We start from the raw sequence: 51,126 nt of genomic DNA, 5'->3' as shown, positions 1-51,126 counted from the left end.
TGTTCACCTGTATTCGTCAACACTCATGCCTCCCGCTGGTTGCCGCTGGGCGCGGGGGAGGAGTGCTGACGTAATAGAGGTGGGGAAGGGGCCCAGGCCCGCTACTGGCGACGGCCTGGGTTTGTTGCGTCAGCGGTGTGGCCCGTTGCCCGCTGCTGATTGCAGGGCTGGCCGGTCGTCTTCGGTGTGGGCTTCGAGCTTCCTACTCACAGCGTCAAACAGCATCTGTTCGCCGTGGATCACAGGTCCTTACAACATGCACACTACAGCTCTGAATGCCCTGGCTGAGTGGGGCAGGGTGCATGAGGTCCGGCGTTCCCAGCCGAGGCTATCGGGATCGCTAATTCAAATCTTTTGGAGCTGGCCGTGACCCGCTACTGGCGTCGGTCATCGGCCTAAATCAAATGTTCTCCCAGCCGCGGGCCTTTCGGCTTGTTCTCCCGCTGGATAACTGTTCTTGGCGCTTTACGCTGCACGCCCGGGTCAGTTGCCAACCCTCTGAACCGTTTAGGCCGGTTCATCGCTGCCTTTGAATCTGGGCCGGTGGTGATCCGGCAAGGGGTATCGCTAAAGAGCGGTGCAACTTTCGCTGCTGGCCGGCGATGTTCGTTGCTGGCTTGAGTTGAAATATAAGGCAGCTTATTTTTCCAGTCAATAAGCAGGCTTATATATTTTCTTGCGAGCGATAAAAAGCCCGCTCACTGGCGGGCTCATTTAGGAATCGCAGTACTCGCGCCATCCGATCCTTACGGCGCCGTCATCCAAATGCTCGATCCTTATCCCGGCGGTGTCGCCGATGTCTTGAATAACCTGGTGCCAGGCTTCAGGGCTTTCGTCTTCGCGTCTGGATACTTCGACCAACTGAATCCGCTGTACTCGAGGAGAGGCGATCAAGCCCTGTAAGCGGCGGCCAACAAGCTCGTAGGAATTTCTCGGTTTTGGTGTGGGGTAGGGGGCCTGGATCATGCTTCGCTCCTTGCGTTTGCTGTATGTATACACAGTATTGGCGCTGACATATCTTGGCAAGAGGGCGACGGGAAGTTTCATGCATAAATGCATATTTTTAAGGAGGCATTTTTGACAGGCAAAAAAAGCCCGCTTATGGGCGGGCCTAAAGGGAATTCTTCAAAGGAGTAGGGGGAGTTTGGTCCCGGTGCTGTAAATGCCAGGTGAAAAGGATGTCGCAAAAGCAGAAAGCTCGCGATCGGCTGGCTTCTGCGATCGGTCCTTGTCGTTTGCAACAAAAAGCTTACCAAGTCGCTACACGGAAAATATGACGTAACCCATTCTCCAGCTGTCATAAATCACGCGAATCAACTGTTCCTGAATAGAGAGCGTAGTTATGACTTTAAATCGATTGGTCAAGGTTGCAGCAGTTGTTGCTCTGCTGTCTTCTCTGTCCGGATGCTGGATTTTCATGCCGCCAGGAGGTGGTGGCGATGGTGGTCACGGTGGTCACGGCCAAGGCGGTGGACCTGGTGGGGGCCCTGGCGGTGGTCCTGGTAGCGGACCGCGATAACGGACCAGGACTTGAAGGCGTCGCGTTGAGCAGAGGCGATCATCAAGATCGCCTCTCGCCAGATGGCGCGTGTTTGCTCCTCACAATCCTTCCCGACTTCACCTCATTTGCTGCCGTAGAAGTGGTTCAGCGCTATTAGCTCGAATACAGCCACGAAAACACAGAGTGCAACGAAGCCAGGGCTGAAGACCCGCTTGCGACCGTATGAGCCTCCGCCCAGTCCAGCGACGTCGGAATAGCCGGGGAGCATCATAAGGAAAGCCAGGCAAGCAATGACTCCAACCTTGCTCCAGAAACTCTGCTCTCGCCATGCAGTCATTGGCTCACGCTGGGCAGCAGCATCAGGAAAACCAGCCATACCCAGGGCACTTCATTGCTCTGAGGCGACGCAAAAGCGCTCGAGACTCTGTAAATTCATAATCCGAGGCGCCGAGCTTGGATCGCTGTGAGTACTGCAAAAGGTCCACAATATGCTGGTAATCCGCGCTTTGCTTGAAGTTACGACACTGCTCAACCCGTTCAGCTTCCGTTACAGGCATCGGTACTGCGTCGATCTGTTTTTCGTAATCAGTTTTTTCTTTTGGCGTGCTGTAGCAGCCGGAGATAAAAAGCGGGGCGACGATTAGAGTCGCGATCCGATAGGCGTTCATTACCACATTCCCTTGTGTATACGAGCGCTTCTCAGCTCGCAGTAATTCGACTTGGGTTGCCGCGTAAGACCACGCGCCTACTCGGGTTTGCTCCGGATTATTTGCCCAGCCTTCACCTCATCCGCATACCCCGACAGCCTGTCTGCTTCCTCATAGAGCGTGCCCACCAGTCCCATTAAGGCGATGGCGTCGGCATCGCTGAGCTTCTCTGCCAGCTTGCCCAGGTCAATACAGGACTCTTCAAGGTTTGAGGCGATCGCCTTCAGGTCGCGACGTAGTTGCTGGTTGGGTTTGGTGAGGGACATGGAGGTCTCCAAGGCTCAGGCTGAGGCCATCTATCTACAGGCTTCAGCGCCAACGTAATAGGCGATGGATCCAGGGACAATTGGAGCCATGCCCGGATCTGGTTTTGAAGCCTTCATCTGTTCCATTGTGTCGCCACTGCCCAAGTACTTAACAGTACTCTCTGAACAGTTGTAGAGGCGTTTCGAGTAACTGACTCCGCTTGACCCTTCGCGCTTGGTCGTGATTGTACGGTTGTTGCCCGATGCCCCCTTCTGGAGAACCGTGTACTTGGCCTTTGAGTCAGATGGCACGGATAGCGGCAGGTCGACGGCGAATGCCGGGGCACATGCAAGCGCAAAGAGGGCAAACATCCTGTACTTCATTTTCAGCTCCATTGTGGGTCTGGCATTAATTGCTCTGCTAAGGGCGATCACAAATCGCCGCCGCGGCAGATGACCTCGCCCGGGTTGCTATCCCTGCTTAGTAAAACTTTTGCAGCGCCTGCACAACCACGCCCACGATCCGGCAGTGCTCGTCGACGGCCTCGATAGGGTAGCTCGGGTTCAGCGGTTTCAGGAACAGCCGGCCACCGTCGCTGACCAGCTTTTTGAATGTCGCTTCATTGCTGTCCGGCAGCTTTGCCACGACAAGCTTACCTGGTGCAACTTCAGCCTCTGTGTCCACCAGGATCAGCGTGCCTTCGGTGATGCTCTGGCCGGCGGGCGCCGTCATCGAGTCACCTTTCACCTTCAGCCAGAACGCTGTGCCCTTGGAGTCGTACTCCGAGAACTCATAACTGTCCGAAAATCCGGCCGGGTAGGGCTCAACAGCCTCCGCCCAGGCGCCGGCGGCGACCCAGCTAATTACCGGGTAGCGGAATGATTTGGTGGGCTGGGCGGCGATAGAGATATTTGACTCGGCAGCGCTCACACCTGTCATTGGTCCGGTATTTTCGGAGAGCCAAATAGCGTTCACACCACACACATGGGCGATCTTCGGTAGATGTGCACTTTGAAGGTTCTTTCCGGTCTCCAACTGGGAGATTACCGGTTGCTCAACACCCACTTTTAAGGCGAGCGCCTTCTGCGTCAGCTTGGCGTGGTTGCGTGCGGTTTTGATTCGTTCGGCGAGTGTGCTCATCAGCTGAAATTTATAAGTTCCCTTATCGGCTTGCAAATAAGTGTCCTTCTAAATAGGATATAAGCAGGCTTATCAGGAGGGCGCTCTTATGACCCCTATCGAAAGGCTCGTCGACTTCTTCGGCGGGCAAACCAAAACCGCTTTAGCGCTCGACGTTTCTCAAGCCGCAGTTTCGTACTGGGTTGCCGGGATTCATCCGATGCGCGCCGAAAAGGCTTTCAAGGCAGAAGAGTTGACCGGTGGAAAAATCACAGCCCGCGAGCTATGCATGCGCCAGAAGGTGGCTCAATCCGCGGCGTGACATCCCTGTCTGTCGATCCAGGAACAAAGTTTCGCCTACCCACTGGCAGGGCGCCACGGAAACAAAGTTGAGGTTTTACGAATGGAAGATTTTCTGCGGGCCTGCCAGAGCGCTGTTCTGGACAACGAGGCAAAGGTACTGGCGGCAAAGATGGGTGTTGCGCATGTCGGCCTGCTTCAGCGCGCCAACCCTGACAACGAGGCTCATCACCTGACCGTGGAGCATCTGTTCGGGATCCTACTGCACACCGGCGACATGCGCCCGTTGATGGCCCTGGCCAATGAGTTCGGCTTTGACTTGGTATCGAAGTCGGCGCCGGAGCCGCAAGCGCTCACCAAGTCGCTGATCAACGTAGGTAAGGAAGTTGCCGACCTGACGATCGCGGTGCACGAAGCGCTGGACGACAACCACGTCAGCTCTTTCGAAAAGAGCCTGATCCGCCAAGAGATCAATCACGTTCGGCAGAGCCTGGACGTGATGGATGCGTCGGTGAAGGCAGCCTGAATTTCAGACACAAAAAAGCCGACGTACGAGGTCGGCTTCTTCAACAGCTTTATGCGAGAGAAATCATGCCAAACATTGTTGCGTTACACAACCCTCGGGGATTCACCCGTATGGACAATAGCCTTATGGAGGCATTGGCTACGGTTGACCTGCCAGCGCGTGAGCTGCGCGTGCTCATGGCCATTGCACGCCAGACCATCGGCTATCAACTGGAAACCAAACGCCTGACTGCCGACGATATCGGCAAACAGACCAACTTGCGCCGTGACGTCACGTCGAAGGCGATCAGCCACCTCCTTGAGCGCCGGATCATTTTTCGCGTTGGTGGGAGCCGTGGGGATATCGGCATCGCGCCTGTCCGCGAGTGGTCTTTCTTCGAAGAAAAACAACCGAGTCTCACTGAGACCAAAACGTCTCACTCAGACAATATCGTCTCACTGAGACCGCCTGCGAGTGAGACCAAAACTGCTCACTCCTTTCTTTATACAAAGAAAGAACCCCTATTAACTCTTTCTACGAAAGAGATTAATCCGCCCCAAGAGCCGGCCGAACCTCCGAAGCCTGATCGCAAGACTCCGTTCGGCATGGCGCAGTTGTTGGCCGACAACCCTCACAACGTCCCTGAGCAACTGCTGGCCGACTGGCTGACACAGCGCAAAGCCAAGCGCGCCGCAGTGACCGCCACCGTCTGGGCGACCGTGAACACCGAACTGGCCAAGTGCGCCGAGGCCGGGATCACCGCAGACGATGCAATCACCGAAGCGCTGAATTCCGGTTGGCAGGGTTTCAAGGCTTCCTGGGTGATCAAGCGTCTCGCTGAATCCGCACCGGTGCCGGCCCCTCAGTCTCGTCACACCGGTTTTGCTGACCGCAACTACACCGATGGCCTGATTCAGCGTGAGGACGGTTCCTATGCGATCTGAGCCCGTCCAGCAAAGCCCAGAACTCCCGCCGGGCACCCGCATCCAGCCCGCCGAATGCGAGACCCACGGGCACTACGACCAGAAGATTTTTCCGGTGCTGGGCAAGGAGCTGAAAAGCGGTTGCCCTGAGTGCGGTCGGATCATCCGCGAGAAGGCCGAAGCTGCAGAACTGGCCAACAGGGCGATGGAGCTCCGCATGGCCATGGAGCGCAAGCTCGGTGCCGCGCTGATTCCCAAGCGCTTCGCCAGCAAGACTCTGGATGGCTACGTCGCCACCACCACCGAGCAACGCAAGGCGCTGAACACCTGCCGCCGGTATGCCGCTGAGTTCGCGCAGATCGCCGAGACGGGCCGCTGCCTGTTGTTGCTGGGCAAGCCCGGTACCGGCAAGACGCACCTGTCCGTGGCTATCGCCAACGAGATCATGGCCAAGTCCAGCGCGACCGCGGTGTATCGCACCATCGGCGCCGTACTGCAGGCCATCCGCGCGACCTACGACCAATCCAGCGACCAAAGCGAAAGCCAGATCCTGTCGAGCCTGATCAGCCCCTCGCTGCTCATCTTGGATGAGATCGGCGTCAGCAAGGAGAAGCCAAGTGACTTCGAGCTGACCACGCTGTTCGCAATCATCAACGGCCGCTACGAGCAGATGCGCCCCACGGTGATCGTTTCCAACCTTGACGCAAAGACGTTGCCGGACGCACTAGGCGAGCGCTGCATTGATCGGTTGCGAGAGGGTGGGGTGATCGTCATTCCATTTGAGTGGGAATCGCAGCGCGGCAAGGAGGGTTTCTGATGTCCGACAAAATCTCAGTCAACTGCCAGGCCAAGCTCTCCGAAGTCATCACGAAAATCAGCGCCATGTACAAAGACAAAAAGTATGTCGTCGTGACCCTGCGTGAGGGCAAGGACCGAACGCTGGATCAAAACCGGTTGTGGTTCGGGATGTACAAGCGCATCGCCGAGATGACCCAGATCGGCGACGCGGCCGACGCTCGCCGTTACTGCAAGCTGCACTTCGGCGTACAGATCCTGCTAAACGAGGATGCCGGGTTCCAGGCAGAGTGGTATCGCGTCATGCGCCATCTGCCCTACGAAACAAAGCTGGCCATGATGGGCGAGTGCCATTTGTTCGGCCCTGACGGCTTCCCGGTGACCAGCCTGTTCAACCGTGCCCAGGGCATAAATTACACCGATCGCATTGCCGCCTATTTCACAGGCCAAGGTGTGGTTTTCACTGATCTACTCAGCAAGGAGGCTGCATGATCGCCAAGCAACCCAAACCGAAGAAGTGCAAGAACCCGGCATGCGGCATCAGCTTCCCGCCGCAGCGACTGGGGCAGGCCGTATGCAGCCCGAAGTGCGGCCTGGCCATCAAGGAAGTTAATCAGGCGAAGGCGCGCAAGTCGCTGGCCCAGGTTGAGCGCCGCGAGATCAAGGTCCGTAAGGAGAAGCTGAAGAGCCGCGGCGAACACGTGCGTGAGGCTCAGCAGGCGTTCAACGAGTACGTCCGCACCCGGGACCAGGCCGCCGGCCACCTCTGTATCTCCAGCGGCAAGCCGTTGGACTGGAGCGGCAACGCAGTCGATGCCGGTCACTACCGCAGCGTTGGCTCCGCGCCGCACCTGCGTTTCGATGAACGTAACTGCCACGCCCAGAGTAAGCAGGACAACCGGTTTCTCTCGGGCAATGCCGTGGATTACCGGATCGGCCTGATCGCACGCATCGGCCAGGAGGCCGTCGACGCCCTGGAAGCAGACCAGAGCGTGCGCAAGTACTCCGTCGAGCAGATCAAGGGCATCAAGGCCTACTACCGGGCGAAGACAAGAGAGCTGAAGAGGGCTGCAGCATGACGCAAGTTGCGCAAATGACCGGTGGCGCAAGTCGGCCTTCGAAGGGCTGGCTTAAGCCGATGTTCCCAATCACGGGGAAGGCTCACTACTTCAACCAGGAGAAAGAGTTTTCTGCGATCACGAATCAGGGCAGGGCGTATTTCTGGCGTTCGCTGTGCAGCATCGACACTGTAAGCACGGACAAGATGCCGATGTTCGAGCCGGGCAACTGGGACCGATGCAAAAAGTGTGAACAGAAACTGGCTCGGAGGGCCGCCGCATGACCTATCGCAACGTTGTTTCAGCAGTAGTTCGAGCCCTCGCGGCCGAGACCATCAGTTCCGCCGGCGGCTGCGACTTTGAGCCGAAGGTGCAGTGCGACAAGCAGAAGGGAGAGATCGTCGGCAAGGAGGCGGCATTTCTCCAAGACTGCTGGGTGTTCGGCCGGCTGCACAAGGCGTTGACGCCGGCGCACTGGCGGGCGCTCGTGGCGAAGTACTCGACGCACCAAGAGCGCAAACACGGCGCCATTTTGGAATTGCTCAATTCGGTGAAGACGCCGGCGCCGAAACGCTTCCGGGAATGTGCCGTGCTGACCTGGGCCATTCCGCAGGTTGCTGGTACCGAGGGCAAGCGCTCCGCCGCAGTCCTGCCGGCTGCCTGGTACGACATCACCAACTGGGATAACGACGGGAAGCCGGAATCAACTCGGTACCGGTGGCGCTCAGGGATCCGCAAGACGCTGGATGACCAGGTGAACGAGGCGCTGACAGCCGCTCAGGAACTGCTCGATGCAGAGGGGTTAATCGAAAGTTGCGCTGCGTAGCAAAAAGCCATTGCACTGAGTGAGAAAGTGAGAGATTATTTACCCATCCTGTCGATCTTGCGCGTTAGGGATTGATAATTAAGCCCGGCCAAAGAGTCGGGCTTTTTTGTATGTGCTTGAAGGGACTCTGGTCATGGAAGTTTCTGCACAAAGCATCGCCGCCGAACTCATGGGGCAGGTCGAGAGGCGCCTACCGCCGCGTCCTCTACTGGGAGGTGGATTTCATCATTTTGTTATCCGAGCGTCGGTAACCGTTGAGGCAAGCTCTACGATGTCGTCCGAAGCCTTCGAAATTTTTCTGTGCAAACTTGCAGACGAGTGTGATGAGTGGTCAGTCGAAATCAGTGGCAACCTAGACGATTTGGAGATCACTTTCTCTAGGTGAGTCCATGAGTAATTGAGCTCCGATTTCAAGAACGAATCTAAGCGAAAAGCCCGGAAATGCGATCCGGGCTTTTTTTGTCCCTCATTTAGCTTTAAGCATTGTCGCGGCCATCGCCGGAAGGTTCGCCCGTTTTGCTAGGCCAATTTCGATGGCAATCAATCACGGACACGTCTTCTCCATGCGCGTGCATGCGCCGCAGGTAAGACACTGGTCGTACGTCGCTTGATTCAAAAGGAGACCAGGTGCAAACAGCATGGTCTCCATGCTCTTTTATCGATTCGTTGAGTAGATTGATCAATTCGCTGGCTTTCATAGGATTCCTTGCCTTATTGGGTCTGGATTGTTCGCTCCGCGTACCTCCCTCGACAATAGCACTCAACTAACAGCCCGCCACTGCGCGGGCTTTTTTCTTTTTCATGCCCCACGGAGTCGAGCGCATGGAGTATCTACAGCGCCTGCTCGACAAGATCGACAGGTTCGAATTACTGATTGCGGGCCTTGTTGGTGCCGTGATCGCCAGCTGGTGGCACAAGGACGACTTGAACGACTGGCGTGCCTGGATGATCTTCCTCATCACTGGCATGGCCTGCTCGATCTACCTGACGAGCATGGTCAGTACCTACCTGGGCGTTACTGAGCCGAAGATCGTCGCCGGCATCGGCTTCCTGCTGGGTGCCTTCGGCGGTTCGCTCCTAGCAGCCATCAATCGAGCCATTAAATCCGCTGACCTCTGGGCGCTTATCCGCCAGCGGTTCGGGGGAGGCAATCCACCATGAATCTTGAACTGATCAACTCCATCGCCTGCGGCCTTATCGCGCTGTGGGCGGCCTGGTGCGTACTGAGCGGGAAGGTGAGGGACGGCATTCTCGGCAAGCTGATCTACTCGGCCATCGCCATCAGCGGTTTTGTCGTTATGGCTCGCAGCCAGAATATCTTCTTCGGGCCGACCAGTGCCGGCCTGACGCTGCATGTAGCTTTGGCTTTGGCCGGTGCCCGACACATTTTTATGGTCACGTATTGGCAACGGGTGAAGGTCTGGCTGTGCCGGACGTTGAACTGCGAACACTGCCTGCACTGTGACAAAGCGCCTGGTGGTGTCGAGCGGCGGGGCAAGTAGTTCGCGCCACGTTTTCTAATGCGCCAAATCGTGGCGCGGCAGTGGAGCGGGGTATGACCGCCGGCAACATACCTTCGTCGATCCTGAGCGAGCCAGTGGTGCAGAGGATCATCGAGGAGCGGCTTCAGCGGGTGACTGCGTGACGACTAAGCAGCCAACTGGAAGACAAATATTGGCAGTATTGAGCCTTAATGCCGGTTGTCATATGATTCATTCAGGAGATGGCATTCCTCCTCATAACCGCCTTTTGGCTGATGATGCCTACGCAAACCCTATGGAGGGTGCGTAGGCTGTCGCCTGTCTTTCCATAGGGATTCTCAGATCTCTTTGGAAGTCTCGAATGTACAAGTCTCTCTTCGCGGTAATCATTGGTGGCAGCTTCGGCTGTGTGCTTCGGTGGGCGCTTGCCTTGAAATTCAATGGTGCGTTTCCAAATATGCCGCTGGGTACGCTCCTCGTTAACCTGATTGGCGGGCTCATCATAGGGTGTGCCATGGCGTTTTTTATCAAAATGCCAGATCTCGATCCTGCGTGGCGATTGCTAGTGACCACGGGCTTCTGTGGCGGGCTGACTACTTTTTCAACGTTCTCCGCTGAGATCGTATTCATGCTGCAAGAAGGTAGATTCGGCTGGGCTGCTGCTACGGTGCTCACACATGTTGTGGGGTCGCTATTGATGACTTTCATCGGCTTCGGACTAGTGGCGGCGCTGGATTAAGCCCTGAAGCCGACAGGCCTGGAAGTCAGCAAGGAGCATCAGATGGAAAGGCCATACCCGCCCAAGTCACTGCTTGAGCTGGCCGAGTTTTCCGGCTTCGGTATCCGACTGACCCCGGCGCCTGAAGTGTGGGATTGGCTCCAGGCCGAGATCCTCGCCGATACCGGAAGCATCCATAACGAAGACCATGCCCACCTGCTGGATGCAGACATCCGGATCATGTGGGCCTCGTCGAGCTTCGAGAAGCAGGGAAGGACAGTCCTGGGGCAGGCCGAACAGGTAGCGTTCCGTGCCGGCGGTTGGCAGAAAGCCCGGATGGAACAACAGATGCGTGATTGGTTCGGCGACGTGCCGGCCTTCATCATCACCCTGGCGGCCGACTACTGCGCCCAGTGCAGCGACCTTGAGTTCTGCGCGCTCCTGGAACACGAGCTGTATCACCTGGCTCATGCGACCGATAAGTACGGTCAACCAGCATTCACCCAAGACGGTGCACCGAAGATCAAGCTGCAGGGCCACGACGTCGAGGAGTTCGTCGGTGTTGTCCGCCGCTACGGTGCAAGCCCTGACGTTCAAGCGTTGGTGGATGCTGCAAACAGTCCTGCCGAGGTGGGGAAATTGAACATTGCGAGGGCCTGCGGAACCTGTCTGCTCAAGTTGGCCTGATGTAAGACAGGCGTGAGACGGAATCTAACTTATGGCAGCCCTGAAAAATGAGGTGAAGAGCTTCATCGTTCAGGCTTTGGCGTGTTTCGACACACCGAGCCAGGTCTCACAAGCGGTGAAGCAAGAATTTGATATTGATGTGACCCGTCAGCAGGTAGAGCAGCACGACCCAACGAAGAGAGCTGGGTCTCACCTGGCAGCCAAATGGCAGACCTTGTTCAATGACACCCGGAAGCGCTTCCGCGAGCAAACCGCAGAGATACCCATCGCGAACCGTGCGTATCGGCTGCGAGCCTTGGGCCGCATGGCCGAAAAGGCAGAGACAATGAAGAACATGGCTCTTGCCACTCAGATCATTGAGCAAGCAGCCAAGGAAACCGGGGACGTATACGTCAATCGACGCGTTGAGCCTGACAAGTCGCTGGATGAAGAAATCAAACGGCTTGAGATCGAGAAGCGTAAGGCCGAGCTCAAGCTGATAGAGAAGGGCGGCGGCAACTCCAACGCCCAGCTGCTGGCCGATTTGATCGCGAGGCTGCCGTCATGATCGCGAACACTGGCAACCTGATGCTGGATCGTCAGCTGTCTCGTTGGTACCCGCTCAAGGATCACCCGGTGCAGCTCGCCTTGGTGGCCGCTGTGTCTGAAGGCATTCGCTTCCCGCTGGTGCCTGCTGGTCGTCGTAGCGGCAAGACTGAGCGTTTCAAGCGCTTCGTGGTGAAGCAGGCATCGGCGTACACTGGCATGTACTTCGCCGCCGCACCAACGCACGCCCAGGCCAAGAAGATCTTTTGGGATGACCTCAAGGCCTTCACGCTGTGCTGCATGCACAGTCGCCGGCCGTCCGAGTCGGACCTGATCATCTACCTGGACAACGGTAGCGAGATTCACGTCATCGGCCTGGACAAGCCGCAGCGGATTGAGGGTATCCCGTGGACCGGCGGCGGCATTGATGAGTTTGCTGACATTAAGCCGGACGCCTGGGAGGCAAACATTCTCCCGGCGCTGAACACCGTCAACCCAACCATGCCGGATTACCGGGCCTGGTGCTGGTTGCTCGGCGTACCTGACGGCTTGAACCACTACTACGATCTGTGCATGCAGGCGGAGTCGGGCAATGACCCAAACTTCCGCGTGTTCCATTGGAAATCGGCCGAGATTCTGCCGGCTGACGTAATGGACGCAATGAAGCGGGCCATGTCGGCCAAGCAGTTCAAGCAGGAATTTGAAGCATCGTTCGAAACGGCGTCTGGCCGGATCTACGAGGACTACAGCAAGGCGAACACCACGGATGCATCCATTGAGCCGCATGAGCAACTGATGTGGATGCACGACCAGAACTTCACCCCTCTGTCATCCGCGATCGGTGTCCGGCGCAACCACGGCAAGGACCTCTATCTGCTGGATGAAATCGTGCTGATCAGTGCGGTCTCGAAGCAGTCAGCCGCTGAGTTCGTGGACAAATTCAAGGACCACAAGAACAAGCACGTCCTGATCTACGGCGACCCGGCGGGCAAGGCTGGTGAGAAGCACGGTCACGCGTCTGACTACACCGACATCGAGGGCGTGCTGAAGGCCAATGGCTGGACGTACACCCGCAAGGTCAAGCCGGCGCACCCATCCATCAAGGACCGGCAGAACGCCGTACGGGCGAAGATCCTGACCGCGTCAGGCGAAACAAGCCTTTTCATCAACCCGGTTACCGCGCCCTGGTGCCACAAGGGCTTGAGTACGGTTCAGCTTCAAATGGGTTCGACCTTCCAGGAAGACCAGAAAAACGACTACCAGCACATCACCACGGCGATTGGCTATTGCATCGACGTTGAGTGGCCGTGCATCAAACGCACAGGCGGAACACGCCGAATTGGAGGCTTGGCCTGATGCCAGTGCAATCGACAAACCCCGGCTACGACGCGCATATCGCTGAGTGGGAGATGATGGACGACGCGCTCGAGGGTGAGTGCGCCGTAAAGCGCAACGAGCGCAACCTGCCCAAGCCGAGTGGCATGGTCGAGGCCGAGAAGATCGACGCCACCGGCAACAAGTACCTCTACGAGAACTACACCGATCGGGCTCAGTACGAGCACTGGGTGCGCGATTCGCTGCGCTCGATGATGGGCCTGGTTTCACGGCTTATCCCAGAGATCGAACTGCCCTCCGGCCTGAAGGGATTGGAGGACGACGCCACGGCGGATGGCTTCGGCCTGAAGCAGTTGTTCTTCCGCATGGTGCGCCAGGCTATCTCGCACGGCCGGGTGCCAATGGTGGTGAACATCGATGACCGTGGCGAGCCGTATTTCTCGACCTATGCGACGCGCAACGCGATCAACTGGGACACCGCTGATCAAGGCGGCCGGCAGGACCTGGTCCTTTCGGTGTTCCGCGAGTTTCGCAAGAAGGGCGGCGATCGCTACAGTCATGACTGCGACACGGTCTTCCGTGAGTTCTTCATGCAAGGCAACGTCTGCTACACGTCGGTGCGGAATGAAGGCGGTGAGCTGGTCGAGGACGAAAAGCCGCTGGGCACAACAGGAACTGACAACCGTCTGGTTAAAGGCCTGCCGTACTTGCCGGTGATCTACTGCGGCTCGACCGATAATTCGCCGGACGTCGACGAGGTACCGCTGCTGACCATGGCGCGGGCCGCGCTGAAGTCCTACCAGTTGAGCGCTGACTACTTCACCTCGCTGCACCAGACCAGCCACCCGCAGCCGTGGGTCTCTGGTTTGGATGAGGCGGTGGAGTTGAGCGTCACCGGGCCATCGGCGGCTTGGGATCTTGGGCCTAGCGGGTCCTGTGGCTACCTGGAGTTCCAAGGCGCCGGCATCGAAGCCGTGCGCAAAGCCATGGATGACCAGAAGAACGCCGCGCTTGAGGCAGGCGCCAAGGTCATGGACGTGGCCGGCACCGAGTCGGGCGAGGCGCGTAAAACACGCCAGAACGACCAGCACGCGACACTGCACAGCATCGTTATCACGGTGGCCGAGGCGGTGGAGCAGGGCCTGCGATACGCCGCCGAGTGGAAGGGCTACGACCCCAAGCAGGTCAAGTTCAAGGTTAACCCTGAGTTCGTGACCCCGGTGGTCGACGCCCAGGTGCTCGCCGAACTGCTCAAGGGCGTGATGGCCGGCACGCTCAGCGCCGACACCTACTGGCAGTACCTCACCACCGGCAAGCTGCCGGACCGCCCATACGACGAAGAGGCCGACCTGATCAGCGATGAGCGCGAGTCGGCCGGCATCAACCTGGACTACGACGATGCCAACGACAAGCCTGGCGCAGGCGGACAGCCAACTGCTGGAGCAGACGACCCGCCACTCGGTAATGCTGGAGCGGCTTAAGGCTGGCGAGGTCAAGAAGTTCGAGAAGTACCTGCGCCAGATCGACAAGCTGGTGCGGGATCAACTCACCCGCAAGGAACTGACCACCTACAGCCGGGACCGCCTTGAGCAGTTCCTGGCCCGGGTGGACGGTAAGCTGCTGGAGATCTACAAAGCCTACGGCGACCTGGTGCAGGCTGATCTGGTCGATATCGCGCTGTACGAGTCGACCTTCGAGGCTAAAAGCCTTAGCAATGCACTATCCATCGACGCGGTGGTTCCTACCAACACGGTGATACGTGCGGCGGTATTCTCCTATCCGCTTCAGGTTAAGGGCATCGACGGCGGCAAGCTGCTGAAGAGCTTCGTCAGCGGCTGGACGCGGACCGAGACGATGCGCGTAACGAACACCATCCGGCTCGGCTTCGGCCAGGGCCAGACCAATGCGCAGATCATCCAGGCGATTCGCGGCACCGCGGCGCAAAACTTCACGGACGGCGTCCTGGCGGTGAGCAACCGCAATGCTGCCGCCGTGGTGCAGACGGCAATCCAGCACGTAGCCACCACGGCACGAATGGAGACGCTGAAGGCCAACAGCGAAGTGGTGCTGGGCTATCGCTGGGTGTCGACGCTCGATCGCAAGACCTCGCAGCAGTGCAAGGGCCTGGATGGGATGCGCTTCGACCTGGGCAAAGGTCCGCTGCCACCGGCGCACATCAACTGCCGATCAACTACGGTGCCGACCACCAGGCTTTCGGAGATGTTCGCGAAGGACGCCACGCGCGCCTCGGTGGGCGATAACGGCGGGGCCCAGGTCGACGCAGGTCTGAATTATTACGAGTGGCTAGCAACGCAACCGGCGAGCTTCCAGGATCATGCGCTCGGGCCGGTCCGGGGCAAGTTGTTCCGCGATGGCGGGCTGACGCCGGAGAAGTTCGCCAAGTTGCAGCTCGACAAATCGTTCAAGCCGCTGACGCTGGCGCAGTTGAAGGAAGCAGAGCCTGACATGTTCACCCGAGCAGGCGTTACACTCGGCGTTCAACCAGATTGAGATGGCGCATGCAGATCATCGTTGAGGACGGGAAGGGCAGGCCAGACGCGAATAGCTTCGTGCCGCTGGAGAAGCTGACCTTCTACCGCGACTACTACGGGTTCCGGATACCTGAAGCTGAGGCTGATCAGGTCGAGCTGCTGTTGCGCGCTGCGGCCGACATCAACAGTCGCGAGTGGAAGGGGCGCAAGGCCAATCCTGACCAGGCAATGGCCTGGCCGCGGCGTGATTGCAAGATCGAATACCAGACGCTATCCGAGACGTTCGTGCCCTTTGAGCTTGAGTGGGGGCAGGTACGGCTGGCCGTCGAGCTATACGCCGTAGAACAGGGCTTCCAGATCGAGGAGCCAACGCATTGCACTGAGCCCAATGGCCGGCGCACGCGGCTCAACCGAGATACGCCTGGCCTGCGAATGCGGCCGCCGCCGTACGCGCCAAGCAGGACACAGTTCGCTGATTACTTGGTGATGCGAGGATTACGATTGGTGTAGTGGCTAAGTGATGGCGTTAATTCCGGTGGGCTGATATAACGCTCCTTTGGAAAGGAGCTTTTATGAACATTACGTTTATCTTAATCGCTGTAATTGTCTGCTTTGTTTCTGCTGTCTCAGGTTTAACAGCAGGAATCAATATGAACCCTAGCTCAACTGTGAAATATGTTTGGGATTGGGGAGTGGCCGGAAGTTGGGTCTCTGGTATCGGTGCTCTAATTGCGGTCTTATCTACGATTTACCTACACAGGCGCAGTGAGTCACAGCAAGTAGCGTTTCGAAAAGATAAGATAGAAATTAGGCAGGGGTCCTCCAGTTCATACGTGCTAATTTGTTTTACATCTCATTCGCACTACACCTCCAAAGTTAGAGGGGTATGGCTAACGGACGCTAAAGGGACATCCATCTCCCTGTTTGGACATGATTTAACAGGCACCGAAGCTAAACTTCCAATAACGCTAGATTACAAAGGTGATTTTCAGCTCGAGTGGCATGTTGGTCAAATGCGGCCTTTGCTCATGGCGATAAATACTCTCCAATGTGAAAGCATTGATGACTTGAAGGTTGAAGTAAACACTACTATCGAATCTTTTGTAGTTTCGCTGGACCCAAAAATTATCGAAATATTTAGAAAGGTCTCAAGTTTCGAGAATATACGAATAGAAAAATGATCCGTCTTAAACAACCCGGCTTCGCCGGGTTTTTTTATGCCTGCAAAGCGGGCCGACCAAACCAAGGGGTGCACCAAGTGGCAGACGAAAACCAGATTGATCTTGAAGACCCGGCAGTTCAGACCGCCATTGCTGCAGCTGTAGAGGCGGCGACCCTGGGCCTCAAGAACAAAAACACCGAGCTGCTTGGCTCGCTCCGGACCACCAAAACCGAGCTGGACGGCTTCAAGTCTCAGTTTGAGGGCCTGGACATCGCCGCCGTGAAAGGGCTGCTGACCAAGGTTGGCCAGGATGAAGAGACCAAGCTGATTGCCGAGGGCAAGCTGGACGAGGTCATCACCCGCCGTACCGAGCGCCTGCGCACGGACTATGACACCAAGCTGGCCGCCGAGAAGGCTCGCGCCGACAAGGCTGAGGCCTTTGCGGACAAGTACAGCGACAAGGTGCTGGCCGATTCCATCCGCGCTGCTGCCATCAAGGCCGGCGCGCTCCCTGAGGCTGCTGAGGACATCATCCTGCGCGCCCGGGGCACTTTCAAACTCAGTGAAGACGGTGAGGCGATTGCCACCGACCGTGACGGCGAGGTCGTTTACGGGAAGGACGGGAAGACCCCGCTGTCGCCGCTCGAATGGGCGGAATCTCTGCGTGAAACAGCAACACACCTGTGGCCAAGGGCTCAGGGTGCCGGGCAGACCGGCGACAACGGTGGCAAGGCCACGAAAAAGTGGGGTGAGTACACGGAAACCGAGCGCGCTGCGATCGCCCGTGACAACCCTGAGCTCTTCAAGAAAATCCAGGCCACCAAAGGAACCTAATCCATGGCAACTACCCAACTGACCGACATCTTCGTCGGCGACTACTACGCCTCTCTGGCACCGGTTAACAGCCCGGAAAAGACCGCTGTGTACGAGTCGGGCATTGTGACTCGCTCGCCAGTGCTGGATGCGATCGCTTCCGGCAGCCAGGGCACCGCCGAGATCAGCTACTGGCAGGATCTCAATGCTGATGAAGCCCCGAATATCAGCAATGATGACCCGAACGACCAGGGCGAAGTCGGCAAGGTCACCCAGGACAGCATGCGTGCCCGCGTCTTGTACCTCAACAAAGGTTACGGCGTCACCGACCTGACTGCTGAGCTGGCGAACACTGAACCTCAGCAGCAGATCCGCAACCGCTTCGGTACCTACTGGACTCGCCAGTGGCAGCGTTACACCCTGGGCGCGGCTCGCGGCATCATCGCCTCGAACATCGCGAACAACGGCGGTGACATGGTCATCGACGCTGGCGCGACCATCAGTGCGAACGCCTTCCAGGATGCCGCGTTTACCGCCGGCGACGCAGCCGACCAGTTCGGCGCGATCGGCGTGCACTCGGTGGTGATGAATCAGATGGTCAAGCAGGACCTCATCGAGTACCTGCGTGACTCCGACGGCAAGATCATCCTGGCCACCTACCTCGGCAAGCCAGTCTTCATGGACGACGCGCTGGTTTACGGTGCGGGCAAGTACCTGTCCGTGTTCTTCGGCCAAGGCGCTTTCGGTTACGGCGAGGGCACGCCGAAGGTGCCGGTAGAGCTGGAGCGTAAGCCGGGTGGCGGTAACGGTGGTGGTGCCGAAGTGTTGTGGGAGCGGAAGACTTACATCCTCCAGCCCGCCGGCTTCAGCTGGAAGGGCTCCGAGGCTCAGAACCTTAGCCCGACCGCGACTCAGTACGCCGCCGCTGCGAACTGGCAGCGTGTGTTCAGCCGCAAGCAGGTCCCGTTCGCCGCTGTGATCAGCGGTACCACCACGCCGTAATCCGGCCCACACAGCCTGGCGCCCTTATGGCGCCTGGATGCTTTTGAGGTGACTCATGAAAGTGATCTACACGGACAAGCCGGGCAAAGAGCGCGGCGTGTGCTACCGCCTGCTGAGCGAATTCTTCGGTGTAATCGGTTCCGCCACTGAGGTGGTCGTCGATGGCGTTGCGCCGGATATCTTCGATGCTTACCAGGCCGCCGGCATCGAGGTTTCCGACGGCAAGGAGCAGGAAGCACCTGAAACCGACCCTCTCAAAATGAAGGTCCCCGAGCTGAAAGAGTGGCTGACCGCGAAGGGCATTACCTTCGACGCGACCGCCAAGAAAGAAGACCTGCAGGCCCTGGTGCCAGCGGAATAAGGACAAGCACATGACCGACTTCATCACCGTTGCCGATGTTGATGCCTCGCTGGGTCCTGACTGGGCCGGCACCGGTGATCCGGTCCTTGCTGTGGCCATGGCCAACGCCTGGCTCACGGCCAAGATTAAGCGGGCGGTTCCCGATCCGGTCCCGGCCGAGATCAAAACAGCCGGCGCCCAGGTCGCCAAAGAGGCGGCGGCGGGCAAGCTGTACACGGCAACGCAGAAGGAAGTGCAGAGCAAGACGGTCTCGGCTCAGTCCGGCACATCGGTAAGCAAGACCTATGTGGCAGGCTCCACCGATCAGTCGGCCGGTGTCAACTTCGCCTTGGCGCTGCTGGAGCCTTGGATCAAGCGCTACGGCGTGATGATGCTGAAAAGGATCTGATCATGGGTATGCGCGAAGAAATTCAGGCCGATCTGGCCGAGGCGTTCGACGATCCCGATGGCCTGGCCGATGCAGTCAAGCCGGTGGCAGGCGTGCGCAAGGTCGCTGGCGAGTATGACCCCGATCTGGGCGGCGAAACGCCGGAGACCACGGTGACGTACATAGGGCGCGGCGTTCTTGGCAGCTACTTGTCCAAGGAAATCGACGGCTCTCTGATCCAGACGACCGACAAGAAGCTGCTGGTGCTGCAAAACGAGCTGTTCGTATCGGAGGCTGGCGTTCCGACGGCGGTACCGGCTGCCCCGGCTATTGGCGATATCGTCAACGGGTTGCGGGTGATGAACGTGTCTGCGGATCCTGCTGACGCGACGTGGACGGCGCAACTGAGGAAATGATATGGCGACCCAATCCGGCAGCTTCGCTCTGAGCCTGGCCGAGTTCGCCGCCCAGACGGGTGAAGCCATCGATGCTAGCGTGCGTGAAATCATCATCGAGGTCGGAAGCAGCCTGATCCGCATGTCTCCCGTGGGTAACCCGGAGATCTGGGCGCAGAACGCAGTGGCCACCCAGTACAACAAGGCCGTCGACGATCACAACAGCGCGCTGCGTAGTGACCCGGCCAACCTCACGAAGGGCGGCAGGCTCAAGAAGGGCCGCAAGCTCAACGACGGCATGGACATCAAGGCGCCTGAGGGCTACGTCGGCGGCCGGTTCCGCGCGAACTGGCACATCTCGCTCGGCATGGTCGAGAGCGTCACGTTCGATGAGGTTGACCCGAGCGGCACCGAGACAGTGGCTGCTCTGGTCGCTGCGATGAGCGATTTCACCGCCGGCCAGATGGCCTACATCATCAACAACTTGCCCTATGCGATTCCGCTGGAGTTCGGCCATTCCACTCAGGCCCCCGGCGGCATGGTCCGGGTAACTGTGGCTCGCTTCCAGCAGATCGTGCTGGAGGCCATCAGGAACAACCAGGTATGAGTCACGCAATTATCGCCTCGATCTACGAGGCCAAGCTGATCGCCTGGAATGCTGCCAGGTCGGAGAAGCTGAAGATCGTCTTCGAGAACACGGCCTACACGCCGGCGGCGGGCGAGACCTACTTGCGAGCCTTCACTATCCCGGGCGACACCGCGAGCAACACGCTCGGCGGGGATCACCGGCTGTTCACCGGGGTCTTCCAGGTGAGCATCATCGCGCCGGCGGGTACCGGCAAGACCAAGATGAATCCGATTGTGGCTGAGTTGACCGGCCTGTTCCCGCTGTATGTGCGCGACACGAAGAACGGCTTCGTCGTCACGCCCATGACGCCGGTAGATCAGGGGCCAGGCATTACTGGCGACTCCACCTACACCGTCCCGCTGTCGTTCTCATACCGGTCCGACACCACACCATAACCCGCCCGTTGGGCAAATCCTGAACCCGCCATGTGCGGGTTTTGTCATTTCTGCAAAGAGGAAAACCCATGTCTGTTTACTTCCCCAACGGGGCAACACTGGCTATCTCGACTGGCTTCGCCGCTGCGAAGGTGATCGCCAGCATTACCAATGCCAACCCAGGCGTCGCCACATCCCTTGCCAACGGCTTTGCCAATGGCGACATTCTGCTGATTACTTCCGGCTGGGAAGACATCAACGAGCGGGCTGTGCGTGTCTCTGCCGCCGCTGCGGGTGCCTTCACTCTGGAAGGTATCGACACCTCGAACACTTCGTTCTTTCCGGATGGCATCAGCGCCGGCACTGCCAAAAAGGTCACCGGCTGGGTTGCGGTGAACCAGGTGATCGGCAACTCGATGTCCGGCGGTGAGCAGCAGTACTGGACCTACGCACCGCTCGAGGCGCGCCGAGACAAGCAGATCCCAACTACCAAGAACGCCCAGGCTTTCTCGTTCCAGCTCGCAGACGACGACAGCCTGGCCTGGTACGACGAACTCGACAAGGCCGACCGCGAGAAGGAAGTGCGGATCCTGCGGATGTCGCTGCCGAACGGAAAAACGATCTACTACGCCGGCTATCCGTCCTTCAACAAGAGCCCGACCCTGGTGCGCAACGAAGGTGCCGCCGTTGCTTTCGGCTTCACCATCAACGCTGAAATCACAGCGTATCGCGCCCCAGTTGCGGCCGGCGGCGGGAACTGATCATGGCAAAGTTCAAAATTGCCCAGGCCCCAACATTCAAGGGGCCGGTAATGATCCCCATCGTTGGCCAGGCGCCTGTGAAGGTTGAATTCACCTTCAAGTACCGCGATCGTGTTGATCTTGCCACCCTTTTTGACGAGTGGAACCAGCGCCGCAAAGAGGGTTTTGAGCGCCTTGGCGACAACCCCTCTCTGTCGGATGTGGTGACTGTCGATACCGAGCAACAGGCACAGCAGATCAAGGATCTGGTTGTCGGCTGGGAGTTCGACGACAAGTTCGACGAGGAAAGCATCAAGGCGCTGGTGAAATCCTGCCAAGGCACCACCGAGGCTGTTGTCGCGGCCTACGAGGATGCGTACGCCAAAGCCCGATCGGGAAACTGATACGCGTCGCACGCGCTCTTTACGAGTCTGCGCCAGATGCCGAAAAGCTTGCGGCATACGGCCTGGAACTCTCGGACCTCGACGAAACATTCGAAGTCTGGCCCTGCAACTGGCCGGCGTTTTACCTGTTCAACAGGATGTCGACTCAGTGGCGGGCGGGCGCCGGCGGCGCGATCGGTCTCGACTACACCTGCATCCGCGACGTGGCCGGGCTCCTCGGCATCAAGAAAAAGAAACTCGCTGAAATCTTCCCTGACCTTCAGGTGCTGGAAGGCGAAGCCCTGCGCGTTATGGCGGAGGAAAGGGAAAACAGCCCGTAACCACGGGCACTTATTCAAGGTGAGTCGATGAACATTGCAGAACTCGGCGTCAAGATCGACTCGGCCGATGCAATCCAGGCAAAAACGAGCCTAGATGAGATGGCGAAGGCCGGCGGCCGGGCCGAGCAATCCGCTGCCAGCCTGATGAATGAAATGCAGGCACTGGAGAAATCACTTTCCTCCAGCGCTAAGACCACGCAGGACCTGGCAAAGCAGCGGGACGCGCTCGCCAAGCTGACCAAGACCGGTGCCTATGGCGAGGCCGAGGCGGCGAAGATCTCGGCGCAGCTCGATAAGCAGCAGATCGCCCTGGCCAAGTCTGCGATGGACGAGCAGAAGGCCTTGAACAGCCTGCTGGGGGCGATTGACCCGGCTCGCGGCGCTCTGGCCAAGCTTGACACACAGGTCGAGCAACTGGGCAAACAGCTGGACGCCGGCCGCATCAGCCAGGATCAGTACAACACCGCCCTGAGCAAGATCGACAAGGACTACGCCAAGCTCGAAAAGACCACCACTGGCTTCGACAAGCTGCGCCTCGGCACCCGCCAGGCGCAGGAAAACGTCGTGCAGTTGGGCAATGCGCTTTCCTCGGGCGACTGGGGGAGTGGTGTGCGTGCGGTTGCGCAACTGGGCGCCGGGGCTGGGGCAGGCGCTGCTGGGCTGCTTGCCATTCTGGGGCCGCTGGCCCTGGCCACCGCAGCCGTGGGCGGCCTGGCAGTTGCCTACTACAAGGGCAGCGAAGAGCAGGACAAATACAACAAGTCGCTGATCCTCACCGGCAACTACGCGGGAGTGAGCGCTGGCCAACTGGGGGATATGGCGCGCCAGGTGAGCGCAACGGTCGGTACCACCGGTCAAGCCGCCGCCGTGCTGGCGCTGCTGGCTGACAACGGAAAGATCGCCGGCGATAGCTTCACCGGCATCACCCAGGCCGCCGTGTCGATGCAGGAAGCCACCGGCAAGGCCGTGAGCGAGACGGTCGCCGAATTCTCCAAGCTTGCAGACGACCCGTTAAAGGCCTCTGCTGCGCTGAACGAGCAGTACCACTATCTGACTGCCTCGGTTTACTCGCAGATTGCCGCACTGGAGCAGCAGGGCGATCACGCCGGCGCTGTGAAGCTGGCTACCGATTCGTACGCCGATGCAATCAACGAGCGCACCCCCAAGATTCTGGAAAACCTGAGCTTCTGGGAGCGGGCGTATAACGCAGTTGCCAAGGCGGCAGATGGACTGAAAAACGCCGGACGTCGGGACATTAATTCGGACATTGAGGACGCGAAGGCCGGATTGCTCGAAGCCCAGAATATGGATGGGTTGTTTCAAAATCAAAAGTCAAAGGATGCCCTGATCGAGTTCCGGCAGAACCGCCTGAACATGCTTGAGGACGAAAAGGCGGCCCAGGCCGATATCGCTAAGTGGGAAGGCGAGCAGGCGAAGGCGCAGGGCGATGCTGTTTCGTCGATGGCCAAGATCGATGCCCTGACCAAGTCGTCGTGGACGAACGAGCAAAAGCGCACTGAGGCGATCAAGGAATATAGGCGGCAACTCGACGATATCCGCAAGGTTGACCCGAAGGACTCGCGGCTCGATCAGTCGGCGATCGACAAGAATATTTCCAATATCAACGATAAGTTCAAGGACCCGAAAACAGCCGGCACTCAGGTTGACCTGACGGGCTTCAATGATGCCAAGAACAACCTTGCAGCGATCGTTGATGAGTACAAAAACACCCAGAAGCGACTGGACGCCGCGGAGAAGGCCGGGCTCATTTCTCAGGCCGATTACGCGCTGAAGCGTGAAGCCCTGATCGGCAACCAGCGCGACGAGGTGACCGCAGCCTATGAGGCCGAGATTGCCGCGCTGGAGGCCGTCAAAGGTAAGAAGGCGACAACGGCCGCGCAAAGCATCCAGCTGGACCAGAAGATCGCTGACGCGCGCGCAGGGATGGTCAAGGCGCAGAAAGAGGCTGACAACCAGCTTGAGGTGTTGGCCACCAACGAGACCGGACGCCTAGCGAAGCAGGAGCGGGCGATCACCACCTACGTGCAGGCCCTGGCTCAGCAACAGCGAGTCCTGGAACTTGCCGGCCAACGCGCAGTACTTGGCGTGGGCCAGGGGGACCGCCAGAACGCACTCAACGGCGAACTGAACAGCCAGCAAGACCGGTTTGCTCAGCAGTCGCTGGAGTTGGCCAACCAGAAATCCGACCCGTCGCGCAATATGTCGGAGGAGGAGTTCAAGCGAAAATCGCAGGCGCTCGCGGATGCGAACAAAGCTGCAACTGACCAGATCCGGCAGAACTACGCGGATGTGGAGAACGCCCAGGGCGACTGGACGAAGGGCGCGACGTCGGCCTGGGCCAACTACCTGGATTCGGCGAAGAACATTGCCGGGCAGACCAAAACCCTGTTCGGCAATGCCTTCAGTTCCATGGAAGATGCGGTGGTTAATTTCGCGCTGACTGGGAAGCTGTCGTTTGCTGACTTTGCCAAATCGATCCTTGCGGACATGGCGCGGATTGCCACTCGACAAGCGAGCTCACAGCTGCTCAGCAGCTTGTTTGGCGCAGGTCTGAGCTATTTTGGCGGCAGTGGCTCTGGCGGGGCAAGTCAGGCCGGGTACACCGGTACCGACCTTTCTAACTTCACTCCAGGCAGCATTCAGGCCAAGGGTGGCGCCTGGTCGGGCGGTGTGCAGATGTTCGCCGAAGGCGGTGCCTTCACCAACACAATCGTCAGCAAACCAACTGCGTTCGCCATGGCCGGGGGCAAGACCGGGGTCATGGGCGAGGCGGGCGAAGAGGCAATCATGCCGCTCACTCGCACAGCCAACGGCAAGTTGGGTGTTTCTGCGGTTGGAGGCGGCGGTGGCGGGGTAAACCTCAGCCTCAGCATGCCGATCATCCTGACGGACCAGGAGGCCGGCCGCCCGGACGGCGCCGAGTTTGACGCCGAACTGTTCCAGCGCAACATGGAGACGCGCACCCGGCAAATCGCAACAGAAGAGATCGCCAAGTCTTGGCGTCAAGGCGGCGTGAGCAGCCGAAACGTAAAAGGATGATTTATGGCAATCGAGCGATTTACCTGGGCTACTGAGAAGGGCGTCGAGGGTGACATCAAGCAGCGCGTGCGCACCAAGCAGTTTGCCGACGGTTACGCGCAGTCGACCGAGGATGGGATCAACAACAAATCCCAGGCTTGGCCGGTCACCTTCACCGGCATGAAGGGCCGGATCAAGGACATCATGGACTTCATCGACCGGCACAAGGGGGCGAAAGGTTTCCTCTGGGAGCCGCCCCTGGGAGATCTGGGCCTCTACAAGTGCAACGGCTACAAGCCAGTGCACCGCGGCGGCCAGGTCTACGCGATCACCGCGACCTTTGAACAAACCTTTCACCCCTGAGATAACAACCCATGGCACTGATCACGGACATCCAGAAACTGGAGCCCGGCGCCGAAATTCGCCTGTTCGAAATTGACGGGACCGAATACGGTGCGGATTACCTGCGCTTCCACGGTCACGCCATCCCGCACACGCCTGAGGAGCTGCTGGCCTATGAGCATTCGGAGGAGGACCTGCCGGCCAAGTCGATTTGGTGGCAGGGCGCCGAGTACGCGGCCTGGCCGGTGCAGATCGAGGGTATCGGCTCCAATAGCGATGGCACGGCCACCAGGCCGACGTTCGCCGCCGGCAACATCAATGGGCGCGTCACTGCGCTGTGCCTGGCCTTCGAGGACATGCTGAAGTTCAAGCTGACTGTTCGCGAGACCCTGGCCCAGTACCTGGACGCGGCCAACTTTCCCGAAGGCAACCCAACGGCCGATCCGACACAGGAAGGGCTGGAGATCTGGTACATCGACCAGAAAACCAGCGAGGACGGCGAGGCAGTGGTCTGGGAGCTGTCGTCCCCGGGCGAGATCGATAACCACGGACTGCCCGGGCGCCAGATGACCACCTTCTGCCACTGGGCCATGACTAACGGCTATCGCGGGCCAGACTGCGGCTACACCGGTGCAGCCATGTTCGACGATGAGGACAATCCCACGGATGACCCAGCCAAGGACCAGTGCAAGGGGGGCTTGTCGTCCTGCAAGTTGCGCTTCGGCGAGAACAACGAACTTTCCTTCGGCGGGTTCCCCGCCGTCTCCCTGATTGCCCGGAGCTGACCATGCGCAAGCACATCATCGCAGCCATCCAGGCGCACGCGGCGGCCGAGTACCCGAAAGAGTGCTGCGGCCTGCTGCTCGCTGTAGGGCGGGCGCAGAAGTACTACCCGTGCCGGAACATCGCCACGGAGCCGAACGAAGAGTTTCGACTTGATCCTGAGGACTACGCTGCGGCGGAAGACATTGGTGAGGTGATCGGTATCGTCCATTCGCACCCTGACGCCACCAGCCGGCCGTCACCGCACGACCTGGCCATGTGCGAGGCCACGCCGCTGCCCTGGCACATTCTGTCGTGGCCCGAGGGGGATTTGCGGACGATCACGCCGACGGGCAGCACGCCGCTGCTCAAGCGCCCGTTTGTACACGGCGCCTGGGACTGCTGGCAGGTTTGCGCTGATTGGTATCAGCGGGAATGGGGTCTTGAATTCGAAGCCTTCCAGCGCACTGATGGCTGGTGGGAGAGCGCGGAGAACGCCAGCCTGTACGAACAGCACTACGAGGCCGCCGGGTTTGTTCGAGTCGACCGGCCGCAGCGTGGGGATCTGATTGTCATGCATGTGGGCCGGACGGTTCACCCGAATCACGCTGGGGTCTACTTGGGCACCGATCCGTCGTTACCTGGTGAAGAGTCGGGCACCTTCGGCCCAGGACCGTTCCTGCTGCACCACCTGTACGGCAGGCCGTCCGAAATCATCGTTTTCGGCGGCCCGTGGCATGACAGAACGCGCCTGATCCTCAGGAATAAAGATTCAAAACAACCATCATGATGCGGCATAGCTGCGGGAGTGCACTATGAGAAAGGTTTTCGTTGCAGTAGAAGGCGAAAAGGCGGCGGCTGTGAGCGCCAAGATCGAGCAAGGCCCGGCGGACCGCTGGCGCATCACCATGAAGAGGTGTGAGCGCAGCGGTAAGCTTTATGCGGCTGGGTTTGGTGTGATCAGTTCACAGCAACGATAAAGTTGTCGATGTAGCTGTCGTATAGATCTTTATCGATACCGCTGTAGTCCAGTGCTTTAAGGCTACGCAGGTCCTGAATGAGCGCGTCGGTTATGCCTGGGTTCCCCTGGGTAATCCTACGACTAACAGCCGACAAGGCATTTTGGTTGAAAGTAATTAGGGTCTTCAGTACTAGTTCCAAATCGTTGATTCGTTGTTCTGCAGTGCGAGCTTCACTCATGTCACGTTCCTTGCGTTATCCGCGCCGATATTGGCGCAACCTCGGTCCTTAGGCTTGCGGGCGAAGGACCGAGCCTCCGATTGCTTCGCCTATGATTTCCAGCTTATGAAGATGTCCCGCTTGGCTTCGTCGAACTCGACTGCGTAATGCTCTTCAAGTTTTTCGAGCACGACGTCTTTGAATTCGATATCGGACTCAGCCAGGCGGTAAGATGCCTCTAAATGTCCGTTATCAGCCTGCCCCTTAATTTCACTGTTTATTGAATTCAGGAGCTCTCTTAGCTCGGCATTCTTTTTCCCGGCCTCTGCGCGTTCGCGCAAGTCTTCAGCAGATTCAAAAGTCATTTTTCGGCTCCGTGAGTTTCATCCATAAATGCCGCAGCTGCTTATCGCTGTGACCTCTCAACGCTATGTGCGAATGATGGCTCATCGCAACTGATACTTTGTACAGGCTGGATGCCTGGCCAGGTCCGAGGTACAGTCCCTTCTTTCCCGGGGAGGACAACTATGAAAATCTGGCTGATGGCTCTGTCTGCTGCGATGCTTGCGGGCTGCGCGGATAGCGGACCTATCAAGGTCGGGCCTGATACATACACGATTTCAACTCGTGTTCCCTTTGGCGGGCCTGCCTCCGCGAAAGGGCAGGCTCTCAAAGAAGCGAACGTATTCTGCGAGTCCCAAGGCCGAGAGATCCTGCTGGATCACATGCAAGCCAGTGAGTGCGCATTGCACGGCGGCTGCGGCGAGGCAGAGATTTATTTCTTCTGTATGGCCAAGGGAGATCCGCAGTTGAAGCGCCAAAAATACAGCCCGGACCCCACACAGAAGATTGAAATAGATCAGCGCTGATCAGTTAGGCCTGCTTGGTCCGGCAACTTAGGTTGGGCTACAGTCCCGCGAAACCGAAGAGGGAACGACATGCGGATTTTGATAGCTGCAATGGCTATAATCTTGCTCCACTCAAGACATACCATGTAAGCCAGTATCGCTGACTGACAGTCGACGGAAACCGCCTCAAGCGAATCCTATATCAATATAAAATTGAAGCCTCAGCCTACGAGGGCCGGTAACTTTCACTGGAGTTGTAACGTGCGCCCTCTAGTCCAATGCCCCCCTGAAACTTTTGAGAATATTCGATACGTTTTGACTGATATGGATGAGACGCTGACTTACCAGGGTCGGCTGGCTGCTCGTACCTACACTGCGCTGGAACGCTTGCAAACTGCCGGCATTCGCGTGATCCCAGTCACCGCCGCGCCTGCTGGTTGGTGTGATCAGATGGCTCGCATGTGGCCCGTTGATGGAGTCATTGGCGAAAACGGAGCCCTGTTCTTTAGCCGAAGCGCTGACACCCATCGTTTACGTCGGGACTACTGGCATCAAGGCGAGGCTGTCGAAGATAGTCTTCGCAAGCGCGAGCTGCTGATTGAAATGGTGACCCAGCAGTTGCCCTGGGCTCGTTTAGCCGCTGACCAAGGGTTTCGGCAAGCCAGTGTTGCTTGGGAAATTCCGTCTGAAATTGATCGTAGAGACTCTTTGATAGAAATATTCCGTACGGTCGGTGCGGAGTACACATTCAACAATTTATGGGCGCTTGCGTGGTTTGGTCGGTATGACAAGCTGGTCATGGCTAAACACGTTCTCAGCGCAATCTATGGCTTGTTGCCAGGCGAAGATGTGGCTCAAGTCTTCTACAGCGGAGACTCTCTCAATGATGGGCCGATGTTTGGATACTTCCGCCATACTTTGGGGGTCAGCACTATCCGAGATTGTGTCGAGCAAATGTCTGATTTGCCTGCTTGGATTAGTGAGGGAGCTGGTGGAAGTGGTTTCGTAGAAGCCGTAGATGTGATTCTTGCTTGCCAGACAAGGCGTTGATCCTGCGACGAACTTCATGCATCTCCCCCTCAGTGCTACAGTCTCGCCACGTCTTAACGAGGGAACGACATGCGAATTTTGATAGCGGCGGTAGCGGTGGTGATGCTGGCGGGGTGTGCCTCAACGGCAATTTCAGTGCGCGACGCAAAGCCGGTGCCGGCGGATGAGGTTTATGCCTTTCAGTCCAAGCCATCTGGCGAAAGTGGGAAAATCACGGTTGTGCGCGACTCCGGCGCCGTCGGTTCGGGCTGCGATATCGTCGTCTATGTAGATGGGCGCAAGGCTGCGAAAATTGGTACTGGTCAGCGCGCCACCTTTTACCTTCCGCCGGGATCGCCAAATCTCGGCGCTGGCCTGGCAGGATCTGGTCTATGTGCTGGCGCGGCGATCCGAACTATTGCGGCGACCGTACAGCCTGGGAAGGAAAGTCTGTACAGGATCAGCGGTGATATAGGCGGCTTCTACATCGGCCCCTATGTCGACTACAACTGAAAAACGAAAATCATAAAGCCGCCTCCGGGCGGTTTTTTATTGCCCGGAGAAATAAGATGCAGGCATCAGCGATCAACTACCAACCAATGACAACCATTCGACTGCACGGGCAGCTACGTCAGTTCGGAAAGTCCTTCAGGCTTGCGGTGAAATCGCCTGCCGAGGCCATTAAGGCTCTGTGCATTCAGATTCCCGGATTTGAACGCTTCCTGTCGAACGCCAAATCGCGAGGTCTGGAGTTCGCAGTCTTTCGCGATAAGCGCAACATCGGCGAGAAAGAGTTGAGCTACAGCGGCGCCGGCGACATTCGGATTGCTCCTGTAGTGGTGGGTAGCAAGCGCGGCGGGGTCCTTCAGACCATCGTCGGCGCGATCCTGATTGTTGTCGGGGTTATTTTCGCGGCAACTCCGTTCGGCACCCCGTTAATTGGAGCGGGCATCGGACTAGTCGCCGGCGGCGTAATCCAAATGCTCAGCCCCCAGGCCGGCGGACTAAAGACCAGTGCTGCGCCAGAGAACACGCCCGGCTACGCCTTCGGCAGCGCGAAGAACACAACGGCTTCCGGCAACCCGGTACCGCTCTGCATTGGCGAGCGACGCTGGGGCGGCGCAATCATCAGTGCCGCGATTTACGCAGAAGACCAGATGTAGCCAATACCTGAAACACAGCAGCCGCCCATGAGGCGGTTTTTTATTGCCTGGAGAAAAGCATGGGCGCAGCACTCAAGATTGATATCCACGGCGCCAAGGGCGGCGAAGAGAAACCAAAAACGCCAACTGAAGTTCCGGACAGTCTGCGCTCTGTCGCAATTGCCAAGATGCTGATCGCCATCGGTGAGGGTGAGTTCGAAGGAACGCCTACCGCGCGCGACATCTACCTCGACAACACCCCGCTGCAAGACCCTCAGGGCAACATGAACTTCCCGAACGTGAAGTGGGAATGGCGCACCGGTGCGGTGGATCAGGCCTATATCCAGGGCATTCCGTCTGTCGAGAACGAGACCACGATTGGAACCGAGCTGCGCAGCGGCACGCCATGGGTTAAGTCCATCAGCAACACTCAGCTTTCCGCCGTGCGCGTGCGCTTCGCCTGGCCGGCGCTCCAGTCTGTGGATGCCGGCGGGAACATCAATGGGTACCGGATCGAGTACAAGGTTGAACTGGCAACCGACGGCGGCGCGTATCGGCAGGTGCTGAGCGAAGCTGTCGACGGCAAGACCACCAGCGTGTACGAGCGCACCCGTCGCATCGATTTGCCGAAGGCTACTTCCGGCTGGCTGATGCGCATCACGCGCCTGACGATCAACCAGAACAACAACAAAATCTCCGACACGATGCAGATCGCCGGCTTCACGGAGGTGATCGACGCGAAGTTGCGGTACCCGAACACCGCGCTGCTCTATATCGAGTTTTCGGCCGAGCAGTTCCGCAGCATTCCAGCGGTAACAGTCGGCTGCAAGGCTCGTAAATGGCAGGTGCCCAGTAACTATGACCCCGTTTCGCGGACATACAGCGGTATCTGGGATGGGACGCTGAAAGAGGCTTACACCAACAATCCAGTCTGGGCGACCTACGGAATCACTACCGTCGACCGCTTTGGCTTGGGCCGCCGCATCAAGCCTTGGATGGTCGACAAGTGGGAGCTTTATCGCATCTCGCAGTATTGCGACCAACTGGTGCCGGACGGGAAGGGTGGTCAGGAGCCGCGCTTCATCTGCAACCTGAACCTGCAGAGCAAGGCCGACGCCTGGTCCCTGCTGCGTGACATCTCGGCGATATACAGGGGCATGACCTACTGGGCACAGGGCCAGGTCTTCACCTTGGCCGATATGCCGCGCGCCACTGACTTCGACTTCGCCTACACCCGGGCGAACGTCATCGATGGCAAGTTCACCTATTCCAGCGCGTCGGAGCGCACCCGCTACAGTCGGGCCCTGATCAGCTACGACAACCCGCTGAACAACTACGACACCGATGTCACGGCGGTGACCGATCAGAAGCTGCAGCGCCGCTACGGCGATAACCCGCTGGAGATCAGCGCGATCGGCTGCACGCGTGAGTCGGAGGCCCAGCGCCGTGGCAAGTGGGCCTTGCTCACCAACTCCAAGGACCGGGCGGTAACGTTCCGTGTCGGCCTGGACGGGCGCATCCCGCTGCCTGGCTACGTAATTCCGATCGCTGACGAACTGCTGGCGGGCAGGCCCGTGGGCGGGCGTATCTCGGCGGTGAACAGCAAAGTCATCACCCTCGATCGTGACACTCAGGCCAAGCCAGGCGACCGGCTGATCCTCAACCTGCCCGACGGCAAATGCGAGGGGCGCACCGTGCAACTGGTCAGCGGCCGCCAGGTCACGGTCACCACGGCGTACTCCGTGGCGCCTGAGCGGGAGCTGGTGTGGGCGCTCGACGCTGACGACCTGTCCATCCCGTTGTACCGGGTGACCAGCGTCTCCCGGCCAGAGCCTGGCGTGTTCGAAATCTCGGCCGTGCAGTACGACCCGAGCAAGTTTGCTCACATCGACACCGGCGCTCGGCTGGAAGAGCGGCCGATCAGCGTCATCCCGATCACCGTAGTTCCAGCACCTGCCAGTGTCACGCTGACGTCGAGCTACGCCGTGAACCAGGGCATCGCTATTAGCACCATGAACATCTCGTGGCCCGCGGTGAACGGTGCGGTCGCCTATGACGTGGAGTGGCGCAAGGACAGCGGCAACTGGATCAAGGTGCAACGGACAGGTTCGACCAGTGTTGACGTCACCGGCATCTACTCGGGCGCCTATTTGGCCCGGGTCCGCTCGGTGAGCGCCTTCGAGATATCGTCGATCTGGAAAAGCTCAAATCTGACCAATCTGGAAGGGAAGGTCGGCCTGCCGCCGGCGGTGGCGTTCCTGACCACCACCAGCGAGTTGTTCGGCATCGGCATCAAGTGGGGATTCCCTGCTGGCGCCCAGGATACCCAGCGCACCGAGTTGTGGTATGGCCCAGCAAACAATCTTGGAGCCGCTACCAAGCTGGCCGACCTGGCATATCCGCAGGCTGACTACCGCATGCAGTCGCTGTTGGCGGGCGCTCGGTTCTTCTTCTGGGCGCGCCTGGTGGACCGGACCGGAAATATCGGGCCGTTCTATCCTGTGGTGAACGGTGTGATTGGGCAGGCCAGTTCGCAGGCCGGCCCCATCCTGGACTTGATTGCCGGCCAGATTGGTAAAACCGAGCTGGCTCAGGAGTTGGTCAAGGAGATTGAACTGATCTCCGGCGACGGTCCGGGGTCTGTGAACGATCGCTTGGAGCAGGCCAAGCAGGAATTGGAAGACCTGATCGATCAGATCACGGACGCCCTGGTCTACGATCCGACCAAAAGCTATGCCGCCGGCGACGTAGTGCGGCAGGGCCAGCACCTGTACCAAGCCATCGCGCCGGTACCGAAAAACGCTACGCCTCCCAATGCCCAGTACTGGTTTGATATCGGCACCATTGCAGAGACAACCCAGGCCATGGCGCTGCAGATCCAGCAGAACAAGGCATCCATCGACACCGTGGACGGCAAGGTCACGGCACAGGCCTCCGCCCTGCAATCGCTCCAGGCGAGCTGGAGGGAGGACAGCGGGGAGGGCGACCTGGCGGACGCCCTGAAAGGTTGGGATGCCACCGCCAAGTTCGCTGAGCAGGTCAAGGTTCAGGCCTCGGACAACCGAGCGCTGGTTGAGCGCACCACGTCGCTGGATGCGGCGGTAGGGCAGAACAGGGCCGGGCTTACCTCGCTTGAGCAGGTGGTAGCCACTGAAACCCTTGCAACGGCGACACGACTGGATCAGTTGAAAAGCAGCGTCGACGGCAACACTGCTGCAATTGGCAGCGAGGCATCGACAAGGGCTGATGCCGATAGTGCTCTTGGTACTCGCATCGATCAGATGGGGGTCACCGTCGGCAACAACGGCGCGGCGATCAGCCAAGAGGCAACCGCCCGGGCGAATGCGGACACCGCGCTCGGCCAAAGAATCGATAAGACACAGGCGAAGGTCGATGAAAACTCGGCAGCCGTTCAAACGGTCACCGATTCCCTAGCCGACACCAACAAGGCCGTCGCCTCACAGTCCACCACGCTTCAAGCTGTTGTTGGCGGCGGGCGGGACGGTACCGACGAGGGAGACTTGGCCAGCGCAATCAGCGAGGTGAAGAACAAGGCTGCGATTCAGGTAACAGCAAGGGCTCAGGCTGATACCAATGGAAAGCTTTCCACCATGTGGTCCGTCAAAATGCAGGTCAATGCCAACGGTCAGTATGTCGCCGCCGGGATCGGCCTGGGTATCGAGCAGGGCGCTGATGGTTTGCTGCAAAGCCAGTTCCTGGTGAGTGCTGATCGATTTGCCGTAGTGAACACAATCGATGGTGGTGCTTTCACCACGCCGTTTGTAGTTCAGGGTGGTCAGGTTTTCATGAGCTCCGCCATGATTCAGGACGGGACGATCACCAACGCCAAGATCGGCAACTACATCCAGTCGAACAATTACCAGGCAGGTATTGCCGGCTGGAAGTTGTTCTTCGACGGGACATTTGAAATCAACAGCTCGCTCGGAGGCCAGGCACGCCAGGTAATCAACAACGCCGGTGGCAAGGTGTTCGATGAGAACGGTGTGAAGCGATACCAGTGGGGGGATCTTTCAGCATGAGCTATGGGGCGAGAGTTTGGGGGCCTACGGGCCTCCTTGAATTGGATGAAAACTCTTTCACTGTGCAGGTTATCTACTCGGCCTTGGTAACCCGCCCGGCCGGCACTCTGTATAGCGACATAACGGTTGCTGGTTGTGACCCAGCAACCTGCAGCGCTGTATGCGTTCCGACCGCGCCATACCCTGAAGACCCCAGCGCACAGAACCTGAACGCAATCCAATACGAGCCTCAAGTCATGTCCGGGGTAGTTAGGGTTTGGTACGTTAACCGAAGCATAAATCCGTCGTCACCGCCGGCCCCAGGGTTGGCCACACAAAGGCTTTTAGTGATGAAGTACCGATAATGGCGTCTTATGGAATGTCGTTTACCAACGACTCAGGTGTCGTGGTCATCGATTCGGAGTTTGCCAGGTTGGTCGTCCTGTACAAAGGTGACTACAGCGGACCTATCGTCTTCCCGGCGCCGATAACCACCCAGGAACCGCCCTTGGTGTTTGTTCGCCCCAGTGCCTCGGTAACCATAAGTTACGCCAAGATAACCGGTACCGCAGGCAACTGGACGGGCTTCTCATTCTTGGGAATGGGCTCTGGAAAGTTCTTCGTGGCCTCGTTCGGCGGGGCAACTCCCACTGCGAAGTACGGGTTTAGATTATGGGATGGGCAAGGAAAGTTGTTGTTTGATAGCGGGACACCGTGCGCGCAGTTCACCCGCACGATATCGGCATGGACCTACATTGGATCCAGCACAACACCGCAGGGTCAGACCCAGGTCAACTTTACAGCGCCATCCCCACTGGACTCCGGCGATTACATCATGATCAACAACATAGGGATGGATGTCAGTGCCGGTTCTAGCAAGGGCGCTAAGTTGTACTGCGTGTGGGACTACGCAAACAACCGGATTGTGATGTTTACGATTGGAGTCTCTAACGCTGCGACATTTTATGTGCCCGTGGTGTTCGCTAAGCCAGTGATTTAGCCGTTCACCAGACAATTCAATATTCAATAGCCGCCCTGAGCGGTTTTTTATTTCCTGGAGAAAAGTATGCCTTGGTACAGAGCCGGCACAGTTGCAGTTGCATTGAATTCAAATACGGTCACTGGCACAGGCACGTCGTTCAGTGCCAACGGTCGCGTGGGAGACGCATGGACTGGGCCCGATGGGCGCTGGTATGAGGTGACCAACATCGCCAGCAATACGGTGCTAACCATCTCGCCTAACTACCTGGGGGCGACAGTCTCTGCGGGTACGTACGCCCTGGCGCCGATGCAGGGCTACGTGAAGGACTCCGCCGATCAACTTCGGCAGATCGTCAACCAATGGGGCGCCACCCTGGCCGGCCTGGGCGCGGTCTCGACGGAAAACATTGTGCCGGTGGCGAAGGGCGGTACAGGGGCGACAACAGCCCCCGCCGCCCGGGCGATTCTCGGCGCATTGGCGGCTGGCGACTACGGGCTGGGTGGTTCAAGCATCACGGAGGCGGGCAGCCTGAGCACCCTGAACGTGACCAAGTTTTTTAACACGACGGCAGCCACGACTGGAGTTCCGATAGGCCAGGGCACCATAGATGGACAGGGGCATGGCATTCACAACCAGCACCCTAACGGCGCCTACGCAAATGAGATGTGGACGGCGCTTACGGCAAACAGGATGTTTTTCAGGATTCGGGCCGCCAGCAACTGGACGGCCTGGGCAGAGCTGTACCACACCCAAAACACGACCCGCGCCGCCGACGGCACACTGAAGGCTATCTAAATGACCACTCGTGCAGCAGTAAACATATTAGGCGCCGACGGCGCCGTCATTGATGTCACGTCTTTGGGCGTCAACACCATTACGACCGAGCACCCGGGCCCGGGACAGTATCTGGTGCACGGCACGCTTGGAATGGTCCCACCGCCAGAAGGCTGGGGCTACGCGGTGAATCAGGTCGATTCGGCCTGCTCGGTCGGCATCAGCTACAACGACGGCGTGCTGGCGGTAAGTGTGGGTAAGGACGGTGAGCCAACAGACTTGGCTCACAGCATCACCCTGCATGTGGCGGTGGAGTCACTCCCGACCGCGGCGTTACTTGAGCCAACTACATCTGGTGAGGCGCTGCTGGAAAGGGCCCTGGCAGAGATCGTGCGGTTGCGTGCCCTCGCTGACTATGCGATCGCGCCACTTCAGGACGCCGTGGATGTCGACGAAGCCACTGACGCAGATCTCGCGGCGCTCAAATCCTGGAAGAAATACCGAGTAGCGCTGAGCCGGGTTATCGAGCAGCCGCAATACCCGGATGCCATTGAGTGGCCTGTCGCGCCTGCGTAACTACCGACGTTCTACACCGCCCGCCCTGAGCGGGTTTTTTATTGCCTGGAGAAAAGCATGCCGATCACAGAGCAGCAGTTGCTACAGATCCTCCCGAACGCCGGCCGACAAGCCGGCGTTTTTGTTCCTGTGCTGAATACGGCCATGGCCAAGTACGGAATTGTCACGTGCCTGCGCATCGCTGCCTTCATCGCCCAGATCGGGCATGAGTCGGGGCAGTTCCGCTGGCTGAAAGAGTTGTGGGGCCCCACGCCGCAGCAGGCCGGCTACGAAGGGCGCTCCGATCTGGGCAACAAGGTCAATGGCGATGGCTTCAAATACCGTGGCCGCGGCCTGATCCAGGTTACTGGCCGGGCCAACTACGCTGCGTGCGGCGAGGCCCTGGGCCTGGACCTGATCAGTCGCCCGGAACTGCTCGAGCAGCCGCAGTACGCTGCGATGTCGGCGGCCTGGTTCTGGTCTACCCGCGGGCTGAACACTCTGGCGGACCAGAGCGATTTCCTGAAGATCACCCGTCGTATCAATGGCGGCATCAACGGCCTGGAGGATCGCCAGGCTTTGTACAAAGTGGCGCTGAAGGTGCTGGCATGACGCCGGTGCAGAAGTTGGCCAGCCTGGCGGCGCTGATCCTGCTGGCTATGGCCGTGAGCTTCGGCGCTGCCTGGCAGGTGCAGGAATGGCGGTATGACGGGAAGCTGGCAAAGCAGGCGGGACAGTTCCAGACGGACCTTGACGCGATCGGCAATGCCGCTACCGCCCAGGCCCGCGCCGAGCAGGACAAGCGCCTTGCCACCGAGCAGCAACTGGCCGCTGCCGATCAACAACACACCAAGGAATTATCCGATGCCCAGCGCAACCAGGCTCTGCTGCGTGACCGCCTTGCTACTGCTGATGTGCGGCTGTCAGTCCTTCTCGACGCCACGGATTCAGCCGGTGGCTGCGACGTGCCTGCCGCCCCCGGCGCCGTCGGCGTGGTTCATGCAGCCCGTCGAGCCCAACTTGACCCAGCGCATGCTCAAAGAATTATCGCCATCACCGATGCCGGAGACCAAGGATTGATCGCCCTGCGAGCCTGTCAGGCCTACCTAAAAGAGGTTTCTACACCGAAGTAAAAGGAGCGGCCGGGCAGGATGCGTCAACATCCACCCGGCCACCTTCCCCGCAGAACGTCCCTGCAAGTCCAGCCAAGACTCCTGTTTCGTGCACAAAGCGGAGCGAGCCTTGCACTGTTTATCCATTCAGTTTTATTGAGGTAAGTGTTTTTTTACCAAGAGACTGATATTCGTTGACATTGCTCTCAGTCATATTAAATGTTGCAATTATCAAATTATTATCTGATAGCATATATAGCTGCATATTCAATATGTCAGCATCGAGCCCCTTCGATGTAAATGTTATAAGCCATGCCTTATTGCCCCCAGCCTCGATCTGTGAAGCTTGAGGTGCTAAGTTTTTCATGGCGATTAAAATATTATCTTTGATTTCATCAATTCCAACTAGTTCCGGTTTTTTTAACTTTGATATGCCAAAAGATACAGAGCCGCTTTCATTGCTGTAAATAACCTGAGGTCTTCTTTTTGATGGATATTTAATTTCAGCTAGCTTTTCAGATAATGGTGTGAATTGCGTTGGTATTTCAACACTTAAGCCTAAAGATTTGATGTTCTCTAATCTCATGTTTGCGTCTAGCGCTGAAGCACTTGCCGAAAACATTAATAATAAGATAAATGCGGCTATATTTTTCCGTAGTTCAATCACGTAGTTAATCCTCAATCTTACCATTACATCTCTGCTTCGGTTTCAATCGTGACTGCTACCGGGGTGGAGGAGTCGCGAGTGCTTTTCCTACGGTATTCGGTAATGAATTTTACTCGGTCGTCCTGGAAAAAGAGCAGGATTGAACCAGAGCGTGGATGGGGAACGTGGTGCTAGAAACTGCTTAACCAGTAGCTCTTTTAAGCCCCGTTGAAACGTTTTTTCGCTCATATCCATGGATATCCCAGACAGTCCGTCGTTAAACCAAGCTAGCTCGATGCTTTCTGCAAAAACCTGACGCATATACGCTACCTATAGCAAGTCCTATTGACTGAGCGGTTGTCGTTGGTGTGTTAAATCCGGCAACCGCTCCTGTCATTATTGCGGATGCAGCACCTCTAAGGGTCGCCGGCTGTCCTGCGCCAGCGTAGGCTCCTACGCAAGCTAACCCAGCTTAACCCAACGCATGTTCAAAGAGTTATCGGCATCACCGACGCCGGGGATAATGCCGTGATCGCGCTGCGGGCGTGCCAGGCGTACGTCAGGGCGATTGCGCACTGAGGATGATGAGCTACGCTTTTGGCTTGGATGCTCAGGACGGCAATTCTCCATTAAAACTGACAGGCACTTATGGACAAGCAGCTGGCAGGGCTCTCTTTTCTTTTGACGCTGGGGTGGGTCGTTGCTGTGGTGGGCGTCATGTGGTTTTTCGGTAGATGAAGAAAACTGTAGGCGGGAACTTGCTCTGTATTCAATGGCTCCCATGAGTACACCCATTTGGATATACAGGCATGAGCATCGGTGCAAGATTGAAATCTGAACGCCTTAGACTTGGATTGTCCCAATCTGCCATTGGTGCGATTGGTGGAGTGGAAGTGAATGCTCAGGGAAGGTACGAGAGTGGGATTCGTTTTCCGCGGGCGGATTACCTCGCGTCGGTCGCGAAATCCGGCGTCGATATCCTGTTCGTGATTACTGGAAAGCGCACAGAGAACGGTAGTGCGGATTCGGCCAAGGCTGCTGAGGCGCTGGATAGCGCGACGGAGTGTCTTGAAAAGGCAAAAGAGCTCATTCACTGATTCATTATTTTATGTATCAACGCCGGCCCTTTGTTTCGCACATTGCCCACGGCAGTATCGACCTTGAACCACTCGAAAACCTCGGCCGGTTCGCCCTGGTGTAGCACCATCTGTTCTGCTCGCTCCTTGGGCGTGGCCGGGTCCAGCCATTCCCTAGCCAGGTCCGGCGTCAGCACCACGGGCCGCCGGTCGTGGATGTCCACCATTCCGCCGGCGCTGTCGGCGGTGATGATCACGAAGCCGTCATGCTCGCCAGGGCCTTCGTCGCTGTCGGGCAGTTGGCCAATGGCGGCGCACAGCACGGGTGCACCGTCCCGCCGGCGGATCAGGTAGGGCTGCTTCTTCGGTCCGCCTTCGTCCACCCACTCAAACCAGTTGTCGATGGGCGTGATTGCCCGGTGCGGCCAGATTGCGCGGAAGAATGGGCCGTGGGCCACCTTCTCAACGCGGGCATTAATCGGCGCTGCGCGGTCCTTGGCCCAGTGCGGCCGCCATCCCCATCGCACCAGGTCGGCATGCAGCAGATCGCCCTGCAGGTGGAGCAGGGCGACTTGGGTTGTCGGGGCGACGTTGTACCGCTCCAGGGGCAACTCACCCACGGAGTTCGCCAGTGCATTTGGCATGCTCAGCGCTGCAACGAAGTCATGAATGCCGCTGTACTGGGAAAGTCTTCCGCACATAGTCGTCTCCGCTCGTCGGCCCCAATGAACAGCCTGGGCCAGGCCAATCTCTACACTGTAGACACTGGCCCCGGGTATTCGTCATGGCAATAAACATCGATCAGATCAACGCAATGGAGGCGTGGTTTTCCCTGCGAAACGACCCGGACTTCAACTCAGCCACACCGGAGGAGCGTTACGAGAGGCGCTTGGCGTTGGCTGACGACATGAAAGAGCGCGGCGCAATCGACAGCGGCGAGTGGCGGGAACTGACCGAAGCGGCCGTCGTCGCGTACGCAGATGAGTTGGGCTGACGCGCCCGCTTGTCAGATATCTCTTACACCAAATTGACCGCAAGCCATCTGCGATATTAACTGTACATTCGTACAGTATCTGTAAAAGGCTGCGTCATGAGCTTCTCAATTTTAGGTCCTATCGCCGAGGGCGGCACGAAGCTGCCCTTTTGCTCTTTTCGGGTACCCGCCGGCTTTCCATCGCCGGCGGCCGATCACATCGAGCAGCACATCTCATTGGATGAGGTCTTAAATATCAGGGCTCCGCACGTCTATCTGATAGCCATCACTGGCGAGAGCATGCAGGGCGCGGGCATTTTTGAGGGTGACCTGGCGGTCGTGGACCGATCTATTGAGCCGGCCCACGGGCACGTAGTCGTGGCGCTGCTAAATAATGACCCCATCTGCAAGCGCCTGTGTAAGCGCGGGAAAGAGGTGATCCTTCTGTCGGAGAACCCGAAATACCCGGCGCGGTACATTTTGGAGGGCGACGAGCTGTCGATCTGGGGCGTGATTACCAGCACCGTGCGCAGCCATGTCTGAGTCGCCACCTGTCTTTGCGCTGATCGACTGCAACAGCTTTTATGCAAGCTGCGAGCGTGTATTCCGCCCCGACTTGGCGAAGGTCCCCATCGTTGTGCTCAGCAACAACGACGGCTGTGTCATCGCCCGAAGCTACGACGCAAAGCCTTTCGTGAAAATGGGCGAGCCGTATTTCCAGATCAAGAACAAGCTCAAGCAGCACGGCATTGTCCCGTTTTCTTCAAATTACGCCCTGTACGGGGACATGAGTGAGCGGGTCATGACGCTGATCGAAAGCATAGTGCCCGCCGTCGAGATCTACAGCATTGATGAAGCCTTCGCCGATCTGACAGGTATCGACGGTCTGGATGCCCTCGGTCGCCAAATTCGCGCCCGAGTCTTTCAGTGCACCGGAATCCCGGTGGGCGTCGGAATCGCCCACACAAAGACCCTGGCCAAGCTGGCAAACCACACAGCGAAGCGCCTGCAGGCCCAGACCGGCGGCGTGGTGAATATCACCGACCCGGTAAAGCGTGACTGGGTATTGCGCAACACCGACGTTTCGGAGGTGTGGGGTGTCGGCAGAAAGATGAAACTTCACCTGGACACCATGGGCATCAAGACAGCGATGGACTTGGCCAAGGCCGACCCCTGGACGCTCCGCAAAAAATTCAGCGTGGTAATCGAGAAGACCGCCCGCGAACTGGCCGGCACCTCATGCCTGGAGCTGGACGAGCCCGACCCACCCAAGCAGGAAATCTGCTGTAGCCGGATGTTCGGAAAGCGCCTGACCGAGCTGCCGCCGATCAAGGAGGCGGTGGCCACCTACATGATGCGCGCCTCTGAAAAGCTGCGAGCTCAAAACTCGCTGTGCAAAAAGGTCCGTGTATGCATCCGAACAGGCATGTTTAACCCCGAAGAAGCCAAGTATGCCAATGGGGTAGTGGTGGACATGCCGTACCCGACCGACGACGCGCGCCTGCTGACCAAGGCCGCCGTCGATGCGCTCGACCACATCTACCGCCCAGGCTTCAAATACAGCAAGGCCGAGGTGATGTTGCTCAACCTGTGCCAGCCAGGCGAATACACGGACGATCTATTCGCGGTGTCTCAGCCGGCCGAGGCCACCCGAGTGATGACCGTGCTGGACCAGATCAACGACAGGTGGGGAAGAGGGACGCTGCGGTCGGCCAGTGTGCCGACGAACCCCGACTGGGGAATGCGCCGGGAAATGATGAGCCAGAGCTACACCACGAAGCTCGATCAGCTGTGGTCGGTTGCTTGCAAGTAGTGATGCGCTCAGGGCCAGATCAACATCACTCGGGCGACATGAGGACCGCCAGAGTCAGCTTGATGAACTCCTCGTTCTCATCGATGGTGTGCAGAGCGCCGCGCACGTTCTCGGCTACATCGGCGGCGCCACGCTGCTCGACCCAGTTCGATAGCTCCATGATGGAAGCCTCAAGGGCAAGCTGGTTTTCGTAGAGTTTGGAGAGCAGGGAAGGGAGCAGGTCTGAATTGGGCATTGGCGTTCCTCTGGTGGAGTGAACAGCGTAGCAGCAGGCGAACTATGCTTTTGCCTTCTAAGCTCCATGGCCATGCGACGGGCGGCTGCCAAGGTGGCAACGATGCGTGAACCACGTCTCAAAAATCAAACTAACATGTACTAACTTGAACGTTTTTACATTTAGGTTCCCTAAGCCACATCGCCGCGCCGAAAGGCCCCTATCCATTGGTTTTAAAGGGTCACGTGATGATCTCTACCTTAGAGTTACGCCATATAATTGAGACGGCGTTCCTTCCCACCCGGTGCGTGTGCTCGATCAGGTATGACTCACTCAACATTCAGCTGATCGACCCTATGACTCAGCAGGAATTGTTGACGGTCGCCGGGGTTGATCCAAAAACGTTGGGATCAAGCCGCGCAATCGCCAGGCTCGTTGCGGAGATAAAAGAAGAGGTCAGACTTCGAGGGGATGCTGCGCTGGAGGAAGTTGGCCAAGCCTGAAAAGGCAGCCCGCTCTTGTTCAGAGTTTTTGGGTATGTGTTCGATCGGCAGGACGCCGGGGAGGGTTTAATTCCTTTCCGCAAAAAAATGCCGGCCCTTGAATTTGCTGGGCTGTAGAGGGTCATTTTTATCTCTGATGCGGAAAGGAATTGCTTCTATGTCTATGTATTTAAAGGATTAGTTTTCGGACTTAAAATCCCCCGCTCGTAAGGGCGTGCCGGTTCGATTCCGGCTTCGGGCACCATCTAAAACCAAGGGTTTGCGGGCGAAAGCTGATGCAAGCCCTTGTTTGTTTCCGGTCGGCAATTGTTCAACAGGTCCGCAATCCACTTCGTTTGCGAGGCTTCCTTGCCTTCTGCGTTGCAGATGCACCGCCCGGTCATCGCAACAGTACTGCGCTACCTCAACCTCAGTTCTTCGCGCGGTTCAATAGAAATTCGTACCGGCGCTTATCGATAAAGATCGAATAACGTAATCCTCCGTCGCCGCTCGGCTGAAGAATGCTGTGGGTCTTGGATTTATGGAAAGGGTGGCTGTAAAGAGAGGGAAGGTCTGAATAGGCATAGCTTTCAAAATGCAGTTCGTCGCCTACCCAATGCACCTCGTTGTACAGGAAGTGCCAGTTTTTGCTGGAAGCCATGTAGAGGTAGGCACTGCCGTTGGGACCCACGATGACTTCTACCTCCAGCTCACCTTTGTCATTTGCCCACTTGCCAATATATCGCTCCATACCGGAGTGGGCAGGTATCCCGGGATCCGCTACAAAATCACTGGCCTTGAAAGGGGTTTTGCGCGCAGCTTCAGCGGCGGCGTTTGGATAAAGGGCACACAGCGGTGCGACGTTACTGACTTTTACGTAGTTGAAGGTCAGGCTCGTATCCGAAACATCCATGCTCAGCGTCATGGTCTGCGGGTCGAATGCCAGGACCTTCAGGTCGAAGTTGTCTGAAGGTGATTTGAGATGGATGACCTTTCCATCGTCGGACACCTTGAAGTCGCTCACTTCTTTTTCCTGGTGCTTCCCGGGTTCAGCGCAGTTGAATGGATGCAATGTGGCTTTGGCATCAGCGCTGTATTCGACCACGTTGGCAATTCCGTTGCGCAGAGGAACCATGGCCCAGATGCCAACTACGTTATCTTGAGTCGCCAGCGCGTGCGTCGAAGGCTTGGCGCCATGGTTGGCACACCCGGTCATCATCAAGGTGGCCAGGGAAATTGTCAGAACGTTGATCCGCATCGGGCTTATCCATAAGAGTGTTCGCATTGATCCATCTGTCGCGGTTGGCGACCTTCTGGCAGGCAAGCATCATAAGGGATCGTTACGCTACGGTGCAGACCCAGAGGTGATTCTGCCGATAGGGCGCGCGGGTGAAGTGAACATCTGAAACCAGATGCATGCCTCGCTCTTGCAGGGCTTCGGTCAGTTGTACGAGTGTCTCTGCCTGGATAGTCATTGCTGTTACCTCGTCAGATTTACTGCGTTCATAATTCTTGACCGGCGGGGCAACTGGCTAATTCAAATTTTCTACAACGTTGATTGACGTGTGGTTGCTTCAGTTCTTTTGCTCCCGATCCCAGGATAAGCGCGACCTGAAAATATGCGGGCAACCCGAGGTGACCTACAGTGAGACATCGCGCCGGTATGACATGAGGAGATCCTATGTCCACTTTCAAGCTGACTTCGCGCATCTTCAGTACGCCCCGTCACACAACGCATTATCTGGAATCGGGACCTGCCGATGGGGCATTGATGATGTTCCTGCATGGCTGGCCCGAACTCGGTTTGATCTGGCGTGCACAGATGGAAGCGTTCGCTGCCCAAGGCTGGCACTGTATCGCACCCGATATGCGCGGCTATGGCGGCTCTTCGGCGCCGGCCGCGATCAATGCGTACACGATTGAAAACATCGTGGCAGACATGACAGAGCTGCATGACCATCTCGGTGGAACGCCCGCCATCTGGGTGGGCCACGATTGGGGCAGCGTCGTGGCGGGTGAACTGGTCGCCCATGAACCTTGGCGCAGCCGCGGCGTTGTGCTGGTTTCGGTTCCGTACTTTCCTTCCACGAACGCGCTGGCGACGCTCATACCGCTGGTTGACCGAGGGATTTACCCGGTCGACCAGTATCCAGACGGCCAATGGGACTATTACCGCTACTACAACACGCATTTTGCGTCCGCCGTGGCTGATCTTGACGCGGACAAAGCAGCATCGCTGGCGTCGATTTATCGAAGAGGCGACCCTGCAAGCATCGCCAGGGTCGCCTCCAATGCCGAAGTGACCCGCAAAGGCGGGCGGTTTGGCGAAGCGCACCGGGCTCCCCCGACCCCACCAGACTCGGCGCTCTGGCCCGAGACGGACTTCGCGGCACTGGTGCGCACGTTCGAGGAGCATGGTTTCCGCACGCCCTGCGCGTGGTATCTGAACGACGATGCCAACATCGAATACGCCCATCGCGCACCCAATGGCGGCCGCCTGTCCATGCCCGTCCTGTTTGTGAACGGTGATTACGACCCGATGAATACCATCAACGGCAATCAGTTGGGCGATCCAATGCGCGCGGCCTGCGCAGACCTCACAGTGACGAGCCTGCCTGGCGGGCATTGGCTGCCGGTGGAGTGCAAGACCGAACTCGTTGCGGCCATAAGTCGCTGGCTGATGCTCGCGAAATTCGTGCCCCATCAGTAAGCCCGGATCACACCTTGGGATGGGTGAGTCGGGTACCGGCACGCGTGCCGGTAGTCAGCGTCGTGGCTTGTGAATCAACTGCGTTTTGGCTTCTTTCTTGACCGGGTTTGCCGTGATGAGATTTCAATCCACGTCGGCGCATGATCACTGGCATGCTCTTCACCCCGTACCCATGCATCTACGCCGACGTTTTTAAGGTACGGGGCGAGTACCGGGTTGAGCAGCAGATGGTCGATGCGCAGCCCGGAATTCTTCTGCCAATGCTGACGGAAATAATCCCAAAACGTGTACACCCGCTCTTTCGGGTACAGGTGCCTCAGCGAGTCGATCCAGCCCTGGGAAAGCAGCCTTTGAAAGCACTCACGGCTTTCTGGCTGGAGGAGGGCATCCTTGAGCCATGAGCGGGTGTTGTAGATGTCCAGGTCGGTGGGCACCACGTTGTAGTCACCGGCCAGGACCACGGGATGTTCGCTGGCCTGCAGTGTTGCAGCGTGGGAGATCAGGTGTTCGAACCACGCGAGCTTGTAATCAAATTTTGGCCCGGGTTGAGGGTTGCCGTTGGGCAGGTACAGGCATCCGACAATCACGCCATGGACAGCCGCTTCCAGGTATCGAGACTGCGAGTCGTCCTTGGCTCCCGGCAGGCCCTTATGGATCAAAAGGGGTTCGGAATCCCGCGCGAGGATTGCCACTCCGTTCCAGGATGCCTGGCCATGGTGCAATGAGCCATAGCCCGCCGCCTCAAGTTCTCCAGCGGGGAACGCGTTGTCTTGCGCCTTCAGTTCCTGCAGGCAGACGATGTCCGGGCGCTCCTTTTCCAGCCACTGCAGAAGGTTGGGCAGTCGCGTCTTTATGCCGTTGACGTTGAATGTCGCGATCTTGAGGTTCTGCATGGCGTCGGTCCTTCAATGTGCCGGGTGCGCCGGGTGTTCGGCCACCGTGGGGGTAGGGGGCCTACCCTTGCTCATTTGGCGATGTCCCCTATACCGGTGTAGTCGCAAAGCCTCTTTTCGACTACAGCAAGCCTGCTTTTGCTCACTGACATTACGACCGGAACCTGTTTTTGAAACGACCATTGGTGTCATTTTCCGGTTGTGCCCCCGACTGGTTCAACGCTCACTGATCCTGCAGAAGCACTTCGCGGCAGACCGAGAGGGGGCAGGTTGTTCAGGCGGGCTGTCGGAACGTATGATCGCAGCGAGCGCCCTTTTCCGGGCGCTGAGACTCACCCTTTGAAGGACATGAGCATGGAAAAGCACTTCGGTAATTCAGGCCTGTTCAAGGCTGCTTCGTATCACTGCAACACGCTCCTGGGCAGCGGCATTGCTCGCTGGGAGCTGAAAAATATTGCGTTGAATACGAAGGAGTTTTTGATATGTCCAAAGAACTACTCGGAGTTTCTGCTCTAGGGTTGATGGTGGTGGGGGAGTTTTGTGCAATCTACAGCGAGGTGGTAACCGCCAGGCTTGCCCAGACAGGGCATGGTTCATGGGAGGTGTTCGTCCTTCCCGTTGTGCTGATGTGTTTTGCCGGGCTTTGCCTGTTGGGTGCGTATTGGCTGGGGTACGTGGCGGTCGGTGATATCTGGGTCGTCACCGTGGTCTCAGTCACCTCCCTGTTGCTGCTTGAGCCCGTGGTGGTCTGGGCGCTGTTCCATGAAGCACCAGGGGGTGGCGCACTCATCGGGTTTGTCCTCGGCGCCTTGGGCATGCTTGCTACTGTATTGCTTTGACTCCGCCCTCTGGCCCGGCAATCAAACGCCGGGCCAGCTCGCCTCAAATGGTCACAGCTTCATCTTGAAGCCTGTGTGGGTTGGCAAGAACCCCAGGGACTCATAAAACCTATGAGCATCTGGCCGCGTACGATCACAGGTAAGCTGGATCAGTTGGCAGTGGCGCTGACGTGCTTGCTCAAACGACCATTCGAAGAATTGCCGGCCCAATCCGCTCCCACGCATTCGCTCGTGCACGCGGACGGCTTCGATTTGAGCTCGCCATGCGCCCCGATGAGAAATATTCGGAATGAAAGAAAGTTGGAGAGTACCGACCACCTCTTCATCAGCCACAGCGACGGCAAGAAACTGGTTCGGATCTGCGTCGATGGCCTCAAACGCTCGTGTGTAGGAACTCTGAAGCGGAAGACTGCTATCTTCTCGAACAGCCCCCAGGGAGTCATTTGCCAGCAGCAAAACAATGAAAGGCAAGTCGTCGATACTGGCGCGTCGTATGGTCAGATTCGTCACAACGGTTTCCTGAGGTGCGGTGGTATAGAGGAACCCAGCCGATGGGGGCATTCGCATCCAAACATAACATTCATCCACGGAGCAACGAGCCCATGTCAAATACCGCTGGCATGTTCATCCGTCAGTTCTTTCACGGCACCCGGGCCGACCTGGAGCCCGGCGATCTGATTCGCGTCGGCTACCCGTCCAACTTTACAGAAGGTAAAGCACTGTCCTGGGTTTACTTTGCGGGCACGCTGGATGCCGCCATCTGGGGGGCTGAGCTGGCGCTCGGCAGTGGGCGGGAACGGATTTATGTTGTGGAGCCAACGGGGGCAATCATGGATGACCCCAACGTGACGGATAAGAAGTTTCCCGGCAATCCCACGCTTTCCTATCGCTCCACTGACCCTTTGCGCGTCGTGGCGGAGGTCACGAAATGGCACGGGCATCCGCCTGAACGGTTGCAGCAGATGAAGGACAACCTCGCGCGCTTGAAGGCCGAGGGGCGCGATGTGATCATCGACTGATATCATCGGGAACAAGCCGGCGTCACCCGATCGCCAAGTGGCTTTCCTTAACTGTTCCAGCAGGTGCTCCCATGCAGAATTCCCCTCCTGAAGGCCTACCTACCTATCGGATCCTGACAGGCAAGGACGATGCCTCCTTCTGTCACCGGGTCTCTGAAGCGCTTGCGCTGGGTTACCAGCTTTACGGCTCGCCAGCGGCAACCTTCAATGGCGAGTACGTGGTGGTGGCACAGGCTGTCGTTTGGAACGCCGATAACAACGCTACTGTCAGGAACTGACGCGGGCTTGAATTAAGGTGAGTTCTCTCACTCCTGTCAGGTCAAATGATGAAATTCTCGTCTGTTCGTCTCGTTACCAACCACTTTGAACGGCTCGTTCAGTTCTATCACAACCTCTCGACTGTCGAGCCAAGGCACCTGGCTGACGGGTTCGCTGAAATTCACCTCGACGGCGTCGTCCTGGCCATAGCCGATGAGCGCCTGGTCCGCCTTCACAACAATGGACTGGCAGTCGCCGCCAGCAACCGTTCGGCGATCCTGGAGTTTCAAGTGGATGATGTCGAGGCCGTCCTGCTGCGTATCGGTCGGGCTGATGTGGTGATGCCGGTGACGGTCATGCCATGGGGCAACACTTCGGTATTGCTGCGTGATCCGGATGGAAGCCTGGTCAACGTCTTTTCGAGACCTTGCCGCTGAATTGGTCCGCTGTTGTCGCCAGGTTCGGTAGGGTCGATAACGGGTTAAAGTAATCAGCTTAAGCGCCGATCAATTAACATCGATACCGGAATTGGATATTTGACATGATCACGAACGTCAGCAGTCTCGCTTCAGTACCCGCCAACCCAAGTCCGGCCAGCGTCAGCGATAGCTCCAAGACCGAAGACTCTGGAACCCTGAGTCTCAACCCGGACACGGGTGCCAAAAGTGCGCCCGCTGCAGGTGGCGGCCAGGCGGCATCCACGTCGCAGGAGTCCGACACCGTCAAGGCGCTGAAAAAGCAGATTGCGGAGTTGCAAAAGCAGCTTCAAGAGCAGCAGCAAAACATGCAAAAGGCCCAGGCCAGCAATCAAAGCGCAGACGCCAAAGCGGCCGCCGTGGCTGCCGCCCAGGCGCAGATTGCCGCAACGGCAGCTGCATTGCAGTCTGCGTCTTCGGCGTTGTTGCAGGCACTGACTTCCGACGGTGGAAGCGGTACCGGTTCCATCGTCAGTACCACCGCCTGAGAGGCAGATTTGGTTTTCCACAAGAAGCATTCGTGTACCCACGGGCCATTCTGTTCGACCTGGATAACACGCTGACGCACCGAGCCTTGATTAGCCTCACCTTGCACACCAAACGTCAACGGAACTGCGTTTATGAAATACAGCTGGATCGCACTTGTCTTACTGCTTTGTGCCTGCACGAGCGGCCCCACCCGGGAACAACTGGCAGAACAACGCTTATGGGAATACCAGTTGCTCACTCACCTCAATCACTTCAAGTCGTACCCCGAAGAAGCTCGCCTGCAAGGATTGACCGGCCTGGTCAGGGTTGAATTCGTGGTTGACGCCAAAGGCAACCTGATACGCCACAAAGTCATCAGCCATACAGGTTCGGATCTGTTCGTCAGCGCCGTGGAGCGATTCGTTCCGGCGGCGTCGCCAGTGCCTGCGCCTCCACCCTCAATGCTGCTCAAAGGCGAGATTCAAGTGGTGGCCCCGTTTGTATTCTGCCTGGAGGGCGTGGCCTGCGCCGGCTCACCGCCACGCCGGCTGTAGCTGACCTGCGGATAAATTCCGGGCAAAGAAAAGCCCGCGATGGGGAGCGCGGGCTTAAAGGTTTTCACCAGGAGCTGAGATGACCATAGGCGCCCGACTGTGAAAGGGTTGTGAAAGGGCGCCAGCGCTGCACTCAACTCAGTAGGCGCCCGCGGCCGCCTTTGCGCCGCTGACGATGGCGATCCCGGAGCTGCTGCCCAGGCGCGTAGCACCGGCTTCGATCATCGCCTGGGCCGTCGCCAGGTCGCGCACGCCGCCCGACGCTTTCACGCCTATCTGCGCCCCCACCACGCCGCGCATCAGGCGCACATCCGCCAATGTCGCGCCGCCATGGCCGAAACCGGTGGAGGTCTTGACGAACGCCACGTTCAGCTCGCGGCACAGGCTGCAGGCATTGGTTTTCTGCTGGTCATCCAGCAGGCCGGTCTCGAGGATGACTTTCAGCGGCACCGCGCCGCAGGCCGCCAGCACCTGGGCAATATCGTCGCGTACCTGGTCCAGCAGACCATCCTTCAGCCAGGCGATGTTCAGCACCATGTCGATCTCGCCTGCACCGGCCTCGATCGCAAGCTTTGCCTCATAAGCCTTGGCCGCACTCAAGCCCGCACCCAGGGGGAAGCCGACGACGGCACAGACCAATGGCGCGGCGTCGCGCAGGCATTCGGCGGCCAGCGGCACGTTGGCGCTGTTGACGCACACGGACTTGAAGCCATGCTCGCGGGCCTCGGCGCACAGTTGGCGAATGCTCGCCTGGGAAGCATCGGCGGCCAGCAGGGTGTGGTCGATATAGGCCGCGAGCGGCAACGGATCAGTCGGCATGGCAAGTGTCCTGTAAGGATGAGGTGCTGGGAAAAGGCGGTTTGTGTTAAGTTGGATGCATTAAATGTGAAATAAATAACATTGTAAATGGATTTTGTGACTGCCCTGATCAAGGGCACGCATTCAACGAGGGTTGGAACGCAGTGGATTCAAAGAAAAGCGAAAGATTTCGGGCCATGCACAAGGCCTTGCAGGGCGAGTCGGCGATTCACTTGCGTGACATGGCCGCATTGCTGGGTGTATCGGAAATGACCCTGCGCCGCGACCTGGCAGACAGCCCACAGGGCCTGCGCCTGTTGGGCGGGCACGTAACCCGCAG

At 58.1% G+C, this 51,126-nt stretch carries 74 protein-coding genes, 1 pseudogene and 1 riboswitch; of the genes and pseudogenes, 59 read left to right on the top strand and 16 right to left on the bottom strand.

Features of this window, described 5'->3' with window-relative positions; translation table 11 throughout:
• Nucleotides 1-714: 714 nt before the first annotated feature.
• Nucleotides 715-966, bottom strand: a complete 252-nt coding sequence (locus tag HX846_RS02340; RefSeq protein WP_178964898.1) for a DUF1654 domain-containing protein — start codon at nucleotides 964-966, stop codon at nucleotides 715-717.
• A gap of 401 nt (nucleotides 967-1,367) precedes the next feature.
• Here HX846_RS02340 and HX846_RS02335 point away from each other — a divergent pair, with 401 nt between their 5' ends.
• A complete protein-coding gene (locus HX846_RS02335; RefSeq protein ID WP_178964897.1) occupies nucleotides 1,368-1,658 on the top strand; it encodes a hypothetical protein in 291 nt (96 codons plus the stop codon).
• On the opposite strand, the gene HX846_RS39400 is transcribed toward HX846_RS02335, so the two are convergent.
• The 4 genes from HX846_RS39400 to HX846_RS02320 all read right to left on the bottom strand — a co-directional run bounded on the left by HX846_RS39400 (nucleotide 1,623) and on the right by HX846_RS02320 (nucleotide 3,594).
• Nucleotides 1,623-1,838 (bottom strand): hypothetical protein, encoded by a 216-nt coding sequence (locus HX846_RS39400; RefSeq protein ID WP_256739761.1) that lies wholly within the window; start codon nucleotides 1,836-1,838, stop codon nucleotides 1,623-1,625. The genes HX846_RS02335 and HX846_RS39400 overlap by 36 nt on opposite strands.
• A 22-nt stretch (nucleotides 1,839-1,860) precedes the next feature.
• A complete protein-coding gene (locus HX846_RS02330; protein WP_178964896.1) occupies nucleotides 1,861-2,169 on the bottom strand; it encodes a hypothetical protein in 309 nt (102 codons plus the stop codon).
• Between the two features lie 77 nt (nucleotides 2,170-2,246).
• Nucleotides 2,247-2,474 (bottom strand): hypothetical protein, encoded by a 228-nt coding sequence (locus HX846_RS02325; RefSeq protein ID WP_178964895.1) that lies wholly within the window; start codon nucleotides 2,472-2,474, stop codon nucleotides 2,247-2,249.
• Between the two features lie 460 nt (nucleotides 2,475-2,934).
• A complete protein-coding gene (locus tag HX846_RS02320) occupies nucleotides 2,935-3,594 on the bottom strand; it encodes a LexA family transcriptional regulator (protein ID WP_178964913.1) in 660 nt (219 codons plus the stop codon).
• Between the two features lie 88 nt (nucleotides 3,595-3,682).
• Here HX846_RS02320 and HX846_RS02315 point away from each other — a divergent pair, with 88 nt between their 5' ends.
• From HX846_RS02315 to HX846_RS02280, 8 genes are all read left to right on the top strand, one after another.
• Nucleotides 3,683-3,895, top strand: coding sequence for a Cro/CI family transcriptional regulator (locus tag HX846_RS02315; RefSeq protein ID WP_178964894.1), 213 nt, complete (start codon nucleotides 3,683-3,685; stop codon nucleotides 3,893-3,895).
• 81 nt (nucleotides 3,896-3,976) lie between these two features.
• The gene (locus HX846_RS02310; RefSeq protein ID WP_178964893.1) at nucleotides 3,977-4,399 is read left to right on the top strand and encodes a phage regulatory CII family protein; all 423 of its coding nucleotides are present in this window, start codon (nucleotides 3,977-3,979) and stop codon (nucleotides 4,397-4,399) included.
• A gap of 65 nt (nucleotides 4,400-4,464) precedes the next feature.
• Complete coding sequence (locus tag HX846_RS02305) at nucleotides 4,465-5,322, top strand: replication protein (protein ID WP_178964892.1); 858 nt, start codon at nucleotides 4,465-4,467, stop codon at nucleotides 5,320-5,322.
• Nucleotides 5,312-6,118 carry an ATP-binding protein gene (locus HX846_RS02300; protein WP_178964891.1) on the top strand — a complete coding sequence of 269 codons (807 nt, stop codon included), beginning with the start codon at nucleotides 5,312-5,314 and terminating at the stop codon, nucleotides 6,116-6,118. The genes HX846_RS02305 and HX846_RS02300 overlap by 11 nt, the downstream gene beginning before the upstream one ends.
• Entirely contained in the window at nucleotides 6,118-6,588 is a 471-nt protein-coding gene (locus HX846_RS02295) for a hypothetical protein (protein ID WP_178964890.1), read from the top strand. Before HX846_RS02300 ends, HX846_RS02295 begins: the two co-directional genes overlap by 1 nt.
• The gene (locus tag HX846_RS02290; protein WP_178964889.1) at nucleotides 6,585-7,175 is read left to right on the top strand and encodes a recombination protein NinG; all 591 of its coding nucleotides are present in this window, start codon (nucleotides 6,585-6,587) and stop codon (nucleotides 7,173-7,175) included. The genes HX846_RS02295 and HX846_RS02290 overlap by 4 nt, the downstream gene beginning before the upstream one ends.
• On the top strand, nucleotides 7,172-7,438 hold the full coding sequence (locus HX846_RS02285; protein ID WP_178964888.1) for a hypothetical protein: 267 nt from the start codon (nucleotides 7,172-7,174) through the stop codon (nucleotides 7,436-7,438). Before HX846_RS02290 ends, HX846_RS02285 begins: the two co-directional genes overlap by 4 nt.
• Entirely contained in the window at nucleotides 7,435-7,980 is a 546-nt protein-coding gene (locus HX846_RS02280) for a hypothetical protein (RefSeq protein ID WP_178964887.1), read from the top strand. The genes HX846_RS02285 and HX846_RS02280 overlap by 4 nt, the downstream gene beginning before the upstream one ends.
• Before the next feature lie 476 nt (nucleotides 7,981-8,456).
• Here the strand turns inward: HX846_RS02280 and HX846_RS02275 are convergent, their stop codons facing one another.
• Nucleotides 8,457-8,678: a hypothetical protein gene (locus HX846_RS02275; protein WP_152634707.1), complete on the bottom strand. Its 222-nt coding sequence runs from the start codon at nucleotides 8,676-8,678 to the stop codon at nucleotides 8,457-8,459.
• Nucleotides 8,679-8,802: 124 nt separating this feature from the next.
• On the opposite strand from HX846_RS02275, the gene HX846_RS02270 reads away from it, so the two are divergent.
• The 25 genes from HX846_RS02270 (at nucleotide 8,803) to HX846_RS39225 (ending at nucleotide 26,907) form a co-directional block, all read left to right on the top strand.
• A complete protein-coding gene (locus HX846_RS02270; protein ID WP_003218335.1) occupies nucleotides 8,803-9,141 on the top strand; it encodes a hypothetical protein in 339 nt (112 codons plus the stop codon).
• A complete protein-coding gene (locus HX846_RS02265; protein WP_177071700.1) occupies nucleotides 9,138-9,482 on the top strand; it encodes a hypothetical protein in 345 nt (114 codons plus the stop codon). The genes HX846_RS02270 and HX846_RS02265 overlap by 4 nt, the downstream gene beginning before the upstream one ends.
• Before the next feature lie 208 nt (nucleotides 9,483-9,690).
• A riboswitch (Fluoride riboswitch) is annotated at nucleotides 9,691-9,753 on the top strand.
• A 69-nt stretch (nucleotides 9,754-9,822) separates the two neighbouring features.
• Nucleotides 9,823-10,200 carry a fluoride efflux transporter CrcB gene (gene crcB / locus HX846_RS02260; protein ID WP_122458431.1) on the top strand — a complete coding sequence of 126 codons (378 nt, stop codon included), beginning with the start codon at nucleotides 9,823-9,825 and terminating at the stop codon, nucleotides 10,198-10,200.
• 42 nt (nucleotides 10,201-10,242) lie between these two features.
• Complete coding sequence (locus HX846_RS02255; protein WP_178964886.1) at nucleotides 10,243-10,866, top strand: putative metallopeptidase; 624 nt, start codon at nucleotides 10,243-10,245, stop codon at nucleotides 10,864-10,866.
• A 31-nt stretch (nucleotides 10,867-10,897) separates the two neighbouring features.
• Entirely contained in the window at nucleotides 10,898-11,413 is a 516-nt protein-coding gene (locus tag HX846_RS02250; RefSeq protein ID WP_135196645.1) for a DUF2280 domain-containing protein, read from the top strand.
• On the top strand, nucleotides 11,410-12,747 hold the full coding sequence (locus HX846_RS02245) for a hypothetical protein (RefSeq protein ID WP_178964885.1): 1,338 nt from the start codon (nucleotides 11,410-11,412) through the stop codon (nucleotides 12,745-12,747). The genes HX846_RS02250 and HX846_RS02245 overlap by 4 nt, the downstream gene beginning before the upstream one ends.
• Nucleotides 12,747-14,207, top strand: a complete 1,461-nt coding sequence (locus HX846_RS02240; RefSeq protein WP_178964884.1) for a DUF4055 domain-containing protein — start codon at nucleotides 12,747-12,749, stop codon at nucleotides 14,205-14,207. Before HX846_RS02245 ends, HX846_RS02240 begins: the two co-directional genes overlap by 1 nt.
• Nucleotides 14,125-15,237 carry a minor capsid protein gene (locus HX846_RS02235; protein WP_178964883.1) on the top strand — a complete coding sequence of 371 codons (1,113 nt, stop codon included), beginning with the start codon at nucleotides 14,125-14,127 and terminating at the stop codon, nucleotides 15,235-15,237. The genes HX846_RS02240 and HX846_RS02235 overlap by 83 nt, the downstream gene beginning before the upstream one ends.
• 8 nt (nucleotides 15,238-15,245) lie before the next feature.
• A complete protein-coding gene (locus HX846_RS02230) occupies nucleotides 15,246-15,728 on the top strand; it encodes a DnaT-like ssDNA-binding protein (protein ID WP_178964882.1) in 483 nt (160 codons plus the stop codon).
• Between the two features lie 62 nt (nucleotides 15,729-15,790).
• On the top strand, nucleotides 15,791-16,399 hold the full coding sequence (locus HX846_RS02225; RefSeq protein ID WP_178964881.1) for a hypothetical protein: 609 nt from the start codon (nucleotides 15,791-15,793) through the stop codon (nucleotides 16,397-16,399).
• A 77-nt stretch (nucleotides 16,400-16,476) separates the two neighbouring features.
• Nucleotides 16,477-17,214, top strand: coding sequence for a hypothetical protein (locus tag HX846_RS02220; RefSeq protein WP_178964912.1), 738 nt, complete (start codon nucleotides 16,477-16,479; stop codon nucleotides 17,212-17,214).
• Between the two features lie 3 nt (nucleotides 17,215-17,217).
• On the top strand, nucleotides 17,218-18,195 hold the full coding sequence (locus tag HX846_RS02215; protein WP_003218352.1) for a major capsid protein: 978 nt from the start codon (nucleotides 17,218-17,220) through the stop codon (nucleotides 18,193-18,195).
• Nucleotides 18,196-18,250: 55 nt separating this feature from the next.
• Complete coding sequence (locus HX846_RS02210; protein ID WP_177040423.1) at nucleotides 18,251-18,556, top strand: HeH/LEM domain-containing protein; 306 nt, start codon at nucleotides 18,251-18,253, stop codon at nucleotides 18,554-18,556.
• 10 nt (nucleotides 18,557-18,566) lie between these two features.
• Nucleotides 18,567-18,944, top strand: a complete 378-nt coding sequence (locus tag HX846_RS02205) for a hypothetical protein (protein ID WP_178964880.1) — start codon at nucleotides 18,567-18,569, stop codon at nucleotides 18,942-18,944.
• A gap of 2 nt (nucleotides 18,945-18,946) precedes the next feature.
• A complete protein-coding gene (locus HX846_RS02200; protein ID WP_178964879.1) occupies nucleotides 18,947-19,339 on the top strand; it encodes a hypothetical protein in 393 nt (130 codons plus the stop codon).
• A gap of 1 nt (nucleotide 19,340) precedes the next feature.
• Nucleotides 19,341-19,925, top strand: coding sequence for a hypothetical protein (locus tag HX846_RS02195; RefSeq protein WP_178964878.1), 585 nt, complete (start codon nucleotides 19,341-19,343; stop codon nucleotides 19,923-19,925).
• Nucleotides 19,922-20,341, top strand: coding sequence for a phage tail terminator-like protein (locus tag HX846_RS02190; RefSeq protein ID WP_178964877.1), 420 nt, complete (start codon nucleotides 19,922-19,924; stop codon nucleotides 20,339-20,341). The genes HX846_RS02195 and HX846_RS02190 overlap by 4 nt, the downstream gene beginning before the upstream one ends.
• Nucleotides 20,342-20,409: 68 nt before the next feature.
• The gene (locus HX846_RS02185; RefSeq protein ID WP_178964876.1) at nucleotides 20,410-21,081 is read left to right on the top strand and encodes a phage tail protein; all 672 of its coding nucleotides are present in this window, start codon (nucleotides 20,410-20,412) and stop codon (nucleotides 21,079-21,081) included.
• A 2-nt stretch (nucleotides 21,082-21,083) separates the two neighbouring features.
• Complete coding sequence (locus HX846_RS02180) at nucleotides 21,084-21,464, top strand: phage tail assembly chaperone (RefSeq protein ID WP_178964875.1); 381 nt, start codon at nucleotides 21,084-21,086, stop codon at nucleotides 21,462-21,464.
• A complete protein-coding gene (locus tag HX846_RS02175; RefSeq protein WP_372241961.1) occupies nucleotides 21,389-21,784 on the top strand; it encodes a DUF1799 domain-containing protein in 396 nt (131 codons plus the stop codon). Before HX846_RS02180 ends, HX846_RS02175 begins: the two co-directional genes overlap by 76 nt.
• Before the next feature lie 27 nt (nucleotides 21,785-21,811).
• Nucleotides 21,812-24,844, top strand: a complete 3,033-nt coding sequence (locus tag HX846_RS02170) for a phage tail tape measure protein (protein WP_178964874.1) — start codon at nucleotides 21,812-21,814, stop codon at nucleotides 24,842-24,844.
• Between the two features lie 3 nt (nucleotides 24,845-24,847).
• Nucleotides 24,848-25,186 carry a phage tail protein gene (locus HX846_RS02165; RefSeq protein WP_178964873.1) on the top strand — a complete coding sequence of 113 codons (339 nt, stop codon included), beginning with the start codon at nucleotides 24,848-24,850 and terminating at the stop codon, nucleotides 25,184-25,186.
• An 11-nt stretch (nucleotides 25,187-25,197) separates the two neighbouring features.
• The gene (locus tag HX846_RS02160) at nucleotides 25,198-25,950 is read left to right on the top strand and encodes a phage minor tail protein L (protein WP_178964872.1); all 753 of its coding nucleotides are present in this window, start codon (nucleotides 25,198-25,200) and stop codon (nucleotides 25,948-25,950) included.
• Between the two features lie 2 nt (nucleotides 25,951-25,952).
• Nucleotides 25,953-26,717, top strand: coding sequence for a C40 family peptidase (locus HX846_RS02155; protein ID WP_178964871.1), 765 nt, complete (start codon nucleotides 25,953-25,955; stop codon nucleotides 26,715-26,717).
• Nucleotides 26,718-26,742: 25 nt separating this feature from the next.
• Nucleotides 26,743-26,907: a hypothetical protein gene (locus HX846_RS39225; protein WP_218645373.1), complete on the top strand. Its 165-nt coding sequence runs from the start codon at nucleotides 26,743-26,745 to the stop codon at nucleotides 26,905-26,907.
• On the opposite strand, the gene HX846_RS02150 is transcribed toward HX846_RS39225, so the two are convergent.
• Entirely contained in the window at nucleotides 26,888-27,127 is a 240-nt protein-coding gene (locus HX846_RS02150; protein WP_178964870.1) for a hypothetical protein, read from the bottom strand. The two genes, HX846_RS39225 and HX846_RS02150, sit on opposite strands and share 20 nt — an antisense overlap.
• 89 nt (nucleotides 27,128-27,216) lie before the next feature.
• Nucleotides 27,217-27,471 (bottom strand): hypothetical protein, encoded by a 255-nt coding sequence (locus HX846_RS02145; protein WP_178964869.1) that lies wholly within the window; start codon nucleotides 27,469-27,471, stop codon nucleotides 27,217-27,219.
• Nucleotides 27,472-27,633: 162 nt separating this feature from the next.
• Here HX846_RS02145 and HX846_RS02140 point away from each other — a divergent pair, with 162 nt between their 5' ends.
• The 10 genes from HX846_RS02140 (at nucleotide 27,634) to HX846_RS02095 (ending at nucleotide 37,588) form a co-directional block, all read left to right on the top strand.
• The gene (locus tag HX846_RS02140) at nucleotides 27,634-27,975 is read left to right on the top strand and encodes a hypothetical protein (RefSeq protein ID WP_242167177.1); all 342 of its coding nucleotides are present in this window, start codon (nucleotides 27,634-27,636) and stop codon (nucleotides 27,973-27,975) included.
• 240 nt (nucleotides 27,976-28,215) lie between these two features.
• The gene (locus HX846_RS02135) at nucleotides 28,216-29,004 is read left to right on the top strand and encodes an HAD hydrolase family protein (protein WP_256739760.1); all 789 of its coding nucleotides are present in this window, start codon (nucleotides 28,216-28,218) and stop codon (nucleotides 29,002-29,004) included.
• Between the two features lie 69 nt (nucleotides 29,005-29,073).
• On the top strand, nucleotides 29,074-29,496 hold the full coding sequence (locus HX846_RS02130) for a hypothetical protein (protein WP_178964868.1): 423 nt from the start codon (nucleotides 29,074-29,076) through the stop codon (nucleotides 29,494-29,496).
• Nucleotides 29,497-29,552: 56 nt separating this feature from the next.
• Nucleotides 29,553-30,146 carry a tail assembly protein gene (locus tag HX846_RS02125; protein ID WP_102368972.1) on the top strand — a complete coding sequence of 198 codons (594 nt, stop codon included), beginning with the start codon at nucleotides 29,553-29,555 and terminating at the stop codon, nucleotides 30,144-30,146.
• A 59-nt stretch (nucleotides 30,147-30,205) separates the two neighbouring features.
• Nucleotides 30,206-34,165 (top strand): phage tail protein, encoded by a 3,960-nt coding sequence (locus tag HX846_RS02120; protein ID WP_178964867.1) that lies wholly within the window; start codon nucleotides 30,206-30,208, stop codon nucleotides 34,163-34,165.
• Between the two features lie 358 nt (nucleotides 34,166-34,523).
• Nucleotides 34,524-35,144, top strand: a complete 621-nt coding sequence (locus HX846_RS02115; protein ID WP_250884703.1) for a hypothetical protein — start codon at nucleotides 34,524-34,526, stop codon at nucleotides 35,142-35,144.
• Nucleotides 35,145-35,342: 198 nt separating this feature from the next.
• Complete coding sequence (locus HX846_RS02110; RefSeq protein ID WP_177040408.1) at nucleotides 35,343-35,921, top strand: phage tail protein; 579 nt, start codon at nucleotides 35,343-35,345, stop codon at nucleotides 35,919-35,921.
• Complete coding sequence (locus tag HX846_RS02105; RefSeq protein WP_177067388.1) at nucleotides 35,922-36,476, top strand: tail fiber assembly protein; 555 nt, start codon at nucleotides 35,922-35,924, stop codon at nucleotides 36,474-36,476.
• A gap of 57 nt (nucleotides 36,477-36,533) precedes the next feature.
• Nucleotides 36,534-37,067 (top strand): glycoside hydrolase family 19 protein, encoded by a 534-nt coding sequence (locus HX846_RS02100; protein WP_177040406.1) that lies wholly within the window; start codon nucleotides 36,534-36,536, stop codon nucleotides 37,065-37,067.
• A complete protein-coding gene (locus tag HX846_RS02095; RefSeq protein WP_177040405.1) occupies nucleotides 37,064-37,588 on the top strand; it encodes a lysis system i-spanin subunit Rz in 525 nt (174 codons plus the stop codon). Before HX846_RS02100 ends, HX846_RS02095 begins: the two co-directional genes overlap by 4 nt.
• Nucleotides 37,589-37,706: 118 nt before the next feature.
• On the opposite strand, the gene HX846_RS02090 is transcribed toward HX846_RS02095, so the two are convergent.
• A complete protein-coding gene (locus tag HX846_RS02090) occupies nucleotides 37,707-38,234 on the bottom strand; it encodes a hypothetical protein (RefSeq protein WP_177023111.1) in 528 nt (175 codons plus the stop codon).
• Between the two features lie 447 nt (nucleotides 38,235-38,681).
• On the opposite strand from HX846_RS02090, the pseudogene HX846_RS39395 reads away from it, so the two are divergent.
• Nucleotides 38,682-38,792, top strand: a pseudogene (locus HX846_RS39395) (lysis protein); the annotation flags it as partial.
• Between the two features lie 230 nt (nucleotides 38,793-39,022).
• Nucleotides 39,023-39,310, top strand: a complete 288-nt coding sequence (locus HX846_RS02085) for a helix-turn-helix domain-containing protein (RefSeq protein WP_008431807.1) — start codon at nucleotides 39,023-39,025, stop codon at nucleotides 39,308-39,310.
• Here HX846_RS02085 and HX846_RS02080 read toward each other — a convergent pair.
• Entirely contained in the window at nucleotides 39,304-39,990 is a 687-nt protein-coding gene (locus HX846_RS02080) for an SOS response-associated peptidase (protein ID WP_178964866.1), read from the bottom strand. The two genes, HX846_RS02085 and HX846_RS02080, sit on opposite strands and share 7 nt — an antisense overlap.
• An 83-nt stretch (nucleotides 39,991-40,073) precedes the next feature.
• On the opposite strand from HX846_RS02080, the gene HX846_RS02075 reads away from it, so the two are divergent.
• From HX846_RS02075 to umuC, 3 genes are all read left to right on the top strand, one after another.
• Nucleotides 40,074-40,283 carry a hypothetical protein gene (locus HX846_RS02075; RefSeq protein ID WP_102368982.1) on the top strand — a complete coding sequence of 70 codons (210 nt, stop codon included), beginning with the start codon at nucleotides 40,074-40,076 and terminating at the stop codon, nucleotides 40,281-40,283.
• 96 nt (nucleotides 40,284-40,379) lie between these two features.
• Nucleotides 40,380-40,805: a LexA family transcriptional regulator gene (locus tag HX846_RS02070; protein WP_102368983.1), complete on the top strand. Its 426-nt coding sequence runs from the start codon at nucleotides 40,380-40,382 to the stop codon at nucleotides 40,803-40,805.
• Complete coding sequence (gene umuC, locus HX846_RS02065) at nucleotides 40,798-42,075, top strand: translesion error-prone DNA polymerase V subunit UmuC (RefSeq protein ID WP_178964865.1); 1,278 nt, start codon at nucleotides 40,798-40,800, stop codon at nucleotides 42,073-42,075. Before HX846_RS02070 ends, umuC begins: the two co-directional genes overlap by 8 nt.
• A gap of 25 nt (nucleotides 42,076-42,100) precedes the next feature.
• Here umuC and HX846_RS02060 read toward each other — a convergent pair whose 3' ends face one another.
• Nucleotides 42,101-42,310 carry a hypothetical protein gene (locus HX846_RS02060; protein ID WP_177023106.1) on the bottom strand — a complete coding sequence of 70 codons (210 nt, stop codon included), beginning with the start codon at nucleotides 42,308-42,310 and terminating at the stop codon, nucleotides 42,101-42,103.
• A gap of 227 nt (nucleotides 42,311-42,537) precedes the next feature.
• Between HX846_RS02060 and HX846_RS02055 the strand changes: the two genes are divergently transcribed.
• Nucleotides 42,538-42,792: a DUF1652 domain-containing protein gene (locus tag HX846_RS02055; protein ID WP_102368986.1), complete on the top strand. Its 255-nt coding sequence runs from the start codon at nucleotides 42,538-42,540 to the stop codon at nucleotides 42,790-42,792.
• Nucleotides 42,793-43,201: 409 nt separating this feature from the next.
• Here HX846_RS02055 and HX846_RS02050 read toward each other — a convergent pair whose 3' ends face one another.
• Nucleotides 43,202-44,029 carry a hypothetical protein gene (locus HX846_RS02050; RefSeq protein WP_177035501.1) on the bottom strand — a complete coding sequence of 276 codons (828 nt, stop codon included), beginning with the start codon at nucleotides 44,027-44,029 and terminating at the stop codon, nucleotides 43,202-43,204.
• A gap of 82 nt (nucleotides 44,030-44,111) precedes the next feature.
• Nucleotides 44,112-44,246: a hypothetical protein gene (locus tag HX846_RS39390; RefSeq protein ID WP_023658805.1), complete on the bottom strand. Its 135-nt coding sequence runs from the start codon at nucleotides 44,244-44,246 to the stop codon at nucleotides 44,112-44,114.
• A 206-nt stretch (nucleotides 44,247-44,452) separates the two neighbouring features.
• Here HX846_RS39390 and HX846_RS02045 point away from each other — a divergent pair, with 206 nt between their 5' ends.
• Nucleotides 44,453-45,481 (top strand): alpha/beta fold hydrolase, encoded by a 1,029-nt coding sequence (locus HX846_RS02045; protein WP_178964864.1) that lies wholly within the window; start codon nucleotides 44,453-44,455, stop codon nucleotides 45,479-45,481.
• 74 nt (nucleotides 45,482-45,555) lie between these two features.
• Here HX846_RS02045 and xth read toward each other — a convergent pair whose 3' ends face one another.
• Nucleotides 45,556-46,374 (bottom strand): exodeoxyribonuclease III, encoded by an 819-nt coding sequence (xth, locus tag HX846_RS02040; protein WP_178964863.1) that lies wholly within the window; start codon nucleotides 46,372-46,374, stop codon nucleotides 45,556-45,558.
• Between the two features lie 354 nt (nucleotides 46,375-46,728).
• Here xth and HX846_RS02035 point away from each other — a divergent pair, with 354 nt between their 5' ends.
• Nucleotides 46,729-46,890: a hypothetical protein gene (locus tag HX846_RS02035; RefSeq protein WP_166742167.1), complete on the top strand. Its 162-nt coding sequence runs from the start codon at nucleotides 46,729-46,731 to the stop codon at nucleotides 46,888-46,890.
• On the top strand, nucleotides 46,857-47,213 hold the full coding sequence (locus HX846_RS02030; RefSeq protein WP_256739759.1) for a hypothetical protein: 357 nt from the start codon (nucleotides 46,857-46,859) through the stop codon (nucleotides 47,211-47,213). The genes HX846_RS02035 and HX846_RS02030 overlap by 34 nt, the downstream gene beginning before the upstream one ends.
• Before the next feature lie 51 nt (nucleotides 47,214-47,264).
• On the opposite strand, the gene HX846_RS02025 is transcribed toward HX846_RS02030, so the two are convergent.
• On the bottom strand, nucleotides 47,265-47,723 hold the full coding sequence (locus HX846_RS02025; RefSeq protein WP_003207728.1) for a GNAT family N-acetyltransferase: 459 nt from the start codon (nucleotides 47,721-47,723) through the stop codon (nucleotides 47,265-47,267).
• 92 nt (nucleotides 47,724-47,815) lie between these two features.
• Between HX846_RS02025 and arr the strand changes: the two genes are divergently transcribed.
• The 5 genes from arr (at nucleotide 47,816) to HX846_RS02000 (ending at nucleotide 49,988) form a co-directional block, all read left to right on the top strand.
• The gene (gene arr, locus HX846_RS02020; RefSeq protein ID WP_023658807.1) at nucleotides 47,816-48,232 is read left to right on the top strand and encodes an NAD(+)--rifampin ADP-ribosyltransferase; all 417 of its coding nucleotides are present in this window, start codon (nucleotides 47,816-47,818) and stop codon (nucleotides 48,230-48,232) included.
• 71 nt (nucleotides 48,233-48,303) lie between these two features.
• Complete coding sequence (locus HX846_RS02015) at nucleotides 48,304-48,510, top strand: DUF1737 domain-containing protein (RefSeq protein ID WP_003207731.1); 207 nt, start codon at nucleotides 48,304-48,306, stop codon at nucleotides 48,508-48,510.
• Between the two features lie 48 nt (nucleotides 48,511-48,558).
• Nucleotides 48,559-48,927 (top strand): VOC family protein, encoded by a 369-nt coding sequence (locus tag HX846_RS02010; RefSeq protein ID WP_178964862.1) that lies wholly within the window; start codon nucleotides 48,559-48,561, stop codon nucleotides 48,925-48,927.
• Nucleotides 48,928-49,031: 104 nt separating this feature from the next.
• Entirely contained in the window at nucleotides 49,032-49,454 is a 423-nt protein-coding gene (locus HX846_RS02005; RefSeq protein ID WP_003207738.1) for a hypothetical protein, read from the top strand.
• 132 nt (nucleotides 49,455-49,586) lie between these two features.
• Entirely contained in the window at nucleotides 49,587-49,988 is a 402-nt protein-coding gene (locus HX846_RS02000; protein ID WP_003207740.1) for a TonB family protein, read from the top strand.
• 138 nt (nucleotides 49,989-50,126) lie between these two features.
• Here the strand turns inward: HX846_RS02000 and deoC are convergent, their stop codons facing one another.
• A complete protein-coding gene (gene deoC / locus HX846_RS01995; RefSeq protein ID WP_178964861.1) occupies nucleotides 50,127-50,807 on the bottom strand; it encodes a deoxyribose-phosphate aldolase in 681 nt (226 codons plus the stop codon).
• 143 nt (nucleotides 50,808-50,950) lie between these two features.
• Between deoC and HX846_RS01990 the strand changes: the two genes are divergently transcribed.
• On the top strand, nucleotides 50,951-51,126 hold a 176-nt coding region (locus HX846_RS01990), incomplete at its 3' end, for a DeoR family transcriptional regulator (protein WP_178964860.1).

It is taken from the genome of Pseudomonas sp. K5002, assembly GCF_013386655.1.
In the GTDB taxonomy this organism is placed as follows: Bacteria; Pseudomonadota; Gammaproteobacteria; order Pseudomonadales; family Pseudomonadaceae; genus Aquipseudomonas.
Note: the sequence above shows the minus strand (reverse complement) of the source record. Positions and strands in the feature narration are given on the sequence as shown.

Bases quoted from the DNA above. Each gene is read 5' to 3' on its own strand.
- xth (WP_178964863.1), bottom strand. From the start codon at position 46,374: ATGCAGAACCTCAAGATCGCGACATTCAACGTCAACGGCATAAAGACG.
- HX846_RS02140 (WP_242167177.1), top strand. From the start codon at position 27,634: ATGAAAATCTGGCTGATGGCTCTGTCTGCTGCGATGCTTGCGGGCTGC.
- HX846_RS02195 (WP_178964878.1), top strand. From the start codon at position 19,341: ATGGCGACCCAATCCGGCAGCTTCGCTCTGAGCCTGGCCGAGTTCGCC.
- HX846_RS02265 (WP_177071700.1), top strand. From the start codon at position 9,138: ATGAATCTTGAACTGATCAACTCCATCGCCTGCGGCCTTATCGCGCTG.
- HX846_RS02170 (WP_178964874.1), top strand. From the start codon at position 21,812: ATGAACATTGCAGAACTCGGCGTCAAGATCGACTCGGCCGATGCAATC.
- arr (WP_023658807.1), top strand. From the start codon at position 47,816: ATGTCAAATACCGCTGGCATGTTCATCCGTCAGTTCTTTCACGGCACC.
- HX846_RS02305 (WP_178964892.1), top strand. From the start codon at position 4,465: ATGCCAAACATTGTTGCGTTACACAACCCTCGGGGATTCACCCGTATG.
- HX846_RS02280 (WP_178964887.1), top strand. From the start codon at position 7,435: ATGACCTATCGCAACGTTGTTTCAGCAGTAGTTCGAGCCCTCGCGGCC.
- HX846_RS02125 (WP_102368972.1), top strand. From the start codon at position 29,553: ATGCAGGCATCAGCGATCAACTACCAACCAATGACAACCATTCGACTG.
- HX846_RS02330 (WP_178964896.1), bottom strand. From the start codon at position 2,169: ATGAACGCCTATCGGATCGCGACTCTAATCGTCGCCCCGCTTTTTATC.
- HX846_RS02295 (WP_178964890.1), top strand. From the start codon at position 6,118: ATGTCCGACAAAATCTCAGTCAACTGCCAGGCCAAGCTCTCCGAAGTC.
- HX846_RS02185 (WP_178964876.1), top strand. From the start codon at position 20,410: ATGTCTGTTTACTTCCCCAACGGGGCAACACTGGCTATCTCGACTGGC.
- HX846_RS02340 (WP_178964898.1), bottom strand. From the start codon at position 966: ATGATCCAGGCCCCCTACCCCACACCAAAACCGAGAAATTCCTACGAG.
- HX846_RS02150 (WP_178964870.1), bottom strand. From the start codon at position 27,127: ATGAGTGAAGCTCGCACTGCAGAACAACGAATCAACGATTTGGAACTA.
- HX846_RS02205 (WP_178964880.1), top strand. From the start codon at position 18,567: ATGACCGACTTCATCACCGTTGCCGATGTTGATGCCTCGCTGGGTCCT.
- HX846_RS02230 (WP_178964882.1), top strand. From the start codon at position 15,246: ATGCAGATCATCGTTGAGGACGGGAAGGGCAGGCCAGACGCGAATAGC.
- HX846_RS02010 (WP_178964862.1), top strand. From the start codon at position 48,559: ATGAAATTCTCGTCTGTTCGTCTCGTTACCAACCACTTTGAACGGCTC.
- HX846_RS02130 (WP_178964868.1), top strand. From the start codon at position 29,074: ATGCGAATTTTGATAGCGGCGGTAGCGGTGGTGATGCTGGCGGGGTGT.
- HX846_RS02100 (WP_177040406.1), top strand. From the start codon at position 36,534: ATGCCGATCACAGAGCAGCAGTTGCTACAGATCCTCCCGAACGCCGGC.
- crcB (WP_122458431.1), top strand. From the start codon at position 9,823: ATGTACAAGTCTCTCTTCGCGGTAATCATTGGTGGCAGCTTCGGCTGT.
- HX846_RS02190 (WP_178964877.1), top strand. From the start codon at position 19,922: ATGAGTCACGCAATTATCGCCTCGATCTACGAGGCCAAGCTGATCGCC.
- HX846_RS02015 (WP_003207731.1), top strand. From the start codon at position 48,304: ATGCAGAATTCCCCTCCTGAAGGCCTACCTACCTATCGGATCCTGACA.
- HX846_RS02145 (WP_178964869.1), bottom strand. From the start codon at position 27,471: ATGACTTTTGAATCTGCTGAAGACTTGCGCGAACGCGCAGAGGCCGGG.
- HX846_RS02275 (WP_152634707.1), bottom strand. From the start codon at position 8,678: ATGAAAGCCAGCGAATTGATCAATCTACTCAACGAATCGATAAAAGAG.
- HX846_RS02165 (WP_178964873.1), top strand. From the start codon at position 24,848: ATGGCAATCGAGCGATTTACCTGGGCTACTGAGAAGGGCGTCGAGGGT.
- HX846_RS02050 (WP_177035501.1), bottom strand. From the start codon at position 44,029: ATGCGGATCAACGTTCTGACAATTTCCCTGGCCACCTTGATGATGACC.
- HX846_RS02115 (WP_250884703.1), top strand. From the start codon at position 34,524: ATGTCGTTTACCAACGACTCAGGTGTCGTGGTCATCGATTCGGAGTTT.
- HX846_RS02290 (WP_178964889.1), top strand. From the start codon at position 6,585: ATGATCGCCAAGCAACCCAAACCGAAGAAGTGCAAGAACCCGGCATGC.
- HX846_RS02120 (WP_178964867.1), top strand. From the start codon at position 30,206: ATGGGCGCAGCACTCAAGATTGATATCCACGGCGCCAAGGGCGGCGAA.
- HX846_RS02240 (WP_178964884.1), top strand. From the start codon at position 12,747: ATGCCAGTGCAATCGACAAACCCCGGCTACGACGCGCATATCGCTGAG.
- HX846_RS39390 (WP_023658805.1), bottom strand. From the start codon at position 44,246: ATGACTATCCAGGCAGAGACACTCGTACAACTGACCGAAGCCCTGCAA.
- HX846_RS02055 (WP_102368986.1), top strand. From the start codon at position 42,538: ATGATCTCTACCTTAGAGTTACGCCATATAATTGAGACGGCGTTCCTT.
- HX846_RS02035 (WP_166742167.1), top strand. From the start codon at position 46,729: ATGGAAAAGCACTTCGGTAATTCAGGCCTGTTCAAGGCTGCTTCGTAT.
- HX846_RS02320 (WP_178964913.1), bottom strand. From the start codon at position 3,594: ATGAGCACACTCGCCGAACGAATCAAAACCGCACGCAACCACGCCAAG.
- HX846_RS02070 (WP_102368983.1), top strand. From the start codon at position 40,380: ATGAGCTTCTCAATTTTAGGTCCTATCGCCGAGGGCGGCACGAAGCTG.
- HX846_RS02075 (WP_102368982.1), top strand. From the start codon at position 40,074: ATGGCAATAAACATCGATCAGATCAACGCAATGGAGGCGTGGTTTTCC.
- HX846_RS02200 (WP_178964879.1), top strand. From the start codon at position 18,947: ATGGGTATGCGCGAAGAAATTCAGGCCGATCTGGCCGAGGCGTTCGAC.
- HX846_RS02080 (WP_178964866.1), bottom strand. From the start codon at position 39,990: ATGTGCGGAAGACTTTCCCAGTACAGCGGCATTCATGACTTCGTTGCA.
- HX846_RS02105 (WP_177067388.1), top strand. From the start codon at position 35,922: ATGACCACTCGTGCAGCAGTAAACATATTAGGCGCCGACGGCGCCGTC.
- HX846_RS02210 (WP_177040423.1), top strand. From the start codon at position 18,251: ATGAAAGTGATCTACACGGACAAGCCGGGCAAAGAGCGCGGCGTGTGC.
- HX846_RS02315 (WP_178964894.1), top strand. From the start codon at position 3,683: ATGACCCCTATCGAAAGGCTCGTCGACTTCTTCGGCGGGCAAACCAAA.
- HX846_RS02000 (WP_003207740.1), top strand. From the start codon at position 49,587: ATGAAATACAGCTGGATCGCACTTGTCTTACTGCTTTGTGCCTGCACG.
- HX846_RS02245 (WP_178964885.1), top strand. From the start codon at position 11,410: ATGATCGCGAACACTGGCAACCTGATGCTGGATCGTCAGCTGTCTCGT.
- HX846_RS02160 (WP_178964872.1), top strand. From the start codon at position 25,198: ATGGCACTGATCACGGACATCCAGAAACTGGAGCCCGGCGCCGAAATT.
- HX846_RS02310 (WP_178964893.1), top strand. From the start codon at position 3,977: ATGGAAGATTTTCTGCGGGCCTGCCAGAGCGCTGTTCTGGACAACGAG.
- HX846_RS02225 (WP_178964881.1), top strand. From the start codon at position 15,791: ATGAACATTACGTTTATCTTAATCGCTGTAATTGTCTGCTTTGTTTCT.
- HX846_RS02215 (WP_003218352.1), top strand. From the start codon at position 17,218: ATGGCAACTACCCAACTGACCGACATCTTCGTCGGCGACTACTACGCC.
- HX846_RS02325 (WP_178964895.1), bottom strand. From the start codon at position 2,474: ATGTCCCTCACCAAACCCAACCAGCAACTACGTCGCGACCTGAAGGCG.
- HX846_RS02045 (WP_178964864.1), top strand. From the start codon at position 44,453: ATGTCCACTTTCAAGCTGACTTCGCGCATCTTCAGTACGCCCCGTCAC.
- deoC (WP_178964861.1), bottom strand. From the start codon at position 50,807: ATGCCGACTGATCCGTTGCCGCTCGCGGCCTATATCGACCACACCCTG.
- HX846_RS02155 (WP_178964871.1), top strand. From the start codon at position 25,953: ATGCGCAAGCACATCATCGCAGCCATCCAGGCGCACGCGGCGGCCGAG.
- HX846_RS39400 (WP_256739761.1), bottom strand. From the start codon at position 1,838: ATGACTGCATGGCGAGAGCAGAGTTTCTGGAGCAAGGTTGGAGTCATT.
- HX846_RS02270 (WP_003218335.1), top strand. From the start codon at position 8,803: ATGGAGTATCTACAGCGCCTGCTCGACAAGATCGACAGGTTCGAATTA.
- HX846_RS39225 (WP_218645373.1), top strand. From the start codon at position 26,743: ATGAGAAAGGTTTTCGTTGCAGTAGAAGGCGAAAAGGCGGCGGCTGTG.
- HX846_RS02095 (WP_177040405.1), top strand. From the start codon at position 37,064: ATGACGCCGGTGCAGAAGTTGGCCAGCCTGGCGGCGCTGATCCTGCTG.
- HX846_RS02085 (WP_008431807.1), top strand. From the start codon at position 39,023: ATGAGCATCGGTGCAAGATTGAAATCTGAACGCCTTAGACTTGGATTG.
- HX846_RS02255 (WP_178964886.1), top strand. From the start codon at position 10,243: ATGGAAAGGCCATACCCGCCCAAGTCACTGCTTGAGCTGGCCGAGTTT.
- HX846_RS02180 (WP_178964875.1), top strand. From the start codon at position 21,084: ATGGCAAAGTTCAAAATTGCCCAGGCCCCAACATTCAAGGGGCCGGTA.
- HX846_RS02300 (WP_178964891.1), top strand. From the start codon at position 5,312: ATGCGATCTGAGCCCGTCCAGCAAAGCCCAGAACTCCCGCCGGGCACC.
- HX846_RS02060 (WP_177023106.1), bottom strand. From the start codon at position 42,310: ATGCCCAATTCAGACCTGCTCCCTTCCCTGCTCTCCAAACTCTACGAA.
- HX846_RS02030 (WP_256739759.1), top strand. From the start codon at position 46,857: ATGTCCAAAGAACTACTCGGAGTTTCTGCTCTAGGGTTGATGGTGGTG.
- HX846_RS02285 (WP_178964888.1), top strand. From the start codon at position 7,172: ATGACGCAAGTTGCGCAAATGACCGGTGGCGCAAGTCGGCCTTCGAAG.
- HX846_RS02235 (WP_178964883.1), top strand. From the start codon at position 14,125: ATGCCAACGACAAGCCTGGCGCAGGCGGACAGCCAACTGCTGGAGCAG.
- HX846_RS02005 (WP_003207738.1), top strand. From the start codon at position 49,032: ATGATCACGAACGTCAGCAGTCTCGCTTCAGTACCCGCCAACCCAAGT.
- HX846_RS02250 (WP_135196645.1), top strand. From the start codon at position 10,898: ATGGCAGCCCTGAAAAATGAGGTGAAGAGCTTCATCGTTCAGGCTTTG.
- umuC (WP_178964865.1), top strand. From the start codon at position 40,798: ATGTCTGAGTCGCCACCTGTCTTTGCGCTGATCGACTGCAACAGCTTT.